This is a genomic window from Chryseobacterium sp. KBW03 (assembly GCF_003852415.1).
Classification (GTDB): domain Bacteria; phylum Bacteroidota; class Bacteroidia; order Flavobacteriales; family Weeksellaceae; genus Chryseobacterium; species Chryseobacterium viscerum.
Window position 1 is genome coordinate 113,394 of record NZ_QAJO01000004.1, and the last position, 57,671, is coordinate 171,064.

At 36.9% G+C, this 57,671-nt stretch carries 49 protein-coding genes, 4 tRNA genes and 2 riboswitches (2 of these 55 cut by a window edge); of the genes, 18 read left to right on the forward strand and 35 right to left on the reverse strand.

The features are described from left to right. From DBR39_RS08535 to DBR39_RS08550, 4 genes are all read right to left on the reverse strand, one after another. Window positions 1–169: the beginning of an efflux RND transporter periplasmic adaptor subunit gene (locus DBR39_RS08535; RefSeq protein WP_124532231.1), read on the reverse strand. Its footprint begins 947 nt before the window's first position; only the first 169 of its 1,116 coding nucleotides appear in the window; its start codon is at window positions 167–169; the stop codon falls past the left edge of the window. A gap of 3 nt (window positions 170–172) precedes the next feature. After that, window positions 173–1,447: a TolC family protein gene (locus DBR39_RS08540; RefSeq protein ID WP_124532233.1), complete on the reverse strand. Its 1,275-nt coding sequence runs from the start codon at window positions 1,445–1,447 to the stop codon at window positions 173–175. Between the two features lie 137 nt (window positions 1,448–1,584). Next, window positions 1,585–2,949: a sensor histidine kinase gene (locus tag DBR39_RS08545; protein ID WP_124532235.1), complete on the reverse strand. Its 1,365-nt coding sequence runs from the start codon at window positions 2,947–2,949 to the stop codon at window positions 1,585–1,587. A 2-nt stretch (window positions 2,950–2,951) separates the two neighbouring features. Next, complete coding sequence (locus DBR39_RS08550; RefSeq protein WP_124532237.1) at window positions 2,952–3,626, reverse strand: response regulator transcription factor; 675 nt, start codon at window positions 3,624–3,626, stop codon at window positions 2,952–2,954. Window positions 3,627–3,846: 220 nt separating this feature from the next. Between DBR39_RS08550 and rmuC the strand changes: the two genes are divergently transcribed. The 4 genes from rmuC (at window position 3,847) to DBR39_RS08570 (ending at window position 7,875) form a co-directional block, all read left to right on the forward strand. Then, complete coding sequence (gene rmuC / locus DBR39_RS08555) at window positions 3,847–5,352, forward strand: DNA recombination protein RmuC (protein ID WP_124532239.1); 1,506 nt, start codon at window positions 3,847–3,849, stop codon at window positions 5,350–5,352. A 12-nt stretch (window positions 5,353–5,364) separates the two neighbouring features. After that, window positions 5,365–6,204, forward strand: a complete 840-nt coding sequence (locus tag DBR39_RS08560) for a LytTR family DNA-binding domain-containing protein (protein WP_124532240.1) — start codon at window positions 5,365–5,367, stop codon at window positions 6,202–6,204. Between the two features lie 91 nt (window positions 6,205–6,295). Continuing rightward, a complete protein-coding gene (locus DBR39_RS08565) occupies window positions 6,296–7,087 on the forward strand; it encodes a CPBP family intramembrane glutamic endopeptidase (RefSeq protein ID WP_124532242.1) in 792 nt (263 codons plus the stop codon). Between the two features lie 20 nt (window positions 7,088–7,107). After that, on the forward strand, window positions 7,108–7,875 hold the full coding sequence (locus DBR39_RS08570) for a TrmH family RNA methyltransferase (protein WP_124532244.1): 768 nt from the start codon (window positions 7,108–7,110) through the stop codon (window positions 7,873–7,875). A gap of 120 nt (window positions 7,876–7,995) precedes the next feature. Here the strand turns inward: DBR39_RS08570 and DBR39_RS08575 are convergent, their stop codons facing one another. Continuing rightward, window positions 7,996–8,337 (reverse strand): hypothetical protein, encoded by a 342-nt coding sequence (locus DBR39_RS08575; RefSeq protein ID WP_103232469.1) that lies wholly within the window; start codon window positions 8,335–8,337, stop codon window positions 7,996–7,998. 183 nt (window positions 8,338–8,520) lie between these two features. Between DBR39_RS08575 and DBR39_RS08580 the strand changes: the two genes are divergently transcribed. Together DBR39_RS08580 and DBR39_RS08585 are read left to right on the forward strand one after the other, a co-directional pair. Further along, the gene (locus DBR39_RS08580; RefSeq protein ID WP_124532246.1) at window positions 8,521–9,702 is read left to right on the forward strand and encodes a hypothetical protein; all 1,182 of its coding nucleotides are present in this window, start codon (window positions 8,521–8,523) and stop codon (window positions 9,700–9,702) included. Continuing rightward, window positions 9,686–10,267 carry a hypothetical protein gene (locus tag DBR39_RS08585; RefSeq protein ID WP_124532248.1) on the forward strand — a complete coding sequence of 194 codons (582 nt, stop codon included), beginning with the start codon at window positions 9,686–9,688 and terminating at the stop codon, window positions 10,265–10,267. The genes DBR39_RS08580 and DBR39_RS08585 overlap by 17 nt, the downstream gene beginning before the upstream one ends. Here the strand turns inward: DBR39_RS08585 and DBR39_RS08590 are convergent. Next, a complete protein-coding gene (locus DBR39_RS08590) occupies window positions 10,216–10,791 on the reverse strand; it encodes a 5-formyltetrahydrofolate cyclo-ligase (protein WP_124533176.1) in 576 nt (191 codons plus the stop codon). The genes DBR39_RS08585 and DBR39_RS08590 overlap by 52 nt on opposite strands. Window positions 10,792–10,862: 71 nt before the next feature. After that, the gene (locus DBR39_RS08595) at window positions 10,863–12,224 is read right to left on the reverse strand and encodes a rhodanese-related sulfurtransferase (RefSeq protein WP_124532250.1); all 1,362 of its coding nucleotides are present in this window, start codon (window positions 12,222–12,224) and stop codon (window positions 10,863–10,865) included. Between the two features lie 337 nt (window positions 12,225–12,561). Between DBR39_RS08595 and DBR39_RS08600 the strand changes: the two genes are divergently transcribed. After that, a complete protein-coding gene (locus DBR39_RS08600; protein WP_124532252.1) occupies window positions 12,562–14,091 on the forward strand; it encodes a trypsin-like peptidase domain-containing protein in 1,530 nt (509 codons plus the stop codon). A 69-nt stretch (window positions 14,092–14,160) separates the two neighbouring features. Here DBR39_RS08600 and DBR39_RS08605 read toward each other — a convergent pair whose 3' ends face one another. The 3 genes from DBR39_RS08605 to DBR39_RS08615 all read right to left on the reverse strand — a co-directional run bounded on the left by DBR39_RS08605 (window position 14,161) and on the right by DBR39_RS08615 (window position 17,725). Beyond that, a complete protein-coding gene (locus DBR39_RS08605) occupies window positions 14,161–14,616 on the reverse strand; it encodes a hypothetical protein (RefSeq protein WP_124532254.1) in 456 nt (151 codons plus the stop codon). After that, window positions 14,616–14,996, reverse strand: coding sequence for a RidA family protein (locus tag DBR39_RS08610; protein WP_034694591.1), 381 nt, complete (start codon window positions 14,994–14,996; stop codon window positions 14,616–14,618). The genes DBR39_RS08605 and DBR39_RS08610 overlap by 1 nt, the downstream gene beginning before the upstream one ends. A gap of 143 nt (window positions 14,997–15,139) precedes the next feature. Then, window positions 15,140–17,725 (reverse strand): putative LPS assembly protein LptD, encoded by a 2,586-nt coding sequence (locus DBR39_RS08615; RefSeq protein WP_124532256.1) that lies wholly within the window; start codon window positions 17,723–17,725, stop codon window positions 15,140–15,142. 53 nt (window positions 17,726–17,778) lie between these two features. Between DBR39_RS08615 and DBR39_RS08620 the strand changes: the two genes are divergently transcribed. The 9 genes from DBR39_RS08620 to DBR39_RS08660 all read left to right on the forward strand — a co-directional run bounded on the left by DBR39_RS08620 (window position 17,779) and on the right by DBR39_RS08660 (window position 22,645). Beyond that, window positions 17,779–19,065, forward strand: a complete 1,287-nt coding sequence (locus DBR39_RS08620; protein ID WP_124532258.1) for an N-acetylmuramoyl-L-alanine amidase — start codon at window positions 17,779–17,781, stop codon at window positions 19,063–19,065. A 59-nt stretch (window positions 19,066–19,124) separates the two neighbouring features. Then, a tRNA-Glu gene (locus tag DBR39_RS08625) sits at window positions 19,125–19,196 on the forward strand. A 327-nt stretch (window positions 19,197–19,523) separates the two neighbouring features. Further along, window positions 19,524–19,844, forward strand: coding sequence for a hypothetical protein (locus DBR39_RS08630; protein WP_109737771.1), 321 nt, complete (start codon window positions 19,524–19,526; stop codon window positions 19,842–19,844). A 66-nt stretch (window positions 19,845–19,910) separates the two neighbouring features. Further along, a complete protein-coding gene (gene rpsT, locus DBR39_RS08635) occupies window positions 19,911–20,165 on the forward strand; it encodes a 30S ribosomal protein S20 (protein ID WP_124532260.1) in 255 nt (84 codons plus the stop codon). A gap of 10 nt (window positions 20,166–20,175) precedes the next feature. Next, window positions 20,176–20,247: transfer RNA gene (locus DBR39_RS08640), tRNA-Glu, on the forward strand. A gap of 86 nt (window positions 20,248–20,333) precedes the next feature. After that, window positions 20,334–20,405: transfer RNA gene (locus DBR39_RS08645), tRNA-Glu, on the forward strand. A 66-nt stretch (window positions 20,406–20,471) separates the two neighbouring features. Continuing rightward, a tRNA-Glu gene (locus DBR39_RS08650) sits at window positions 20,472–20,543 on the forward strand. 317 nt (window positions 20,544–20,860) lie between these two features. Continuing rightward, a complete protein-coding gene (locus DBR39_RS08655) occupies window positions 20,861–21,634 on the forward strand; it encodes a T9SS type A sorting domain-containing protein (protein WP_124532262.1) in 774 nt (257 codons plus the stop codon). Between the two features lie 222 nt (window positions 21,635–21,856). Next, on the forward strand, window positions 21,857–22,645 hold the full coding sequence (locus DBR39_RS08660) for a T9SS type A sorting domain-containing protein (RefSeq protein WP_124532264.1): 789 nt from the start codon (window positions 21,857–21,859) through the stop codon (window positions 22,643–22,645). A 191-nt stretch (window positions 22,646–22,836) separates the two neighbouring features. Here DBR39_RS08660 and DBR39_RS08665 read toward each other — a convergent pair whose 3' ends face one another. The 19 genes from DBR39_RS08665 to DBR39_RS08755 all read right to left on the reverse strand — a co-directional run bounded on the left by DBR39_RS08665 (window position 22,837) and on the right by DBR39_RS08755 (window position 46,924). Then, entirely contained in the window at window positions 22,837–25,095 is a 2,259-nt protein-coding gene (locus DBR39_RS08665) for a DUF5074 domain-containing protein (protein ID WP_124532266.1), read from the reverse strand. A gap of 36 nt (window positions 25,096–25,131) precedes the next feature. Further along, the gene (locus tag DBR39_RS08670; RefSeq protein ID WP_124532268.1) at window positions 25,132–26,325 is read right to left on the reverse strand and encodes a cell surface protein; all 1,194 of its coding nucleotides are present in this window, start codon (window positions 26,323–26,325) and stop codon (window positions 25,132–25,134) included. A 14-nt stretch (window positions 26,326–26,339) separates the two neighbouring features. Further along, the gene (locus tag DBR39_RS08675) at window positions 26,340–27,473 is read right to left on the reverse strand and encodes a YncE family protein (protein WP_124532271.1); all 1,134 of its coding nucleotides are present in this window, start codon (window positions 27,471–27,473) and stop codon (window positions 26,340–26,342) included. After that, window positions 27,470–29,503: a TonB-dependent receptor plug domain-containing protein gene (locus tag DBR39_RS08680; RefSeq protein WP_124532273.1), complete on the reverse strand. Its 2,034-nt coding sequence runs from the start codon at window positions 29,501–29,503 to the stop codon at window positions 27,470–27,472. Before DBR39_RS08680 ends, DBR39_RS08675 begins: the two co-directional genes overlap by 4 nt. Before the next feature lie 108 nt (window positions 29,504–29,611). Then, window positions 29,612–29,799: riboswitch (cobalamin riboswitch) on the reverse strand. 92 nt (window positions 29,800–29,891) lie between these two features. Beyond that, window positions 29,892–30,839, reverse strand: a complete 948-nt coding sequence (locus DBR39_RS08685) for a transporter (RefSeq protein WP_124532275.1) — start codon at window positions 30,837–30,839, stop codon at window positions 29,892–29,894. 12 nt (window positions 30,840–30,851) lie between these two features. Beyond that, the gene (locus DBR39_RS08690; RefSeq protein WP_124532277.1) at window positions 30,852–31,901 is read right to left on the reverse strand and encodes a cytochrome-c peroxidase; all 1,050 of its coding nucleotides are present in this window, start codon (window positions 31,899–31,901) and stop codon (window positions 30,852–30,854) included. Beyond that, on the reverse strand, window positions 31,894–32,724 hold the full coding sequence (locus DBR39_RS08695) for an MbnP family protein (RefSeq protein ID WP_124532279.1): 831 nt from the start codon (window positions 32,722–32,724) through the stop codon (window positions 31,894–31,896). Before DBR39_RS08695 ends, DBR39_RS08690 begins: the two co-directional genes overlap by 8 nt. Window positions 32,725–32,921: 197 nt before the next feature. Next, a complete protein-coding gene (locus DBR39_RS08700) occupies window positions 32,922–33,290 on the reverse strand; it encodes a hypothetical protein (protein WP_228447796.1) in 369 nt (122 codons plus the stop codon). Between the two features lie 4 nt (window positions 33,291–33,294). Then, a complete protein-coding gene (locus tag DBR39_RS08705; protein ID WP_124532281.1) occupies window positions 33,295–33,969 on the reverse strand; it encodes a superoxide dismutase in 675 nt (224 codons plus the stop codon). A gap of 182 nt (window positions 33,970–34,151) precedes the next feature. After that, the gene (locus DBR39_RS08710; protein WP_124532283.1) at window positions 34,152–34,829 is read right to left on the reverse strand and encodes an SCO family protein; all 678 of its coding nucleotides are present in this window, start codon (window positions 34,827–34,829) and stop codon (window positions 34,152–34,154) included. Beyond that, window positions 34,816–35,091, reverse strand: coding sequence for a YHS domain-containing protein (locus DBR39_RS24215; RefSeq protein WP_185147155.1), 276 nt, complete (start codon window positions 35,089–35,091; stop codon window positions 34,816–34,818). Before DBR39_RS24215 ends, DBR39_RS08710 begins: the two co-directional genes overlap by 14 nt. A gap of 209 nt (window positions 35,092–35,300) precedes the next feature. Further along, entirely contained in the window at window positions 35,301–35,510 is a 210-nt protein-coding gene (locus tag DBR39_RS24465) for a hypothetical protein (RefSeq protein ID WP_228447797.1), read from the reverse strand. A gap of 896 nt (window positions 35,511–36,406) precedes the next feature. Beyond that, window positions 36,407–38,389 (reverse strand): heavy metal translocating P-type ATPase, encoded by a 1,983-nt coding sequence (locus DBR39_RS08725; RefSeq protein ID WP_124532285.1) that lies wholly within the window; start codon window positions 38,387–38,389, stop codon window positions 36,407–36,409. 44 nt (window positions 38,390–38,433) lie between these two features. Next, window positions 38,434–38,853: a Fur family transcriptional regulator gene (locus DBR39_RS08730; protein ID WP_034691375.1), complete on the reverse strand. Its 420-nt coding sequence runs from the start codon at window positions 38,851–38,853 to the stop codon at window positions 38,434–38,436. A gap of 11 nt (window positions 38,854–38,864) precedes the next feature. Beyond that, a complete protein-coding gene (locus tag DBR39_RS08735; protein ID WP_124532287.1) occupies window positions 38,865–39,761 on the reverse strand; it encodes a cation diffusion facilitator family transporter in 897 nt (298 codons plus the stop codon). A 16-nt stretch (window positions 39,762–39,777) separates the two neighbouring features. Then, window positions 39,778–40,659, reverse strand: coding sequence for a bestrophin family protein (locus DBR39_RS08740; protein WP_124532289.1), 882 nt, complete (start codon window positions 40,657–40,659; stop codon window positions 39,778–39,780). Between the two features lie 121 nt (window positions 40,660–40,780). Then, window positions 40,781–42,010 (reverse strand): efflux RND transporter periplasmic adaptor subunit, encoded by a 1,230-nt coding sequence (locus DBR39_RS08745; RefSeq protein WP_124532291.1) that lies wholly within the window; start codon window positions 42,008–42,010, stop codon window positions 40,781–40,783. Between the two features lie 82 nt (window positions 42,011–42,092). Next, window positions 42,093–46,454 (reverse strand): CusA/CzcA family heavy metal efflux RND transporter, encoded by a 4,362-nt coding sequence (locus tag DBR39_RS08750; RefSeq protein WP_124532293.1) that lies wholly within the window; start codon window positions 46,452–46,454, stop codon window positions 42,093–42,095. A gap of 146 nt (window positions 46,455–46,600) precedes the next feature. Next, window positions 46,601–46,924, reverse strand: coding sequence for a DUF6660 family protein (locus tag DBR39_RS08755; RefSeq protein ID WP_124532295.1), 324 nt, complete (start codon window positions 46,922–46,924; stop codon window positions 46,601–46,603). 155 nt (window positions 46,925–47,079) lie between these two features. Here DBR39_RS08755 and DBR39_RS08760 point away from each other — a divergent pair, with 155 nt between their 5' ends. Beyond that, on the forward strand, window positions 47,080–47,550 hold the full coding sequence (locus DBR39_RS08760; RefSeq protein WP_124532297.1) for a hypothetical protein: 471 nt from the start codon (window positions 47,080–47,082) through the stop codon (window positions 47,548–47,550). 494 nt (window positions 47,551–48,044) lie between these two features. Here the strand turns inward: DBR39_RS08760 and DBR39_RS08765 are convergent, their stop codons facing one another. Next, window positions 48,045–49,538 (reverse strand): RagB/SusD family nutrient uptake outer membrane protein, encoded by a 1,494-nt coding sequence (locus tag DBR39_RS08765; protein ID WP_124532299.1) that lies wholly within the window; start codon window positions 49,536–49,538, stop codon window positions 48,045–48,047. Window positions 49,539–49,556: 18 nt separating this feature from the next. Then, a complete protein-coding gene (locus DBR39_RS08770; protein WP_124532301.1) occupies window positions 49,557–52,490 on the reverse strand; it encodes a SusC/RagA family TonB-linked outer membrane protein in 2,934 nt (977 codons plus the stop codon). Between the two features lie 83 nt (window positions 52,491–52,573). Further along, window positions 52,574–52,674: riboswitch (SAM riboswitch) on the reverse strand. Window positions 52,675–52,917: 243 nt separating this feature from the next. Between DBR39_RS08770 and DBR39_RS08775 the strand changes: the two genes are divergently transcribed. Continuing rightward, window positions 52,918–53,325 (forward strand): type II 3-dehydroquinate dehydratase, encoded by a 408-nt coding sequence (locus DBR39_RS08775; RefSeq protein ID WP_124532303.1) that lies wholly within the window; start codon window positions 52,918–52,920, stop codon window positions 53,323–53,325. 177 nt (window positions 53,326–53,502) lie between these two features. Here the strand turns inward: DBR39_RS08775 and pckA are convergent, their stop codons facing one another. The 4 genes from pckA to DBR39_RS08795 all read right to left on the reverse strand — a co-directional run. Beyond that, window positions 53,503–55,119: a phosphoenolpyruvate carboxykinase (ATP) gene (gene pckA / locus DBR39_RS08780; protein WP_124532305.1), complete on the reverse strand. Its 1,617-nt coding sequence runs from the start codon at window positions 55,117–55,119 to the stop codon at window positions 53,503–53,505. A gap of 127 nt (window positions 55,120–55,246) precedes the next feature. Continuing rightward, window positions 55,247–56,152 carry a GYDIA family GHMP kinase gene (locus DBR39_RS08785; protein ID WP_124532307.1) on the reverse strand — a complete coding sequence of 302 codons (906 nt, stop codon included), beginning with the start codon at window positions 56,150–56,152 and terminating at the stop codon, window positions 55,247–55,249. A 9-nt stretch (window positions 56,153–56,161) separates the two neighbouring features. Continuing rightward, the gene (fabD, locus tag DBR39_RS08790) at window positions 56,162–57,037 is read right to left on the reverse strand and encodes an ACP S-malonyltransferase (RefSeq protein WP_103234814.1); all 876 of its coding nucleotides are present in this window, start codon (window positions 57,035–57,037) and stop codon (window positions 56,162–56,164) included. Window positions 57,038–57,107: 70 nt separating this feature from the next. Beyond that, window positions 57,108–57,671, reverse strand: partial view of a LysM peptidoglycan-binding domain-containing protein gene (locus DBR39_RS08795; protein WP_228447798.1) — the end only. Its footprint extends 1,404 nt past the window's final position; 564 of the gene's 1,968 nt are visible here — the last part of the coding sequence; its start codon lies beyond the right edge, outside the window; the stop codon is at window positions 57,108–57,110.

Here is a 57,671-nt window from a genome sequence, read left to right on the forward strand (position 1 = left end):
CTATGGGAAGCATTTCTGCTTTCACCAGTTTAATATCTTTTTTAAGCTCTTTACTGATGCAATAGTTTTTTTCAACTTCTTTATTTTCTTTTTCTCCGGTACAACCTGTAAAAATCACGAAGGCGGAGAGGTAGATTGCAGCAATGTATTGGGTAATATTTTTGTTCATATCTTATAAATCTTGTCCTACAGCATACTGCAGGTTTTCGTAGTATTGATTAAGCTCTTTTTTAGTATCCAGTATGATCATTTTATTTCCTATGTAGGTATCCAGAAAATCCATATACTCCAGCATGCTGATATTTCTGAGTCTGAAGTTTTTTTCATGGCTTACCAGCAAACTATCCAATGTAGATTCATAATTTTCATCAATTTCTTCCGAAACCTGTTGTGTCCGGATATAGTTTCTGAAAACAGAGACAATTTCATTTTCCGATTTCAGCATATTTTTACGAGTCTCAAGTTTACTTTTCTCAATTTCAAGTCTGGCTTCCTGAATATTTCCTTTATTACGGTCGAAAATGGGAAGATCCATAGAAACCCCTAAGCCTATAAAGTCTTTCATGATATTTCCGCCACGGTCGTATCCAATGGAAACCGCTACATCCGGAGTTTTCATCGCATTTTGTATTTCGAGGTTTTTGGCAGCGTGTTTTTCTTTATTTCTTGAGATCATAATATCGGGGCGGTTTTCTTTTGCCTTTTCCATCCATTGTGCCACCTCCAATTCTGAAAGTTGTCTTTCCGGCATCACAAATGAATCTGTGATTACCAGATAAGATTGAGAAGGTAACATCAATAAGGCCTTAAGTTCTACCTGTTGATCTTCAATTTCCTGTTTTAATGAAATCAGTTTTTTCTTAAACTCAATTTCCTGAGCTTTTAAGCGGACATATTCAGCCTTACTGATATTTCCCAGGTTCAATTGATTGTTATAGGATTTTGTTAATTTCTCAATGGAAGCAATCTGTCCCTGATAAATCTTCTGTTGTTCCTGATTGTAAAGAATCTCGGTAATCGTATTCCTTAATGTCTTCTTCAGCTCACGTAAAACTTCCTGTAATTCATATTTCTCTCCTTCAATTTCTATTTTCTGGAGCTCAATATTTTTTCTTCTCTTTCCAGCGGTCTGAATGACCTGTTCTATCTCAGCAGAAATTTGGGTGTTTTTTCCCCAGTTTCCGATGAGTGCAGGCTGTTCTTCTATGTCATAGGTTCTCCATAGATTGACTTCACTGATGCTTAATTTTGGATTGGGCCAGTATTTCGCCTGAACAGCTCTTGCTTCGGCTTGTGAAATTTCAAGCTTCTGGGCAATAATGTCAAGGTTTTTAGCCAAAAAAATTGTTTCAGCTTCCTTTCTGTCAATTTTCAGGGTATCTGAAATCTGCGCAGAAAAGAAACTGAAACAATGAATATAAAATAGGGTAAAAAATAGCTTCTTCAAGGGTCTTTTATTTAAGACTACAAAGCTATTTTTCTAATATTAGAGGGAATTTTAAACAAAATTAAAATTCGGTTAGTTCAACATTAGAGTTTGATTAGAACTTTTAAAAACCACGAATGTTTTCACAAATAACACAATTATGAATGGGACGGAAATTCAAGAAGAACGCTTGTTCCGACATTAATAGCAGAATCAATTTTCATTACAATATGATGATGATCAAAGATACTTTTTGAGAGAGATAAGCCTATTCCACTTCCTTTCACGGTATCTACATTTTTTCCTCTGTAAAAAGTTTCAGATATTTTCACAAGATCATCTGCCGGAATTCCTCTTCCTTCATCTCTGACCTCGATATAAAGCCGGCTGTTCTTCTCAGATAATGTAAGCACCACAGGTTTATCATAGGAATACTTGATTGCATTTTCTACAATATTATATAATGCCAGATAGAGCAGTGTTTCATTTCCGGGAAATTCCAGCAAAGCAGGTTTTGTCACCTGAAGCTGTATTTTAATAGATGAATTGTTTTCTTTTGCTTTAGGATCAAGCTTTTCGTAAATTTTCCATACCAGCTCATCCATTCTCATTTGCTTATGAGAAGATTCAAGTTTGGTCATTCCGGACATCAGTAAAAGATTGTTGAGAATATTTTCAATCTCATATACATTCTCTAATGATTCTTTTGCCACTTCCCTATACTCTTCCGGAGTCCTGTCTTTTTGAGCGAAAACTTCAAGATTTCCGGAGATTGCAGCCAGTGGAGTTTTAAATTCATGAGAAACATAATTGATAAAGTTCTGCTGTAAGAGTACATTTTCAGAAATCCTGCCCAGCAGTTTATTATAAGATTTTATAAGATCTTCAATTTCATCATGGGTATTGGTAGAAGCAATAATTGCAGTAGAAATATTATTATATTCCACTTTATTGATGCGTTCTACAACATTGGAAATAGGTTTATAAACTACCTTAGAAAGATATCTGCTCAGAAAATAAATCGCCAGCAGTCCAATGACCAATACAGAAAGCATGATAATAGCCAGTCTTAAAATCTGTGACTGAAATGAATCATTCGGGGATTTTACAAAAACCACAAAATCTCCCTGGTTATCCGGATAGAAAATTCCATAATAGAACTGATTATCCGACATAAACTGCATGCCTTTATTATTCCTTACTGCCTGCAGGTGGGAAAGTTTTATATTTTGATCATGAAGATTTTGCCCAAAAGTAACCTCATTATTCTGATTGTAGACGGCTACCCTGTTATTTTGAATCAGGTGATTGTATTCTTTTTTGATCTGGGCATGCCTGTCTTTCGGGAGCTCATCTTTATCAAGGTAATAAATGGCAGAAATAAGCGCTGTATTCCGTAGCTTTTCAAAATAAAAAATCTTGGTACTGTCATAATAGGCAAAAAATATCACCGCAGATGTGATGATAGAAACAATGCCGAATGAAAGGCTTGAAATAAGGGTAAATCTGCTTCTGAGAGTCATTTTCAGTCTTTAATTAAATATCCGGTTCCTTTTACCGTATGAATAATTTTCTGTTCTGTTTCGTCAATCTTGTTACGGACATAAGAAATATAAACATCTACTACATTCGTTGTATTATCAAAATCAATTCCCCATACTTTGTGTAAAATCTGAGTCCTGCTCAGTACCTTGTTTTTATTCTCCATAAGGAACGTAAAAAGTTTGTATTCTGTGGGGGAAAATTCAATTTCCTTATCGTTTTGTGTTACTTTATGAAGATCTGTATCAATGGTGATATTGCCGCAAGTCAAGTACTGATCTTCTTTCTGATAACTTAATTTATTTCTTCTTGTTAAAGCTTTAATCCTTGAAATCAGTTCTTCAAAATGAAAAGGTTTTGATAAATAATCATCAGCTCCCATGTCCAGCATTTTTATTTTATCATCAGGGCTGTTCAGGGCACTTAAAACCAGAATCGGAGTATAATTTCCTTTAAATCGTATGATCTGGGTAAGCTGCATTCCATCCAATCCGGGAAGCATGATATCCATTAGAATAAGATCAAAATTATAGGTATGAAGAAGCTCACGCGCCTTTTCACCGGAATCTGCAAGGGTAAGATTGTATCCAGCCTCGGAAAGGCCTTTTATCAGAAAATTGCTGATTCTTTGATCATCTTCTACCAACAAAATATTCATAAGTCTCTGAAATTTCCCATAAATATAGGTAATCTAATTAAGAAAGGAGGATGAAGGCGGGAAGAGAGACGTAATAGAATTTTATAAAACAATTGTTTCCCATTTTATTCACCTTTCAAAAACATTGAAATTAATGTAAAAGTTGTCAGTTCTTACCTGCGCAGAAGTAACTTCCAACATCCTTCTTCCTTCTTCCAGCCTTTTTTCATAATTTTGGAAGATGGAGATGATATATTTAATTATTGGGTTTGCTGCCGGTGGTATACTGGGAGCAGTGATATTGTATTTTGCACTGAAATCATCAATGGTTTCAAGAAGTTCTTATGATTCATTAAATACCTTATCTATTAAAACTCAATCTGATCTTGAAAATTCAACGCTGAAGATTCAGGAACTTAATCAGAATATCAGCAAAGAAAAAGAATTAAATATCCTACAGCAGGATCTGTTGGATGATCTGAAAAATGAGTTTTCTAAAATCTCTGCAGAGCATTCTTCGCTCACTATCCAGTTTCAGGAATTGAAACAGCTCAATCAGAAACAGACTTCCCAGATAGAAACTCACATTCTTGAAAAGCAGTCAATTTTTGCTAAAAACTCTGAGCTTTCAGCAAAAAATGAAGGTCTCCAAAAATCACTGGATACTCAAAAAGATGAAATTGTAAAAATCCAGGAGGAGTCTAAGCTACAGTTTGAAAATCTGGCGAATAAGATTTTAGAGGAAAAAACAGAAAAGTTTACCACTTTAAATCAAAATAACTTAAAAAATATCCTCGAGCCTTTTCAGGAGAAAATTGCTGATTTAAAAAATAAAGTCAACGAAGCCTACGAAAAGGAAAATAAAGAACGTTTCTCTCTCGCTGAAAAAGTGAAAGAGCTGGCAGAACTGAACCAACAGATTTCTGAGGATGCCAAAAAACTGACCCGCGCTCTGAAAGGAGAAAGCAAAACTCAGGGGAACTGGGGCGAAATGATTCTGGAAAGTATTCTAGAAAAATCAGGGCTAGTAAAAGGAAGAGAATATTTCCTGGAGCATGAATTACGTGACGAAGATAATAATGCTTTATTCTCTGAATTTTCCGGAAAAAAAATGCGTCCGGATGCTGTGATAAAATATCCGGATGAAAGAAATGTCATCGTTGATTCTAAAGTTTCCCTTACCGCTTTCACAGAATTGGTAGACGAAACCGATGCAGATGTATATGCTATAAAAGTAAGCCAGCACCTTGGATCTATCAAAAATCACATCACACAATTGAGCCAAAAAGCCTATGACGATTATGGCAAATCACTAGATTTCGTGATGATGTTCATTCCCAGTGAGCCGGCTTATATTGCAGCCATGCAGGCAGACCAAAACCTTTGGAATTACGCCTATGAAAGAAGAATCTTATTGCTTAACCCAAGTAACCTGATCACTTCCCTTAAGCTAATTGCTGATCTTTGGAAACGCGAGTACCAAAACAGAAATTCCATGGAAATTGCGGAACGTGGTGCCAAACTGTATGATAAATTTGTAGGTTTTGTAGAAAACCTAGAGAAAGTTGGGCGAAATCTCGACCAGGCGAAGAATGTATTTAATGATGCCTATAAACAGCTTCATACCGGAAATGATAATCTTGTAATCCAGACTCAGAAACTGAAATCATTAGGAATCAAAAACAAAAAAGATCTGCCTCAAAGCCTTATTGACAACAGTAATCTTATTGAACCATCAGAAAACTAAATCCTGGATTTTATGTTTTCTTTTGCCTCATATCCTTATCCAACATCTGAATCCTTCAAAGAAATTCTTATTTCTTCTCTGGGAGCCGGAATTTCTGTGTATCTGTTTCTGATTATTTTTCAGCCTTTCGGTACGGAAAACTTTCATCATCCTTATAAGTTTGCATTGCTTTTCCCGTATTGTATTATTTTTGGCGCTTCTTTTTTTATTGCCAACCTTACGACTTCAAGGTTCACCAACTGGAATATTGGATCAGAATTGGTGAAAATAATTATCATTTTATTCCTGGGATCTGTACTCTCCTACTTTTATAATTCATTATTTTTAAGTCATGTAGAACTTGACCTTGGAAATTACTTCTATATGCTTCTTTATTCTCTGGCTGTGGGCATTCCGATATCGGTCATTTATATTTTATCACGGTATATCTATTTGAAAAACGTTCATGAAAATATGGCTAAAGATATTTCTCAGCATCTAACTGTTTCTATTCCTGGTCAGCAACAAAGTCTATTGAAAATATCAACACAGAATACTGAGCTTATCATCAATGAGAATGATTTCCTGTGTGCTCAGTCCATGGAAAATTACTGTACATTTTACTTTTTAGAGAATAATAGTGTAAAAAAGATGTTAGTCAGAATCAGTTTATCCAACGCTTTACAACAAATCGAAACTGGTTCCATCAAAAAATGCCACCGTTCTTATATTGTGAATCTTGGAAGGATAAAGAACCTTAAAGGAAACGCTCAGGGATATAAATTAATTCTTCCGGAAATCGATTTTGAAATTCCTGTTTCAAGAAGTTTTATTCCGGAAATTATCCCTCAACTGCAGCAACAGAATTCATAATTTTTGTCATTCGTCACTATTCCTTGCTATTCATCACATTAATTTTAAGGCATTGATTTAAAGCTACAATTTTGCTCAAAAATTAAATGACATGAGTAAAAACATCCGCTTCTCTTCAATTTTCATTCTGGGCTTTACGACCTATTACTTTTTTGATCTTTTGTGTTTCAAAAGTATCCAGACCTTCTCAAAAAATCTCTTTCAGAGCAAAGCTATAGCGCATATTGTTGCTTATTCTGTGACTCTAATTCCATTAGTGATCACTTCAAAACTCTTGTTGCCCAAAAGAAATATTCCCGAGGTATTTTCATTAAACAAGTCTATAATCAAAGGATTTTTCCTCGCTCTTATCGGAACCCTTCCCATGCTTATTGGATATCTGATTCATTTTAAACTTATCAGTACTATCAACTTTGAATATTTGTTTATAAATACGTTTTCTTCAGCCTATTTTGAAGAAGTCATCTTCAGAGCTTTTCTTATTGGGACACTATATCGGTTTACCAGGCTCGGTTTTCTATCTTCTGCTTTATTGGGTTCTTTACTGTTTGCACAGGTACATGTATACCAAAGTCATGATATAACAGAACTTGCCGAGATATTTGTTATTACATTTTTGGGATCATTATTCTTTGCCTGGGTATATTTTGAATCGGAATACAACTTATGGACAGCAATATTCCTTCATTTTTTTATGAATCTGTACTGGGAAATCTTCAATGTATCGGAAAATGTTTCAGGAAACCTCTATGGAAATCTCTATAAACTACTCTCCATTATCGTCATAATAGCAGTTGTTATCTATTTCAAAAGAAAAAATAAAATCTCATTTGAAATAACAAGGAAAAGTCTTTTTATCAAAACCAGAGAACTTCAATCATAAATTTTGCATAATTTTGCGGAATGTTGATAGAAAGTTTTCAAAACGATAAAATAAAAAATGTCACTAAGCTCCTTACTGACAACAGGTTTCGTAAGAAATCAAATGTTTTTGTAGTAGAGGGCCAGCAGGAGAATGAAAGGGCGATGCAGTATAATTTTGAACCGCTGGAGTTCTTTATCTGTGAAAATATCTTTAAAGGAAATCTTCCCGGAGGGAAAATTCATTATGTAAGTGAAAAAGTATACGAAAAAATAGCTTACAGAGGAAGCTCAGAAGGGATTATCGGAATTTATACTGCGAAAGACACCCCTCTTTCTTCATTTGTACCTAAAGAAAATTCTACCGTAATTATTGTTGAAGGAGTAGAAAAACCGGGAAACCTTGGTGCTATTTTAAGAAGCTGTGAAGCATTTGGTGTAGATGCACTGATTGTTGCTGACGGAAAAACCGATTTCTACAACCCCAATGTGATCAGATCCAGTGTAGGTTGTCTTTTCGGGATGGAAGTATATCAGGCTGAAAATGAAGAAACCTTAGCGTTTTTGCAAAAGAATAGTTTCAATATCTATACTACGCTTATGGATGAAAGCGCTGAAGATCTTTATAAGAGAGATTTCAAACAGCGTTCTGCTGTATTATTCGGTACAGAGCATTCCGGGCTCAGTGATTTCTGGATTGGAAAAGGAAAAAACACATTAATTCCTATGGCTGGAAGTATTGATTCTCTAAATCTGAGTAATGCTGTGGCCATTACCTGCTATGAATCTTTAAAACAGAAGAAAGGATAAATAATCCCTTCGTTAAGTAACTCAATGAGATTGCTTCGCCTTCGGCTCGCAATGACTAAGCATAAAAAAACCGTTTCACTGGGTGAAACGGTTCTTTTATTGTTAAGCGTTTGCTTAGAATTATTTCTTAGCAGCGTCTTTTGCAGCATCTTTAGCAGCAGTTGCAGCACCTTTAGCAGCATCAGCAGCACCTTTAGCAGCTTCTCCAGCTCCTTTAGCAGCATCTTTAGCAACTTCAGCACCAGCAGCAGTAGTAGCAGCAGCAGCATCTTTAGTAGCTTCTACAGCAGTAGTTGCAGCAGAATCAACAACTTTAGCAGCAGAATCAGAAACTACAGCAGCAGAATCAGCTACGTTAGCAGCAGCAGAATCAGTTGCTCCTTCAGTAGAAGTAGCTTCAGTTTTTTTACAAGCAACTAGAGAGATTGCAGCGATAGCAGCTACGAATAATGACTTTTTCATAATAAATTAAATTTAATTTTGTTAATATTGTTTTATAAAATTTTATTCTGTTCTGTTATTTGAACAAGACAAAGGTAGAGCAGTTGGAAAGTTTGTTTATGAAAAATAATTGTAATACCTTTGTAAAATAGTTTTACAAATAAAAACAACTGATAATCAACAATTTAATTATTTTTTGAAAAATTGACAGATTTAGATCTTTTACACTTTGAACAGCTAAAAAGGGATGTTCAGGGTCAATACTTAAAAGAGTATACCCCTTCACAGGATGATATTTCCAAGTGGAAGGGTATAGATATAATATATTTTCAGGAAGACCTGCGCAAAAAAGCGAAAGGTAACATCAGTGAAAAGTCATTTTACACCTATTTTAAAAATTCTCCAGTCACTAAATTACCAAGGATAGACATGCTCAATTTATTGAGTATCTATGCGGGTTATGACTCTTGGTATGAGTTCAAAAAAACGCATCTTTTTGCGGGTGAACTGTTACAGGAAAATGAGATTCTGGAGGAGGAAGAAATCGATGAACTTGAAAAAATCGTTGCAGCAGCTCCTGAACTTCCAAAAAGCGAAATTCAACCTAAAAAAATTGAAACAAACACCGCTGAAAACACTGATTTACAAAAAACAAATACTGAAAATCAAAAAGTTACACAAAACACAACAGCAACAAACAATACTGAAATTTCACTCATTCCATCCAAGAAAAATTTCTTTAAAAAGAATGCCTGGGCACTGGTTACTTCCGTCTTGATTACCATTACTGGTCTGTTAGGATTTAAAGATGTTCTTTTTTCAAAAACTTATAAATATTGTTTCATTGATAAGGACAGAGGAGTTTCTGTGATCAACACTTTAGAAATAATGGTGGTAAAAGAAAATGAATCTCCATTGATGTATAAAATAAAACCGGGTGATTGTTTTTATTATTCTACCAAGGATAAGAATTTGAAAATGCGGATCAGTGCACCTTTCTACGAACCTCTGGAGGTAAACAGAAGCCTTGAAAATGCGCCTGAAGAAGAAAAAATAGAGCTAAAGCCGGATGATTATAAAATGGCGGTCTATTATTTCTCTATAAAAGATATAAAAGGAGGAAATCCAGATGAACAGTTTGCGCTTATTAAGCAGAAAAGAAATCAATTGGAAAATCTTATCAGCAGCAATGCTGTGATCTATCAGGTATATGACAATGATACCTATGGAATAGAAAGACTGGACAAACAGAAATATATCACTCTGGTAACCACTCCAACGACCTCACTGAAAAACCTGAATGTAATAGAAATGAAAAAGGATACGAAAGGGAAAATTGTATCCATCAAATTTAAAATTGCTACCACAGATGAAAAGAATAAATAATTTTTTAATTTTCACCGTGCTTCTGACTTTATTCATTGCCTGTAATAATAAAACCTCAGAGGTAAGCGACCTCGATAAACTACGAAACAGCAACAACGAAAAAAGCTATCCTGCTGTACAGATGGACAGTATGCAAGCGATCAATTCCATCACAAAACAGAAAGTTCAGGAACTGCTTGATCTTTCTACTCTGTATCTTACCGGAAACAGAAATACAGAAATAGATACTGTTATTTACTCACAGATGGAAAGCTATTTCCACAAACCCGATTCTTTGACCTTTAAAAAACTGTTAAAAGAACTGGACAGTATGAAAGCAAAAACAGCAAAGGTGAGCAATCTGAATGTTTATAAAGAGTTTTATAAAAAAGATACACTGGATTACGCTAAGTTCAATGTGGAATATTTTGACAATAAAAACAGGTCTTTAGGAAGCTTTGAAAAGAATGCACAATATATTCTGTTGTCTACTTCAAAGCTTAAAAAAGAATTTAAATTCTACTTTTTAGATTTTTATTCCAAACCGCTTAAGAAAGACAGCACTTCTGTAGGAGTCACCAAATAGTCTAAGGGAATATCATTTTCCCAGACATCATCCACATATTCATCGGGGTCAAAGTAATTGACTCCGATTTTTTTTGTATTTACCGATATACTTTGGAACAATCCGTCATAAAAGCCTTTCCCATACCCTACCCGATTTCCTTTTCTATCACAATACAACAAGGGGGTAATGACATAGTCGAAATCCGTTTTACCGGAATCCTCATTGGAAACAGGTTCTGAGATCCCCCAGCTGTTGGTTTCAAAAGCAGTATCTTCAAAAATTTCGATATTAATCAACTGGTCACCTACAATTTTAGGAACGTAAACACGTATATTATTCGCTATAAAATATTGAATGAAGATTTGGGTATCAATTTCTTTTCTAGCCGCAATCGGGATAAAAACATGTACTTTCTCCGATTCTTTAGGCTTGAAATATTGAATGAAATTCTCAAAAATCTTTTCAGATAACAAGAAAGCCTCATCTGTAGACAAGGCTTTTCTTTTTTGCATATATTTTTTTCTAAGCTCGGCTTTTAGCATCATTATTAAGTTATTGTAACTGAAATAATTCTTACCGGACAAGCTTTTTGAAGCTTGATCACTATGATGAATTATGCGTTTTGCAAAATTCTGTACAGTTTATCAGATAAACGAACTCTGAATGGAAGTTCGAAAGTAACCTGATCTCCTATTTTTGCGGTTTCACAAGGACCTCCATTGGCGTAGATTTCAGTAATTGTAATTTCCTGTTCTCCTGTTGTAGGACCTGAAATTAATACTTTATCACCTACTGACAAATCTTTATTTTCAATTAAAAACTGTGCAATTTTTGATTTTGAGAAATAATGTTCTGCTCTACCAATCAATTCTTTTTTAACCGCAATCTTTTGACGGATATTTTTCGTTTCAGCTTTTGCTAAAGGTTTGTCTGATAACTCTCCCGAATTTTTGAATTTCAGTGCATCGGATTTTCCTTTTCTGAACACTTTATTTCCAACCTGCAGTCCTTTTCTTAATGCTACCTGCTCTACCAAAGGCAAATGTATTGTTTCCAGACATTCTGTAGAACAACAGTTCTCCATTGCAGCCTTACATTCATCACACTGGATAAATAAAAGATGACAGGCATCATTCGCACAGTTGGTATGGTTATCACAAGGTTTCCCACACTGGTGGCATTGTGAAATAATATCGTCAGTAATTCGCTCTCCTAAACGGTGGTCAAATACAAAGTTTTTACCGATAAACTTGCTCTCTATTCCTTCTTCTTTTATCTGGCGTGTATATTCAATAATTCCGCCTTCCAATTGGTAAACATTTTTAAAGCCCTTATGTTTGAAGTAAGCACTGGCTTTTTCACAACGAATTCCGCCCGTACAATACATCAACAGGTTTTTATCTTCTTTAAAGTCCTGTAATTGTTCGTTGATAATCGGTAAACTTTCTCTGAAATTCTCCACATCCGGAGTAATAGCTCCTTCAAAGTGTCCTACTTCACTTTCGTAGTGATTTCTGAAATCGACCACAATGGTATTCGGATCATCCAGTAAATTATTGAATTCCTGTGCTTTTAAATGTATTCCTTTATTGGTAACATCAAAAGTTTCGTCATTCAATCCGTCAGCAACAATTTTATTTCTAACCTTTATCGTTAATTTTAAAAAAGAATAATTGTCTTGATCTACCGCTACATTCAAGCGGATTCCTTTCATGAAGTCGTAAGCTTCCAGTGTATTACGAAATGCCTCAAACTGATCCGCAGGAACACTCATCTGAGCATTAATTCCTTCATGAGCAACATAAATACGGCCAAGCGCATCCAGTACGTTCCAGGCTATAAATAATTCATCGCGAAATTTTTTGGGATCTTCAATTTTGGCATACGCATAGAAAGACAAAGTAAGACGGTCTTTACCGGCTTCATCAATAAGTTGAGCTCTTTCTTCTGCGCTTAAGGTGTTATACAGTTGCATGCTATAAACGTTTTAAGTGAGAATAAAATTTTTGCAAAGATAATAATTTTTGAATTAAGTCTGTCTATGACACAAATCACGAACTATCAGGAAAGGAGATTATAAAAGAAAGCTGTACTTTATATCAGTAAGTCTGACCTATTTTTCTTTAAGCTTTTTTTAAGTTATGTTAACTCTGACATTAACAATTATGACATAAGACATAAAATGACATAATAGCAGTTAAATTTTAGTTAAAGTTGAAACATAGCATGCTAATTGCTTACTTATTTAACAGTAAATTTGTTTACTCAAAAACATAAAAAAGAAATTAATTAATAAACCAGAAAGATATACAATGAAGAGTACTTTAAAAAAACTATTACCATTTGCAGTAGTAGGAGTAATCTCCGGAGCTACTACCGTTGGAGCCTTACAATATTTTGGACACACCTCCAACAATGGAGATCAATCTTATTTCACAACATCAGCACCGAATACCTCATTTGCAGGAATGAACACGGGAGCAGTAGGCGATGATTTTGTAAAAGCAGCTAAAACAACCGTTCCGGCTGTAGTTACTATTAAAAATTACCAAAGCAGGACCGCAAGCAGAGCTTCAGAACAGGATCTGTTCGACTTTTTCTTCGGAGATCCTTTCGGAGGAAAAGGACAGCAGAGACAGAAGCCACAGCAGGCTCCTGACAATATGCCATCCGGAATGGGTTCTGGGGTCATCATCTCTCCAGACGGTTACATTATTTCCAACAACCACGTGGTTGCGGGTGCTAATAAGCTGGAAGTTGTATTGAGCAATAAGAAATCATACATCGCTACTTTGGTAGGAACAGACCCTAATACAGACATTTCTCTATTAAAGATTGAAGAAAAAGGGCTTCCTTATTTGAATTTTGCGAATTCGGATAATATCGATGTAGGACAATGGGTGCTTGCCGTAGGAAATCCACTTGGATTAAATTCTACTGTAACAGCAGGTATCGTTTCTGCTAAAGGAAGAGGTATTGGTATTCTTGGAGGTCAGGGGAAAGCAACGAACCCTATTGAAAGCTTTATCCAAACAGATGCAGCAATCAACCCGGGTAACTCTGGAGGAGCTCTTGTCAACACCAATGGAGAATTGATCGGAATCAACTCTGCAATTCAATCTACAACAGGATATTATCAGGGATATGGATTCGCAATTCCTTCTAACTTAGCGAGAAAAATTATTGAGGATATCAAAAAATTCGGAATTGTACAGAGAGGATTCTTAGGGGTGCAATCTTTAGATCTTTCGAATGATCAATTGGTAAATTCCTATAATAAACAGTTCAAGACTAATCTTAAAATAGGATCCGGAGTATATGTTACAGGATTTGGTGAGAAAAGTGGTGCTGAAGATGCAGGTCTGAAAAAAGGAGATATCATTACTAAAATAGACAGCTATGACATCACAGATTTTGCTGATCTGTCTATGTCTATCGGAAGCAAACGTCCAGGTGATAAAGTACAGCTAACGTATACCAGAGATGGTAAAGTAAATACAACCAGCGTTACGCTTAGGGATCAGAAAGGAGGAACTTCCACGAAGACGAAAGCAGACCTTACGGTAACTGAAAAAATCGGAGCTGAATTTGACCCTCTTACAGAGCGTTTCAAAACAGAATACGGACTGAACAGTGGTGTAGTTGCTAAAAGCGTATCTGAGGGCAGTGAAATGGCCAAAATCGGAATCGTAGACAACTATATCATCATTGAAGTCAATGGTAAACCCGTAAATTCACAGAAAGATGTAGAAAAGATCCTGGATAGATACCAAGGAAATGTACAGGTGAAGTTTGTGGATGACTACGGAAGAATCTACACAAAAGGATTTAAAATGCCTTAATCAAAAAACAAAGTTAGTTTTACATATCAACAAAAAACGCTGCAGATCTGCAGCGTTTTTTTTATTATTTTATTTAGGTTTATTCATTTTTTCAGCGATTCTTTTCTTCTTGTTCCGCTCGTAAATAATTTCTACAATTTTACCCCCGATCCAGGAAAACGGAAAGAATGTAAGGAAAATAGAGATCTTATAAAATGTAGGATGATACGGAAATATAATGACATCCAACATCGCAATAAAGAGCATAATAAAGCCGATCAGAATAGCATAGGCTACTTTAGCATATTTAACGATAATAGCTGTTGCCACCCCACCAATGGTAGTTCCCAATCCGGAAATAAACAACAGGAAACCGAAAAATGCCTTATCATCTTTCATACTGAAAAGAAACCTCTGCCAATGCTCAAACGGAGCAAAAGCGTCAAAAGTAACCCATTGCGGAAAAGCTCTTATTCCAAGAGTAATAATAAGCCCTGCTATACCAAGGCCCAACAAAACCGCAATTGTATTTCTAAAAAAATTCATTAATCCTGATGTGCAATCATAGAAATTTCGATATCCACATTTTTAGGCAGACAAGAAACCTGTACTGTTTCACGTGCAGGATAGCTTTCAGAATCTAAATAAGATGCATAGATATCATTCATTACAGCAAAATCATCCATACTCTTAAGGAAGATCGTCGCTTTTACAACGTTTTTGAAAGTCATTCCGGCTTCCGTAAGAATAGCTTCAAGGTTTTTCATTACCTGGTGCGTTTCTTTTTCAATTCCTTCTACCAATTTACCAGTTGCAGGATCTACAGGGATCTGTCCGGAGATATATAAAACTCCGTTTGCCATATTAGCTTGTGAATAAGGCCCGATAGCTGCAGGTGCATTAACTGTGTTGATTATTTGTTTCATAGCGGATATTTATTTTTTTCTAAGGTCATATACAATCACCATCTGCTGTATTCGTTGGTATGAGAATTTTGCCAACAGTGATTTCATTAGAATTTATTTTGGTTGCAAATATAAAATTTATATTTGCAAATGCCAATCTGATATTAGAAAGGTGCATTCGGCTGGGTAAAGCTTCTGTCTTTGTACTTCAATGCATCACTTAAGATATTGGCTTTTATACCAATAAAGAAGTCATATACTTTGTACTGACCGAAAGGAACCCAGTTAAAATTGATCGTAAAACTTCGCTGATCTCTTGAAAAACCAATCCTTGTATACGCCAATTCCTTAGTCACCATGTCATAATGTGTACTTCCGTTGATATTCCAGTAAGGAGTCAGCTTGATACTACCATCCAACCCAATGGATGCAATTTTATTGGCAAACCTGCTCAACCCTTTTGAGTAAGCATAGTTCGCACTGATATTTAAAGTCCATGCCTGATCAAAATGAGCGTAATGATCATCATCAAAATAATAATTTTCATTTCGGACCTCTCCTTTTGAAGAATATTTTTTAGCATAATCGGTCTTCTCTCCAAAAATTTCGCTGCTCAAAGGATAAGATAACTGAACATTGAATCCCTGTACACTGAAATGCCCGAACTGTTCTGTTCTTATTCCTGTATCCTGCCCCGAAGAATAATCTATCCTATACGGCTCCAGTGAAAGACTGGTATTTACAGTAAGTTTATTATTGAAGAAAGAAGATTGTCCGTTGATTGAAAATACAGACCAAGGGTGATCTTTAGCAGCAAAGTTGTAGCTTCCAGCAAGGTTTAAAGATTCAAAGATCTTGATTTTTTTCACTCCTGTAGAATCGCTCTTAGACTTTACTTTCATCTCGATATTGTTACCGATATTGAAACCTAAAGCTCCTACCATTCCGCTTGAAGGGCTTCCGATAATTCCTTTTTCGAAAATAGAATAAGGAGTCAAAGCTCCGGTTGCATTGTAATAGTTTTTATAATATCCGAAGTTAGGACTTGAGAAATCCGGTGCATACGTGAAACCAATACTTGGAGTCATCATATGTCTCACCGCTTCCACTGCAGATCCTTTTTTGAATTTCAACATTCCATAAAGCGTCGTCTGAAGACTGGCTGAAGTAGAGAAAGTAGAATATCCGGTAAGGTTTTTATTGATCTCGTCAACAGTTACATTCTTTATTGGATCATAATATCTGTTAAGCGTTTTCGTGGTCAAAGCATTATCGATATTGGCACTTAAACTGAACGTGAAATACTTTGCTAAAGTTGTATTGGTTGCCAGTGCGATGTTATTTTTAAGCCCCGTCTGCATTTTCTCCCACATTTCTTTTTTAAACAACTCATTCTCCTGGGTATTTACAAAATTGGTAAGGTTGAAACCTGTATTCACCGTAATATTTTCAAGAAGTCCCGTTCTTATACCCGTTCTTGATTTGAACAGATAAAACTGGTTGATGGCTACGTTCATCTGTGGAAGACGAAGATCCGCCAGTCCTGTTGCAAAGTTTTGAGAATAAGAAGCTGTTCCTGTAATCGTTGCCGGAAGTTTCAGAAATCTTTTGGTAAGAGTTACCGTAGAGTTCTGCTGGGTATTCAATACATTCTGGTTGAAAATATAGTTGTTGTTAAGCGGATTGTTATAAAACTTTGTACTCACAATATCTACGGAAGCACTGAAGGTAAGAAACGGATTCGCTTTAGAATCCTGAGAGTGCGTCCAGTTGATTCTATAGGTACTGTTTTTGGTATAATCATCCAAACCTTTGATTCCTCTCACCATCGTACCCACATCTGCTGTAAAGTTTCCGGAGTATCGGTATTTTTTCTGATAATTTATCTGAGGACGTATATTCCAGCTTCCTTTTGTATAAATATCAGCCAGTACTTTAAGATCAAAATGCTCCCCAATCGGCTGGTAATACCCTATTCCGTTAAGGAAAAACCCTACATCTTCTCTTTCCCCGAAACTTGGGATCAGGATCCCTGCTGCCCTTTTATCTGAAAACGGCAAAATAGCAAACGGAAGATAAAGAGGAGTCGGAACCTGTTCTATAAACATTTGAATAGGACCTGTAACGATCTGCGATTTATTTTTGGTTTTTATCAGCTTAATATTATAAGCTCTCATAAAATAATCCGCAGCGGTATCTTTTTTCTTAATGAAATAATCATCCGTGGTATAATCCGCTTTTCTCATCGCGAATACGGAATCGTTATATTTTTTGGTCTTCTGAGCGATAATCACCCCTTCACTTTCTTCTGTTCTTGCATTGAAAGCGATGGCTTGTTTGGTTTTTGTATTATAGCTGAATTCGTTGGTTTCGTATTTCTTCCCAGCCTGTGTGGTAATTACAGGCTCGATGATTTTTCCTAAAGAGTCTTGTTTTCCTCTCGCGTAGATCAGACTTTTATTATCATCAATAGAAATATAATCTGCATCAATCTGCATATCCTGGTACTTTACCTGCGCATTTTTGTTCAGGAAAGTCATCTTTTTAGGGATGTCTCTCCTCTGATCGTCAGCTTTTGTACGAAGAATATCATCAAGAGATTCTTTTTTTACAACTATGGTATCCTTTTTGGAAATAGTATCATTAACCGCATTTTTAGGCAATTTTTCAGGAGTTTTCTGTGCTAAAAAATTGTTAAAAATTAGGATAATTAAAATTTGTAATATATTTTTGAGGACGGTTTTGGCCAATTTTATTATATATGATTAAGGCCCAAAATTAATATAATTTTTATAACTGTAAGATGCACAAACAAAATTTTAAAATAATTTTATCATTTCTCCTTCTCCTTACCAGCAACTTTATTTTCTCTCAGAAGAAGTTTACTATCGTTCTGGATGCGGGACACGGAGGAAGTGATCATGGGGCTAACAGGTCCTATTCCGACATCGGAAGAGTCGCAGAAAAAGATATTACACTTGCTATTACATTAAAAGTAGGAGCCATGTTAGAAAAAAACAGAGACTTCAAAGTAATATACACCCGTAAAATCGACGAGTACCCTTCTCTATCCGACAGAACCAATCTGGCTAACAGAAGTAAAGCGGATCTTTTTATATCCATTCACTGTAATTCTTCTCAAAGACCTACAGCCTATGGTACGGAAACCTATGTACAGGGACCTAACCAGAACAATGAGAACCTTGAGGTTGCCAAAAGAGAAAATGACGTGATCTTCCTGGATGAAAAAGATAAGCAGACATTCGGATCTTATAATGCTGATTCTCCAGAGTCATTAATTGCCTTAAAACTTCAGCAGAGTAAATATCTGGAATCAAGTCTTCTTTTGGGAGGATTAGTAGAAGATAATTTTGTGAACAAAGACAAAAGGTCTTCAAGAGGAGTTTTCCAGAAGAACCTTCACGTTCTCCGTATGAATGCCATGCCATCTGTACTTATTGAAACAGGTTTTATCAACCATCCTGAAGAAAGTCATTATATTGCTTCAGACAAAGGACAGACTGAGATTGCAGAAAGTATCTACAATGCGATTATAGATTATAAGAAAGCTATTGATAGAAAATCAGGAGGTTCTCTTACCGTTAAAAAACCTGAGCCTGAGAAACCAGCTGAAGCACCTTTGAAAAATGATTTCAGAATTCTATTGATGAGCTCTCCTACAAAATACAACGAAAATGACCCTGCCCTGAAGGGTCTGAATTACATTCTTACCCTTAAAGAAAATGGCCAATACAAGTATTACTATGCTGTAACCAATATGGCTTCTGTAAAAGACATCAATCTTAAAACAGCTAAAGATGCAGGTTTCAGAAACTCTTTTGCGGTAGGATTCATGCCAAACCAAAGGATCAGCATGGGATATTATACGATAGAAGTCTATGCCGGTGATAAATTGAATGGTAATTCTTATATCCTTCAGAACTTGAAAGATGTAGAAAGGGAGAAAGATAATGGAGTCTTTTATTACACCTATGGAAAAGTATACACCCTTGAAGATGCAGCAAAACTTCAAAAAGATCTTGAGGCTAAAGGTGTAAAAAACACCGTGATACAAAAAGTTTATAAATAATTTTAAAAAGAAATTTTGAGGTTAAAAAGTTAATTGTTATTTTTGCAACCTCAAAATTTGGCCTATTCGTCTAGTGGTCAGGACTCAAGATTTTCATTCTTGCAACAGGGGTTCGATTCCCCTATAGGCTACAAATTACAAACCTTTAACTGCATCAGTTAAAGGTTTTTTTATTGGCTATTTTCTTCTATTTTCCCCGTTTAAAATCATTTTAAACAGGATTGTTTTGGGGCAATCTGATAGAACAATTAAATGTATGCATTTATAGCATACTGACAATCTGAGAATTACTATTATGGATGATGAAAATACCCTTCTATTTACTTTATATATTACAAAAGTATTATATTTGCAAAAATTTCAGCCATAATTGGTCACACAAATATGGTCACACTGATGAAAAAAAATATTGATAAATCATTGTCTGTAGTTTTCTACAGGCTACCAAATTTTATATCATGCCGGATTTAAAAATACAAGAAGCAAAATTGCTTTTTAAGAAAATCCACTCTAACCCAAAAAGTTATGATTTACAAATCAATGAAGGCGGGATTACAGGCAAAGATGATAAAATCAGTTTCAGACTTTACAGGACTGGAGAAAGGATTGCTTTTGAAGTAACAATTGACGGACTTACTTTCACCAATACCACTGGAGAATGGAATAATGCACTGATCATGCTAGGAAATACGATCAAAAAAATAGAGAAAGAACAAGAAAATTTAAAAATAGAACAAGCAATAAATAAGCTTAGAAAATACCTATCAGAAGAAAATTAAAAATTTTCAAAATAAATTTGGTAGTTTAAAAAAAAGTTTATAGTTTTGCACTCACATTTAAACGATATGGCAAATCATAAATCAGCGTTAAAAAGAATCAGACAAAACGAAACTAAAAGACTTCGTAACAGATATTACCACAAGACTGCTAGAACAGCATTGAAAGCCTTAAGAGGTGAAGAAAACAAAGCTGCTGCTACAGAGCAACTACCAAAAGTGATCGCTTTACTGGATAAATTAGCTAAGAAAAATATTATCCACAAAAACAAAGCGGCTAACTTGAAGAGTAAATTAACAAAGCACGTTAATAAATTAGCGTAAAAGTATAGCTGGCCCGTTCGTCTATCGGTTAGGACCTCAGATTTTCATTCTGGTAAGAGGGGTTCGATTCCCCTACGGGCTACTTCAATTTAAAAAACCACTGTATAACATCAGTGGTTTTTTAAACACAAAGTAGAAAAGCTATTCTTTACAACAAAAAATCTAACCGGCCCGTTCGTCTATCGGTTAGGACCTCAGATTTTCATTCTGGTAAGAGGGGTTCGATTCCCCTACGGGCTACAAGATTAAGAGTTGATACTTATAAAAACAAAAGCTAACACGTTATTTCGGTGACGGAAGATAGAGGGCCCGTTCGTCTATCGGTTAGGACCTCAGATTTTCATTCTGGTAAGAGGGGTTCGATTCCCCTACGGGCTACAAAAAAGACTTTTTCGAAAGTCTTTTTTTCGTTTATATATAGTAAGACTGTATTACAGCAAGTTCTATTCAAAAGATCCACATCTTCAGGTCATTATTATATTGATTTCCCAGGCCACGCTACAGCCAGATCAAAGTAATATTATTTCCTTTCACCTAAGACCTCCCATCAATCAAAGATCATGTTATTTTTACTCTTAACTGTTAAGCCATATTAATTTTCATTAAAAATATCACCGATAATGGAAATATTATTTCCTACTTTTCACATTAATGCCTAAATTTGGATAAAACTATTCATTCTAAAAAAATATAACATGAAATTTAATTTACTTTTGGGAAACCAATTCTCTTTTAAAGCTGGATTAACGGCTTTATTTTTATTTTCTGCCAGCACATTATCTTTTGCGCAGAACAGAATTTATGCACACGCTCAAAGTTCTGGTGTATTTGGGGTAACATGTCTTGGCTGTCGTGTAGACAATCCTCAGAATGCAATCGGAAGTAACGAAGATGATTATTCAACAATGGTATTGGGCACAGCACTATTAGGAGGAATCCAGCAAACTCTGGCTTTTCCTGATTTAAGATCGGACACCAGACTGGTTGTAGGAATCGGAACAGACAACATCCCTTTATCTGTACAATTATTAAGTGGAGTAACTCTTGAGACCATGAACGGGGGAACTTCCAATGATGACCGCAGAACTGTTGATGTAAGTCTTCTTAAACTGGGAGCAACACCTAACAGAGGTACGGTAGAATTCAAGCCAGCAAAGCCTTATGATGGAATTAGAGTTGGCTTAACCGGAGGTGTATTAAGCCTTGGCGGTGGTTTCAGAATTTATTATGCCTACCAGGATCCATTGATCAATATTATGGCTCACAGTGAAAACGGACAGGTAACTCTTGGTGGAAATGTTCCTGTGGAAGGTTCTGAAATTACGTTGTTCAACACTTCCGGGAAAGAGGTATTCCGTTCTACACTAAAATCAAATACATTTGAGCCCAGACAATCTGAAGGTGTTTATATTATGAACGTACATACAAAAGAAGGAAAAACGTTTTCAAGAAAAATTTTGATCAAATAATTAAATAAGAGATAAACTCAATACGGCAGACTTTTCAAGTCTGCCGTATTTTTTTGCATTCATTTTCAGAGAAATACAAAAAACAATCATTAAATAAAAATAAATTCATAATCATAAATATCAACAAATTATCAACAAATCACATAAATATGAAATAAAATAAGCAACATAATCATTTTATTTATAAATTTACAAAAAGCTAAAACCCAAAATTTTCCATATATGAAAACTTATTTATTACTTAGCCAACGCACAATGAAAGCTGCTGTTCTGGCATCATTCTTATTCCTAACAGGCACTATGTCTTTTGCACAGATTGTAAAAACATATGCAAGCAGTCAAACCAATCAGGTATTGGGAGTATGCTTGGGCTGCGGTGTATTGAACCCTCAAAATGCAGTAGGAAGTAACGAAACCGACTACTCTACAATACAGGTTTCAGTGGGGCTCCTTGCAAGAACAGAACAAACATTGATCTTCCCAACTACCAATATCGCTAACAACACCAACAAACTTGTTCTTGGGATTGGCTCAAACGGAACTCCATTATCGGCTCAGGTATTGGGAGGTGTATCTATTGAAACATTTAACGGAGATGTTTCCAACAACGACTACCAGAGTCTTGGTTCTACTCTAATCAAACTTGGAGACACAGATCCAAGCAAAGCTGAAATCGAACTTACGATGAATATTCCTTTTGACCGTATTAAAATAAACGTGAATTCAGGATTATTGAATATTGGTGGTGAGCTTAGAGTATACTATGCTTATCAGTACAAAGATCCATTCATCAATTTCATGGCTCACAGCCAAAACGGATTGTTTACTCTTGACAAAAATGTTTCTGCAGAAGGTTCAGAGGTTTCTTTAACCAATACTTCAGGAAAAGAAGTATTCCGTTCTAAGCTGACATCAAACACATTTGAAACGAAACAGCCACAAGGAGTATATATCATGAACATTACCACAAAAGAAGGTAAGTCATATTCTAAAAAGGTGATCATCAAATAAAAAAGATCCATAACAAATCGAACCCGGCAAGCTTTTCAAGCTTGCCGGGTTTTTTATATGTCTGATGTTTCACGATCTTATCAGCGTAAGGTTGTTTTTATCATTTATATTGTCTTTTTAAATTAATAAAAACCCCAACCAAAAAAAAATGGTTGGGGTTATATTGACAAGATTAAAGATCTAAAGTATTCTTAATTTTTAATCAGTTTTTGCTGATATACTGCTTTATCTGTAACAGCTTTTAAAATATAAACACCTTTTGGAAGCGTGCTTACATTAATCTGTCCGTTGTTCAGCTGTGCATTGACTGCTCTACCTGAAGCATCATAGATAGAAACATTCTGGATTTTCTCCTGTGTTTTAATGGTAAGAATATCAGTAACCGGATTAGGGTAAATTCCGAACTCAAGTTTCTTCACCTCAGCCGTAGCCAATGTTGAAGCTGTACTGTTTACTGTAATTGTTTTCTCAACCAATTTACCATTCGAGTTAAAGCTGATTACAATATCAGATGTTCCCGAAGTAAGTGGCGTAAGAACTAATTCGTCATTATTATTAATAGCTACAGAAACTGCTGTAGGATTGCTGTTCGATTTGATAGACTTTACAACAGATACTGCCATGTTATCTGCATCTGAAACTATTGATTTCAGGTCAATCGCTGTAGTATTTCCAGCTGTAACCTGTGAAGGCAAAACGTTGCTTACAACAGGAACTGAATTATTGGTAAATACTGTCAATGAAGGGAACCAGTAGTAATCATTCAGAGTTTTGGTATTGATAAGAGCTCCGGTCATATCATAAGTATGAATCCAGTTTTTCTGATAGTGTGCTCCGTATCCGCTTTCTGTTGTATTCAGAACCAATTCTCCTGTAATAGGATTTACACGAAGAGCTGCACCGTAAGGGATCTGCTTAAATTGTCCTGTCTGCCCTGGAATTGCAGCAAAGTTTTCGTTAAATGTCTTAGTGGTAACATCGAATCTTACAATCTGTGTTCCTGAACTCCAACTGCTTAATGAGTTGATCCAGTATAAAGCGTTTTCTTTATTGCTTGCTGAAAATTTACCTGCATTCCATGCTCCCCAATCACCGATATATTTAGTAGTTGGAATATTGTAGATCTGCGTAGCAAAAGTTGTAGGATTGATGTTAATCAGTTTTTGATCCTGAATTCCCCATACACTTCCGTCTTTAGCCTGAGCCACTGAATAGAAACCTCCGGCAATCGTACTCACTACTGTATCGGTGCTAGGATCAATTACTAAAATTCCTGCACCCTGCTTCACGGCAAATACATATTGTGAAGTACGGATCATATTTCCGATCTGTCCAGTTCCACCTGTTCCGCTGATCAGGGTACCTACCTGTAAATTGTCAATATTAAAAAGAACAATTCCTGTAGAAGTTCCAATGTATCCTTTATGTTCATTCACACCTACAAAAGATCTACCGTCACCGCCTCCAATATTGTTGAATCCAGCAATTTTCTGCATTGTCTGAGCATTAGCTACAACAAGTCTTCCTCCCGGAGTATACTGAGTATCTCCTCCATCAGCAGCCTGTTTTGATATGAAATAGAATTTATCTCCGTAGATCGTTCCATACTGTGTAGTCGCTCCGAAAGCCTGGTTATTGTTGGCGTTACTGTACACACGGTAATTGATCTGTCCGTTATTGTCGATGAAATTTACAGAACCGTTTGTATGGCCAAACCATTCTTCATTCACCATGAAATATCCATTCGTAAAGTTGGTAGAAGCTACATATGGCGAAACAGGAGTAATGGTAGAAGAAATAGGAGTTTGATTAAATCCTACATTAAAATTCCAAACATCCCACGACCCGTTTTCCAATACACGTGAAGAAGCACCTACACTAGAATATCCGAAATCAGCATCTGCCGGATCTTTTACCCAATACGACCAATATCCGTTCACTGTCCATCCAGACTGCCAGTGATCATTGGCAGCATCTACGATTGTATAGCTATCAAAATCATAAGCATTAGTATTGACAAAACCATTTACCGGATATAAGGGATAGGTGGTATTTCCGCTTTTGATCAGTGCATTGGTGTTCTGCCCGTTCAGGTCAAAACCTATTCCTCCGACAGCTGATCCAAATTGAGTTCCCTGATACAGTAATGTGTATAGTCTGTGATCTGCTTTAGCAATAGCTTTCAGCATATCTTCTCCCGTAGCATTTCCATCCCATTTGAATCCCCAAACCATCGCATCAGGATTTTTACTGTCATTCCACTGTACTACAAAAGCAGCCTGATTGGATCCTGATCCTACCCAATACTGGATATCAGAAAAACTGATCGTAGTCGTATTAAGTTGACTGATCCCGGAAATATCATTTCGGGGCACACCTTGAACTTTTATCTGTGCATTCGATACGCATGCAAACAGAAAAAGCATCATAAAAAGATAAAACTTTTTCATTCTTTTTTAATTTAAATAGATTGTATTATTGAATCATTATTTGAAATGTAAATCGTAAGCTCCGGCAACTTCTGTAGAAACTTCACCCAGCCAGCCGGCTTCCTGATTGACTCCTGTATATATTTTCATAAAATCAACACCCGGAAGCTTCACATATTTCCCACTTCTGTCTACCGCCCAGGAAATATCAATATTGGAAGCTTCATCATTATTCGGAGCATTATCCGCATATCCGAAATCATATGATTTTCCTACCCAATAGGATCCATTCCCGCTCTGATCATAAAAATTATTTGCCAGTCTGGTTCCTGAAAAACTGTAAGAAGGATCTGTAAACCATAGAGGATAATAACTTTGTACGTGAAAAGTATTTTTTGTTTTAAAACCCTGATTTCCCAGGTTATCATTCCATTTGATATATTCTACATCGGTCTGCCAGAATTCACTTCCGGCTACAGGAGTTTTATTTTCATCAGGTTTATGGTAGGTAATACTGTAATCTTTTACGGTTGTATTTTTGAAGTATTCACTGCCTGCGATTTCGTACCACTCGTCATTATCGGGTTTCCCGTTTTTGTTTCTATCGTAGGCAACCATAATAATTCCCGGCTCACAGGATCCTGAGCGCTGATCACTGGCATCACTTCCAAAGAATGCATTTCCCAGTATTTTAAAATCCCGTCCATTCAGGTTCGGAATCGTGTGATCAAATCCAAAAACAACATATCCGCCATATCCGCCAAGAGTGATCATGGTAGAATTTCCCCCTACCAATGATTCGTTTGCTTTCTGAAGCATATTTGCGGTTGTATATCCTGGTAAATATTCCGGGATTTCGTTCATGAACTGTCCTACAGCAGGACGGAATTCCAATACTTTGGCGATATATTTACTGTAAGGTGTTTTTTCTTTGGTAACGATGATTTTGGAATGATAAACCTGCTCGTTTCCTTTATTGTTAATTTTTAAAGTCAAAGGATAAGCATCTGCCTTCGGACTGATAAATTCAAGTTCTGAATTTTGAGAAATAATAGAATCATTAATACTCCATGTGACAGCTCCCGAAGCATTGGTAGGAATACTCAACACTCTAAAACGTTCAATGGAATAGGAATCATCAAGGCCATTAAATGTAAACTCATCTTCATCATCATGTTTACAGGCTATCACACCTACCAGGAAGCATGATAAAACTCCGATTTTTAAATAAGTAAAGGTATTTCTGTTCATTTCTTAAAGTTTGGTTATTTGTATAAAAAAGCGAAGTGGGCAGGAATATTTCCGCCTTCCGTTTTCCATTTAAAGCGTCCGTTTTTATCAAAGCAATACACAAATCCCATGGAAACGTAATTCCTGGCATCTGTCATGTAGATATCTTCTGTGATGGGGTTTACTGCAATTCCGTAAGGTGTTTTAATGGCAGTCTCATATTCTTTATCAAAAATCCTGTTGGCAATAATCTCTTCGGTTTTTACATCGATGATCCCAAAGGTTTTTTTATAGCTATGAGTATTGTAATTGAATTCATTTCCGTAGAAATAGAGCTTATCATTAACGATCGTCATTTCACTGACGGAGAGATGAAAATCTTTTTTAACAGTTCCTGTAGCTGCATCTATTAAATAAAGACTGGAAGGGACATTATAATAATCTCCTCTTGAGGTTACATACAGATCACCATAATTGTCTTTTTTAATATGATGAAGATTGATGGCCACATTTATTTTTTGAAGTTCTGTAAAAGTATTCAGGTCTATTACAGAAACAGTATTGTCATAATCGGGAGCTTTATATCCTCCGGAATTGGCAACAAATAATTTATTTCCTACAATCTCCATTTCTTCCGGTTGGTATCCTACTACGACTTCACGCTGAATGGAAAGAGAAGTGGTGTCAATTTCCACTACTTTTCCTTTAGGTGCTTTTGGATTAATAGCTACCGGTCCGGCATAGCTGCTGGCATAAGCTTTCCCGTCTTTGAAGGCAAGATATCTGCAGTTCTGTAATGGAATAGAAGTAATACGCTTGGCTGTTTTGGCATCCAGTACTTCAATTTTGTTGGAAACATTAACAACAATGTAGAGTTTGCTGCCGTAGACTTTGATATCATTTCCTACATCTCCTAATTCTTTTACGACATTGGGATTTATTTCTGCATAGATATTCCGGTAATAGGTTCCTTTGGTGTAATCAAAAAAATCCAGAGTGCATTTATTGCTTCCCATATTCCCTTCATTCAGCATATAAAACCCTTTTATTGCTGTATTTTCTGAAGGAAGTCCTTCTACCACTTCCTGACGGACAATGATGTCATCTGTACGGCATGAAGTAAGAAAAGCTAATACAAGAAATAAAAAATAAAAGTTTAGTTTTCTCATAAGGTGAAGTTTAGAATAAGTTTAAAGTTTCTTCCCGGCATCGGATAATTGATGACAACATCATAGTATTGATTGAAAATATTATTCATTTCAAGGCTTACTTTAAATTGATGATTGGCCCAGTTGAATTTTTTCTGAACAGACAGATCGTGAGTATACCAGGGTTGTACATAATTATATTGAATATTATCCTGGTTCACGTCATATCTTTCTCCTACGTACATAACACTGTAATTAAAACTCCAGTCTTTATAATCTGCCATCAGACTGAAAGATCCGCTATGCCATGGAGTGTAAGGAATCTGATTTCGATAGAAGGTATCTTCCGGATCACTCATATCTCTTGCACTTTGGTAAGTGTAGGAAAGCAATGGTCTTAGTTTTACTTGTCCCAGCTGCATTTCAGTCTGAAGATTTACATCTGCTCCAATGATTTCAACCATTCCCAGGTTCATCATGAGCCAGCGGAACATGCTTCCGTTAGGTGCCGCTACAATTTTATCCTGTACTTTATTGTAATAGCCGTCTACTTTAGCATAAAAGCTTTTAAAGAAATGATTGTTATAGTTCTTCTGATAGGTAAATCCTACATCATACTGATTGGTAAATTCCGGCTTCAGATACGTATTTCCGATATTGGTATAATACAGATCATTGAAGGTTGGAAGTCGGAAAATCCTTTTGTAGAAAGCTCTAAGAGTAAGTTCAGGAATAATTTCCGGCTGATAGCTCATAAATACGGCAGGTGTCCACTCTCTCGCATCTCCCGGCCTTTTGTTTTTTCTTACTTCTTCAAAAGTAAAGGTTCCTAAAAGGCTTCCCAGGATTTTGAACCTGTTCCACTGATAAGTCGTTGCCACTGCTACCAATGTGGTGTAACGGGTAGGATAAGAAAAATTATCCAGATTGGCATCCAGATTATTGTACTGAAAATCCCCACTCAGGCTGACATCCCAATTGGGTGTGATAGAATAGATATTGGATGAGGAAAGATAGAGTTCTCGTTGGATATAGGTGTTATCGGTATAAATAATAGACTGCGAACGAACCGTATCCATGAAATGGGTATAATCGTAAGCAAATTTTGCCTTCAGCTGGGTTTCAAATTTTGGAAACAGCTTTTTTCTCAGGTTAGCCTGTACGAAATAGTTTTCATCGGAAAGCCTTGCGCCTCTGCCTCCAAAACGACCGTTAACAATAGGCGCCGGCATTCCACGGTCTGAAATATAACCATAGCCTCTGATATTCCAGCTTCCGTTATTTAAAGTTCCGTTGAGAGAAGTTTCAAAACGTTTTGCTTTGATATCCGAATCCTGTCTTTTTGCAATGGTATCATAAGCCTGCTGGCCATCGGGATATTTCTTTGCATACCGAAATCTGTAAATTCCGTCACTCTGCATAAATTCTCCACTGAAGCTGGCAGAAACCCGGTCTGAAATCTTCTGTTCCAATCGGAATGACGGGTTGAAAAGATCAATAGAAGCACTTTTTGCTCTGATCACAAGATTGGTTTTTCTTGTTCCTTTAAATACCGGTGTTTTCGGCTGTAAATAGATAGATCCCGAAGACCCGAAATCCTTTGCAGGTTGGAAAATTTCACTTTTCTGCCCGTTATACAATGATATTTCTTCCAGATCGTCCAAAGAATATCTTCCCAGATCTACCAGTCCGTTTTGGGCATTTCCCAGTTGAATTCCATCATAGAAAACACCAACGTGCTGGCTTCCCATACTTCGGATATTAATGGTTTTCAAACCACCCAACCCTCCATAGTCTTTGATCTGAACACCGGAGAAATACCGCAGAGCATCTGCAACAGAGTGGCTGTTCAGTCTTTCCAGCTGCTCGCCCTGTAAGGTTTGTGCCGGAAGGATTTCTTTAAAATTCTTTTTGTAAAGATTGATTCCTTTAATTGTCTCTTCCTCCAGACTATCTTTTTTCTTGGTTTGAGAAAACAAAAGTTGAGATGTTATCACCAGTATTGTGAAAACAGCTTTATGAATTGTAGAAGTAGTTAGTTTTGCTGCCATTAGCTCATTTAAGATAATGATGACGCTAATGGATATAAGAAAACAACGACAAAGCACAGCTATCACTGCACAGAATCATTGATGTCCTAAGCTTTATTCCACGAAAGCGTCAAACGATTATTTTCTGGCAGGTCTTCTGACTTACTCCATTTTTGAAATCCTTCCCATTAAAAAAAACAGTGGATATATTCTTCAAAAATCTTGGTGTGGAGCTTACAGCAGCGGGTCTGTCCCGGATTTTCACCGGATTCCCTTTTAAGAGCTTTTTAGGGCTCACCAAATTTCGGCAAAGATAAAGAATTATTCCTAACCCCCAATTAAAATCATGATTCATAAACAATTAAAGCTCCCGAAGGAGCTTTAACATCATTTTATTAAGGGTTTCACTTTAAATTCCAATATTCAGAAAAATACTGAATCTCGATTTTGCTTCAATATCTCCTCCTGCCAGATGAGTGTACATGGGAAGCATTATCTCACTTCCCAAACTCAGTTTTTTATAAGAGGCTTCAAATCCTAGTTTCCCATATAACGCACTTCCAGCAGTATTGGGTAAAGCTTCATCGAATTGTTTATTCTGGGCATACACTTCTCCCTGAACGCCCGTTTTTACAGAAAATATAGATTTTTCATATCCCGCAACCTGATAAAAACCTGTCGCAGCATAGTTCCATTGGTTTCCAAAACGGTAATTTTTCTTATTCTCCGTCTTGATCGTATAGTCTGTATTGACCATTACCGCCACTTTATTTTTCTGAAACTTATAATTCAAAGCGGCCTGATAATCCCAGCTTCCGGTTCCCAGCTGAAAACTCGGATTAACACCGGAAACTCCTTTTTCATCAAATTTTCCCAAAGGAATTTTCACTCCTAAACCTCCACTCAGATGGTGGAAATTATCTTTAGAGCTCATCAGCTGATAAATTCCCATCAGATTCAGATCCCCTATTCCATTGATTTTGATATCTCCCTGTAAGGTTTTCTTTTCATGGAAATGGAAAGGCAGACTTGCATATACACTCAGTTTTTTAGTCAATGGAATTTTCCCCCAAAGCTGCAGGGTATTGAAATACTGATCCTGCGTAAGATCTTTTACAAATAAATTTTCTTTGGCTTTGTAATGCTGGGCAAAGTATTTGATTCCGATAAACTGTGGGTTCAATAAAGACTCAAAGCCTGAAGATCCATTTCCTGCTGCACAGCCGCAAGCATCACAATCATCATCAAAATCGAATCTGCTAAAGGTATTTGGAGCACTATAAGCACTGTCTCTAATGGTCTTCGCCTGATTCTGGCTAAACAGGATCAAACTTACTATCAATATAATCTTCTTCATGTTTTCTATAAATTATTCTGCAAATTTTGGATTGGATATAAAACTTTTGTCGGACAGTGTTTTCAGGAATGCAATGATCGACTGTTTTTCCTGTCTGTTCATGGCTATTCCTATATGACCGTTCTGTTTCAGCTGTGGATCCAGATTGGCATTATCTTCTACCTGATTCGAATAGAAATTAAGGACCGCATCTAAGGTGTAAAACCTCCCGTCATGCATGTAAGGCGCTGTATATTCTACATTTCTCAAACTCGGAACACGGAATTTCATCCAATCTACCTGATTAAGGGTTACTCTGTAACGTCCTGCATCCTTGAATTCCGTGTTATAATACATTCCTGTATTCCGGAAACTCTCATCAGTAAACAGTTCTCCGCTATGACAAGAAGCGCACTTCTGCCCGAACAAAGCCATTCCCTGGGATTCTGCTGAAGTTAGCTGCTCTTTTCCCTGCTTGAATCTATCGTATTTTGAATCCGCAGAGATCAACGAGGCCATAAACTGCGACAAAGCTTTTAGAATTCGTTCTCCTGTAATCGTTTCGTCTCCATAGGCTTCTCTGAAAAGTTTTTTATACTTCTGATCATCTTTTATCTTTGAAATAGCTTCCGGTATGGAGCTGTCCATTTCATTGACATCTGTAATCGGACTGATGGGCTGCTCATTAAGATTATGAATCACTCCGTCCCACATATATCTTTTCAAAAAAACCATATTCTGAATAGGTGGTGCATTCCTGATTCCGATTCTGTCATCCACACCATGACTTACAGTATGCCCGTGATGGGTAAACGCATTTTCCTGAATATGACAGAAACCGCATGAAATGGTATTATTTCTGGAAAGTCTGCCTTCATAGAATAATTTTCGTCCCAACTCCACTCCATTTTTTGTCACAGGATTAGTTGATTTATCAAAAGTCATTTCCGGGAAATAAGAAGGAAACTGCAGGTTATATGCTTCATCCTTTTCCAACGGCTGGATCACCTCATCAGAACAGGAAATACAACTCAACAGAAATACAAGCAGAACCAGTATCGTTTTAACAAAAAAATTAATCATTGTGAACGTGGTCTACTTTAAACATTTTTGTAAGATTATTGGTAACATCTGCCAGGTGTTGGTTTGAACCCATCAACATATCATTAGCTGTTGTCAGGCTAAGAGCTTTTTCTCCGCTCAGAAACTGGTTAAGATCTGCCAAAATATGAACAGAAGGGCGGATTGTTCCGGTTACTCTTGCTGTTGTCGGAAGATTCAATGTAATTTCACGGTATAGGTCAGGCTGCTCATTAGCTGTAACATTCCCCATATTTCCTGTGTGATTCATAAATTCCTTTGAAGGAGCATCATTCCCATATTTCCCTTCCAGTTTTACAAAGACATATCCGGCAGCCCATGACCACGTCATTCCTTTCTGCTTGGCTTTTGTCCAGAATTCTGCTTGTCCGTCTTGTCCCAGCAAATATGCTTTCTGACTGATACCCAATCCAAATCTTATTTTTTTGTAATTATTTTTTGGAATGCCATCCAGGTTAAGATATATAATTCCGGCTACAGCATCTGCCTGGTCAACGATAAAAGCGCCTTTATCAGGGTTGTTTTCATTGTATTTAAATTCATTTCCATTCTCGTCTATCAGGGCGATATTACTGATTACATATTTTAAAGCGGAAAAATTATGTTTCTGTCCATTAGAAGAAGTCTGAGTCGTTTGGTTCAAGACGATATCTCCTACATTATTAAATCCGTTTTCAAATTTGATCTGAAGTTTTCCGGGGGTGGTATCCTGTGGATTATCATCATCCCTGCTGCTTTCGCAGGCTACAAAAGAGAATAAAGTAAAGGCAATAAAGAATAGTGATAAAAATTTATAAATTTTCATTGTTGATTTTTTAAGTTGAATTATATTTTTGAAATGCGGACATTTTTTTACCAGAAAAGGCACAGAAGTTCTTACACTTAAGTTATTTTAAGTGATAAGCTTTATGCATAATAAGAACACTTAAGCTTTTTAAAATCTTTGATTTTTAATTGATGTAAGCTTTTGTGACTTTTGTAGTTGAATAGTGATAGTTTAACTTAAAAAACCGGTGGTTTGAAAATGTGGGTAAGAAACAGAAAAGAGTAAGCTGCTTCGTAAGTAAAGTTGAAATTGAAAAACGAACGCTTTTCAGTAGTAATAATCTCTGTGGTTTCAGGCAGGATATAAGTATCAAGAATTTTCTGTCCTGAATTTTTTATTTTCTGAAAGGGTGAAGATTCTGAATCATTGGTTTTCGCCAATTCTTTACTCAGGTAACATTTTCCGTTACAGTGAACCTCCGGCCTGCTTTTATTAATACAGAGAACTTTGACGATATAATCATAATTTACAGCATACTCTACCAATGGCACCAAAGGTCTTAGCACCATATAAAAAGTAAAAAGTATGCTGTAAAATAATTTCATCAGATTATTTCTTGCTTATAGCTTCATCATATCTTCTGCTGATCTCTTTCCAGTTGGTAACATTCCAGATAGCGGTAAGATAATCTGCTCTTTTATTCTGATATTTTAAATAATAAGCGTGTTCCCATACATCAATTCCGAAGATAGGATTTCCTTTCTCTTCCACTACATCCATTAAAGGATTATCCTGATTGGGTGTTGAAGAAACAAATAGTTTTCCGCTTTTATCCACAGAAAGCCATGCCCATCCTGATCCGAAACGATCTGCTCCGGCTTTAGCCATTTTTTCTTTAAAAGCATCCATACTTCCGAAAGTTTCAGTGATGGCTTTTGCTAATTTTGCTGAAGGCTGTGTATTTTTCTGAGGAGTAAGAACAGTCCAGAACAGTTCATGGTTGTAATGTCCTCCTGCATTGTTTCTCACTGCAGCAGGCAGCTTTGAAGCATTGGAAAGAATCTGAAACAAAGTTTCTTTTTCCTGTGGAGTTCCCGTAATGGCTTTATTCAGGTTAGCTACATACGCTGCGGCATGTTTTGAATAATGAATTTCCATTGTTTGGGCATCAATATTTCCTTCCAAAGCATTATAAGCATATGGCAGAGGTGTCTGCTTAAACTGAGCCACTGCAAACTGGGCCGCGAAAACTGCACTTAGAGCAGCTATTTTCAAAATCTTCATAACGTTTTTGTTTATGGTTTAACAATGTTTTCTATTAGGCTGGAAGAGGGAAGATGGAGGTTAGAAGTTATTTAGCATAAAGTATAACTTCTTCAACTTCTATTTTACTTTATATCAAAAAACCGCCAGATCCTCATCGTCTGGAATAACATCCAGCTTCAAACATCCAGCCTCCCTCTTCTCTATTTCAATAATTTCTTAATATCTTCAATCAGAATTTCTCTGTCTGGGTGGTATTTCCCAGTCAGTTTGGGAGTTTTACCTTCCGGATCTTCATAATTTAATCCTGAATAATACAGAATAGGCATATTTTCTTTGTTGTATCTACATCGGATATTTCCGTCCTGATCTACCAGGGCAATCATTCCGCTGTGATTCAGGCTTTCTCCTTCATCTTCTTTATCGCCTACGTAGATATTAAATTTATCAGCAAGATCACCAATATAGGTACGGTCTCCGGTCAGGAAATGCCAGTTTGGAGATTTCGCACCTATTCTTTGGGCATGTTCTTTCAATGCTGCAGGGGTATCGTTCTCGGGATCAATACTGATGGAGATTATTCCAAAGTTGGGATCATCGATCTGATTCTGGATAGCCTTCATATTGGTATTCATCACCGGGCATATCGTAGGACATTTGCTGAAGAAAAATTCTACCAGATAAACCTTTCCCAACATGTCTTTATTGGTAATTTTCTTACTGTTCTGATCTGTCATTTCAAAATCGGGAACTTTCATTACGGTATAAAGGTTCTTTTTAAAATATCCCATTCCTACCCCTATTCCCAGGAAAAGCAATGCAAATAACGCGATCGGTATGATCACCTTACTTTTATTATTGTTTTTTCTATTTTTGGGCATATTTCTCGGGGCTTTTTTTGAATTCACGTTTGCAGGATACACTGCAAAAACCATACGTTTTATTTTTATATACAGCCGTATCTTTAATAGATCCGGCAGTTTTCATGTGGCAGATAGGATCTTCTTCATTCACTACCTGTACATTTTCCACGTTCTTTCCAGAGGAGTCCATGTGGCTTGCGTGCTTTACCTTAGGCGTTTCCTTGGCACACGACAGTAATGCTATTGACAGCAGGGCAGTCAAAAAAATGGGAGATTTCATTTTAATGTTAAATTGAAATTAATAATGTTAAATAAAGTTATGACACAATGTACAAGTCTGAAAAACCACAGAATTCTTCAAAAGAATCAAGGGATTTCTAACGGCTTACCATTGTTCATTTTAATTGTGGGCTATATCTTCAATGACTTATTAATAAAAGCTTTAAGCACTTTCACTTCATTAACTAAAAATATAGTTTATGATAAAAATTAAGCTAACGGAGGATGGAATATCCTTGAAAAGTATTCTGAAGAATGAGAATTAAAGTAACTTGAATCAGGAATTTCAGAAAGTGATTCTGAGTTCAAATGGCAGGAGAAGGAAAGAATATCATGAGAAATAAAAACATCTAATCCTGCAATCTTTATTGTTTGGGAGCTATTGGATTGTTTTTCTGTTTTTGCAAGTTCTTTTTCCACGTAGCATTTTCCCTTACACGTTGATTGTGGTACATTCCTGTTCTCACAAAGGTTTTTCACAATATAATCATAGTTCACAGCATAGTTTACCAATGGCAAAACGGGACGTATTGCAACAGTAAAAATGATGAATATGGAAATGAATAACCTCAACGATTCTGTTCTCTGTTACAAATATACTACTTCAAAACTGTTTTATGCATGATTTATGATGAATGTCATTAGGGTTGCTTACTGTTACCCACAAAAATTACAAAACTGTGGCTGTTACCAGTATTATTTTATCCCGAACTTTGATTGAAAATTGAGATCTAAGTGAAAAATTTAGTTCTTTATATCAAATTTAATCTTGTTGATAAAAGCTTTGCTGATGTTTTTGGCAGAGCTTTTTATTTGTTGGAATTCGCAAAGGCGCAAAAATGCTTTTGAATACTTACTGTTTGAAGGCGCAAGGATTTTATCTTCGATAAAATTTAATAAAGCTAATAATGAGACTGATAATTAATAAGTAACCTTGCTGAAAATCTTTGATTTTCTTGCGTCCTAAAAAGCAGTACAATTTTTATTTCCTTTGCGCCTTTGCGTTTTACAACAAAAAATCTGTTTAAAATTAAATTTTGAGGTGCGTTCGATGTTGGAAACGCAAAGACGCAATTTTTTTATAGATACCGTATATTAAAGGCACAGGGATTTTATCTGCGATAAAATTGTATGATGGGTTTATTTTCTCTCGCGGATGAGGATGATTAAGCAGATTTATTGATAGGATAAAGCTTGTTTTGCTGGGACTCCTACGAAATGACTGGCATGATGTATATTTTTTTAAAACAAAAGCTCCACTGAAATTCAGCAGAGCTTTTATTGAATATAATTTAGTTGTGTTTATTATTTGCTTCTTAAAATTTCATTCTCTGAATTCTTACTGCATTTAAAATAGCCAGCAACGCTACTCCTACATCCGCAAAAACAGCTTCCCACATCGTTGCCAGACCGCCTGCACCAAGGACTAACACTACTGCTTTTACAGCAAAGGCGAGAATAATATTCTGCCAAACGATCTTTTTCGTTTGTTTTCCGATATTGATGGCCATTGGGATTTTGCTAGGTTTGTCATCCTGAATCACAACATCAGCCGTTTCAATGGTAGCATCACTTCCTAAACCTCCCATTGCAATGCCTACATCACTTAAAGCAACTACTGGCGCATCATTCACTCCGTCTCCTACGAAGGCTACCGTTTGGTTTTTGGCTTTGATTTCTTTAACCTTATTTACTTTATCTTCCGGCAGCAGGTCTCCGAATGCATTGTCTATTCCCAACTGATCTGCTACATACTTCACAACGGTACTTTTATCACCACTTAACATGGTGGCTTTTACATTCATTTTGTGAAGATTGTTTACCGTTTCTTTGGCATCTTCTTTTATGCTGTCTGCGATCGTGATGTATCCTGCAAACTTTTTATCATATGCCACCGCGATTACAGTATACACAATATTGGCGTGGTTGATATCATAACTGATATTGAATTTATCCATCAGTTTAAAGTTCCCTACCAGAAGTTCTTTGCCGTTAACGGTTGCTTTCAGTCCGTGGCCTGCAATTTCTTCTACATTTTCTAACGGAATAGCATGATTGATATTTCCTACATAATTATGAATGGCCGTTGCTACCGGGTGGGTACTTTTGCTTTCCAGAATATTGACCATCTGAAGGATTTCATTTTTATCGAATTCAGAGCTGAAAGTTACTTCCTGTACTTTGAATACGCCTTCTGTCATGGTTCCTGTTTTGTCCATCACTACATTCTGAATCTCCGCGATGCTGTCAAGGAAATTACTTCCTTTGAATAAAATTCCGTTTCGGCTTGCTGCACCAATTCCTCCGAAATATCCTAATGGGATTGAGATAACCAAGGCACAAGGGCAAGAAATCACAAGGAATATCAATGCTCTGTACAACCAGTCTCTGAACTGATAGTCATCTACAAAGAAATAAGGCAGCAAACAGATTCCTATGGCAAGAAATACAACGATAGGGGTATATACTTTCGCAAATTTTCTGATGAATAGTTCTGTAGGGGCTTTTTGAGCTGTAGCATTCTGAACAAGCTCCAGAATTTTACTCAGTTTACTGTCTTCATAAGCAGTCGTTACTTTTACCAAAGCGATACTGTTCATGTTGATCATCCCTGCAAGAACGACTTCTCCTTTATTTTTGGTATCCGGCTTACTTTCCCCCGTTAAGGCTGCTGTATTGAATGAAGCTGAATCTGAAAGCAGTTCGCCATCCAATGCCAGTTTCTCACCAGGCTTCAACTGAATAATATTTCCTATTTTAGTTTCTTTTGCCTTTACCGTTTGGGGCTGATTATTTTCCATAATCGTTACCTCATCGGGACGCTGATCCAATAAAGCTTTTATGTTTCCTTTCGCTCTGGTAACAGCCATAGACTGGAATACCTCTCCTACCGCATAAAAAAGCATTACTGCGACTCCTTCAGGATATTCTCCGATGGCAAAAGCTCCAATAGTAGCAATACTCATCAAAAAGAATTCTGAAAACACATCTCCTTTAATGATACTTTTATAGGCATCCTTTAACACCGGGAATCCTACAGGAATATAGGCTGCCAGGAACCATACTAAACGTACCCAGCCTGTAAACCATGCGGGTTTTATATAATTATCAAAAGCGATTCCCAATAACAGAATCAAAAAAGATATAATGGCAGGAAGAAACATCTGAAAGACCGTCTGATCTCCGGAGTCGTGAGAGTGGTCATGGCCGTCATGGTCATGCCCATCTCCTTCTGCGTGATTATGTTTGTGTCCTTTTGTATCTGGTTTTTCCGGGGTTGTACTACAGCATTTTTCCATAACTAATATTTTTATACAAATGTAAAGGTGAGACTGATGCAATGCTATTGCAAACTTTCAAGACAGTTTTCGCATATTCCTTTGGCAAACAGTCGTATTTCATCAATCCTGAAATTGGTCTGTATGTTTTCAGGGAAGGAAATATCTTCTTTGCAGGTGGTTTGTTTGCATATTTTACAGTAGAAATGCAAGTGCCAGTCTTTATGTGTTTTTTCGTCACAGTCGTCTTCACATAGTTTATATTTTGTGGTTGTATTTTCCTGAATGCTGTGAACAATTCCTTTTTCTTCAAAAGTTTTTAATGTTCTGTAGATGGTTATTCTGTCAGCATTTTCAAAATGATTTTCTATTTCAGAAAGGGATAAGGCCGCTTCCTGAGAGCTTAAAAAATCATAGACCAAAATCCTCATACTCGTAGGCTTGGTATTTTTATCAATGAGCTTATGTTCTATATCTTTTTTCATTGTTTAAAATTTTACAGATGGACTTCATTTTCTTCATAACCTTCGTCTTCTATCTGAAAAGTGGTATGACTGATCTTAAAGTTATTCACCGTAGTATCTGTCAATGTTTTTAATAATTGATTCTGAGAATATCCGCTATCTTTTACCACATGGGCACTCATCGCATTGACACTTGATGTAAGCGACCACACGTGCAGATCATGAACATCTTTCACTCCGGGAGTTTTCTCCAATGATTGACGAAGCTCATGAATATCCACATCTTTAGGAGTTCCTTCCAATAAAACATTAATTGCTTCTTTCAGCAATTTCCATGTTCTTGGGAAGATTAATAGCCCAATTGCTGCTGAGATCAACGGATCGGCGTAATACCAGCCTGTTGTCAGCATAATCACTCCTGCAATCATTACTCCTACAGAAGTAAGCATGTCTGAAAGTACTTCAAAATAGGCGCCTTTCATATTCAGGCTGCTTCCTGAGTCTTTTCTTAGAATCATCATTCCGACAATGTTGACGATCAATCCGATTCCGGCTACAATAAGCATCGATTTGCTTTGCACTTCCGGCGGATCCTGAAACCGCTTATACGCTTCAAACAAAACATAGATCGAAATTCCCAATAAAACAACAGCATTGATGACTGCCGCCAGTATTTCTGTCCGGTAATAGCCATATGTTCTGGAAGGATCTGCTTTTCTTTCTCCTATTTTGATGGCGATAAATGCCAGCAATAAGCCTACCACATCGGTCAGCATATGTGCTGCATCCGCCAGTAAAGCGAGACTATTGGTAATGATTCCTCCTATTACCTCAGCAATGAGATAGGTACCGCTAAGGCAGAGTACAATCAATAAACTCTTTTTATGTCTGCTTGCTGCCGAGACTGCTTGTGTTGGTGTTTTTTCCATATTGTGTATGGTTTAATTACATTTCATAATAAGATGTATTTTCTTTTTTGGAAGGAACATTCTGCTCACCGATCATCTGTCTGATATTGATTTCTATGGTCTGAGCCAGAGAAGTCATCGGAGTGTCTACAGGACCATTTTCAAACGGATCCTGCATGATGATGGATGTTTTTTCAATAGCAATGAAGGTAATCGGAACCAGGAAAGTAATTGCAATTTCTACCACCAGCTGAGAATCATCAAGCCCAAAAGGAAGGATAGCCGCAAAAACATAGATCAAAATATGAACTAAAACACTGTAGGAGCGGGGGAAAACTGTATTCTTCAGTCTTTCACATTTTCCCATACTGTCGCAGAGTCTTGTGATGATGTCATTCAGCTGCATCTGCTGAAAATCGGTCAATCCTTTGGAAGCTGCAATTTCTTTAAGCTGTCTGGAGTGTTCGTCCAGAATCGCGTTGGGAATATTTGTTCCTTTGATCTGATGTTTATCCAGATATTGCTGAACTTTTCCTGAAAACGGCAATTTCCTCAGAGATTCTCCAAGTGCATACGTCCAGATGATCTGTCTTTCGGCAAAATCTTTTATTGCTTTTTCATCTCCTGCGAGCATAAACTGGATGATCAGTCTCACAAAAGTTCGGGAATCATTCACAATAGCCCCCCAAACGGTTCTTGCCTCCCACCATCTTTCGTAAGATTGGGAAGTCCTGAAAGCCAGCAGTAATGATACTGCCGTTCCCAGTAATGCAGGAATATTCAAGGGAAGCGATATTTTACGAAACCCTGGCAGCATGTCCAAAAGACCAATGGCTACAGCAAATATTCCGATAAACAGAATTTGGGATTTTATTTCACGGATGAAATACCAGACTGATATTTTTTTGTTTAATAACATAATCGGGTTATTTATTAAAATTCGGTGAGATGATCTTTACTCTTTTCCAGCCTAACACAATTCCGTAAACAGTTCTAATTTAAGGATAAAAATTGACTTTTACTGGTTCCGGCTGCTTTCATTAATGTTCGTGTTCTCCTGAATTCACCAGTTTAGCATTCACAAAAAAGGCTCCTTTCACTACAATTTTTGCACTGTCAGGAATATTTCCTACCGATGTTATGGCTGTATATCCCATGTCGGATGTTCCTTTCACCACTTCTATTTTTTCAAAGTTTAAGGTTTTCGGATGAGGCTTTCCTTTTTCGTCATGTTCTTCCTCCTGTTTTTTGTCAGTCTGGATAAAAACATAATATTTTCCGTCTGCTTCTACAATAGCTTCCGTAGGAACTGCGGGAGTTGTACTTTTATCAAGGCTTACAATTCCGGTGATATTCATTCCGTCAATCAGACCGGATTTGTTTCCGATCACTTCACAGTGCATAGAGATGGTTTTACTTTCGTTTTCAAAAGAAGATCCTATGCTGTAAATTCTTGCATCGTATTCCGTTTCCGGATTGTTGGTCAGCTTAAAGTGAACAATCTGCCCTACTCTCATTTTCGGAAGATCTTTTTCAAACACCTGAAGATCGAGATGAATAGAACCATTATCTATCACTGTTGCAACGGGAGAAGAAATATCTACATAGCTTCCAATCTGAGCGGTAATACTGCTGATCGTCCCGCTGATAGGTGCTGTAATCACCAAACCGGATTTCATATTCCCATTGCTTACTTTTCCGGGGCTTATACCCATCATCTGAAGCTGTTTCAACAGAGAGGCTCTTTTTGTTCTTAAGGTTTTCAGCTCAGCATCGGCACTCTGAAGGTTTTTCTTGGCTCCTGCATCATTATCAAAAAGCTCTCTTTGTCTTCTGTACTCCTGTTCTGCGTAGGTTATTCTACTGTTTGTGGTCAGATAGTCTTCCTGAAGCTGTATATATTCCGGGTTGGCAATAGTGGCAATCACCTGTCCTTTTTTCACAATACTTCCTACCTGGATATTGATGGTTTTAATAATTCCTCCATACAGAGAAGTGATGGTCGCTTTATTACTGTTGGGTACACTCAGCAGACCATTGGCTTTGATGGTAGATGTCAACTCCTTCATTTCTACCGTTCCCAAAGCTACTCCTACAGACTTCATCTGATCTTCTGTGAGAGAAGCAATAGTTGCCGGAGCTTCTTCATGAGCAGCTTCTTTCTGCTCTGTTTTTTCAGGGGCTTTTTCTTCTGTAGCTTCTTTTTTCCCACAACTTGTTATCAATAATGAGATCAGGATAAGGGGGATGATATTATATTTGAGTTTCATATGCGAATATGTATTTTTTCTTATGCTATCTGCTATCGTCTTTATTTGTCTGGCAGAAAATTGTATTAATAGCGATTTCATATTATTTATTAATGATTGAATTAATGGTAACGACAGATTGGTTCACCTGCTGGATTGATTCCAGGTATTTTAGTTGAATATTGGTTGCCGTCTGCAGTGCAAAAAGATATTCTACATACGAGATCTCTCCTGTTTTATATCCTAATTGAGCTGCTTTAACAATTTTCTCGGCGTTCGGCAATGCCTGGCTTGTGTAATATTCGTACTGCTGGATATCCTGCTGATATTGGCTGAAAACATTTTCCAGCTGTGCTGAAAGCTGTTTCTGCTGCATTTTTGCATTGGTTTCTGCTACCTGCCTGTCATATTCCAATGCCTGGATTCTTGCTTTTGTAGCCCCAAATGTCAAAGGAATAGCCACTCCTACGGTTGCTGACTGAAAACGTTTCCCTGAATCATAAAAATTCTCCTGACCGTTGATAGTATGAAGACCTATCAAGGACTGATTGGTATATTTTAAACTGAAATCTGGCAATCCAAGGGATTTTTCTACCTTTTTGTTTTTTTCAGCAATTTCCATTTCCTGATAAAAGGCTCTTACCGATGGGTTGTTGGCTACCACAGCACTGTCGAGTACATTTTCAGCCTTTAAAGGGCTATAATCTTTATTGAACGGAACTTCAAAATCTTCTGAAGTGTTCATAAGGGTCTTTAAGTTTTTATAAGCATTATTCAGATAGACTTCATTTTGTCTGAGCAAAAGATCAATTTCTCCTTTCTGAGTTTCCGCTGTACTGATTTCAATCTTTTTGATATCACCCGCTTTGAATCTTACGCTTGCAATTCTGATAAATTCCTCATAATACTTATCCAGACTTGTCAGCTGAGCTTTATTATATTGGAGATATTCAATCTGATAATAATAAGTACGGACTTGTTTTATCAGTTCGTTGGACGTAATTTCTTTATCAATCTTTTTGCTTTTAATATTCTCATTGATTAAGTCTTTCCTGGCCTTAAACAGTGTTGGAAAAGGAATACTCTGTGAGATGGCAAACGACTGGTCAAATTTCGGACTGTTGTACTGTCCAAGCTGTGCTTCAAAGCCTAGTTTAGGAAGCTCTTTTGCTGTTGGTCTCAATGCTTCAGCAGATTTTATACTTAAGTCTTTTGACTGCAGGGTTAGATTATTATTCACCGCCTGTTCTACTGCCTGTTCTACAGAAATAGGTCTGGACTGTGCTTTAAAAGTCTGTCCCAGCATCATAAATCCTAAAACAAGAACTGCAGTAAATGTTCCCGCCTTATTATTTTTTCTTTTCAAAATCTTTGTGTTAAAAATGATATACAGCATCGGCAGAACGAATAAGGTAAGGAATGTAGCCGTCACCAGCCCACCAATTACTACCGTTGCCAGAGGTTTCTGTACTTCTGCTCCTGCACCAGTGGAAATCGCCATTGGTAAAAATCCTAATGAGGCTACTGTAGCGGTCATTAATACCGGTCTCAATCTGGTTTTTGTTCCTTCAAATACTCTTTTCAGAATATCTGTTTCACCCTCTTTTTCCAGCTGGTTGAATGTTCCTATCAGGACTATTCCGTTAAGCACTGCTACTCCGAAGAGTGCAATAAACCCAATTCCGGCGCTGATACTGAAAGGCATATCTCTTATTATAAGTGCGAATACACCACCAATGGCACTCATAGGAATTGCTGTAAAAATTAATCCAGCCTGTTTGAATGAGCGGAAAGTAAAATACAACAGCATAAAAATAAGAAGCAGCGATACCGGAACAGCGATCATCAGACGTTTGCTAGCTTCTTGAAGGTTTTCAAACTGTCCTCCATAGGTAAAGTAATATCCGGAAGGAAGTTTCACTTTATTCAGTTTTGCCTGAATATCTTTTACTACGCTTTCCACATCACGATCTTTTACGTTGAATCCGATTACAATTCTACGTTTACCCTGTTCACGACTGATCTGAGCAGGTCCTAATTTGTAACTAATATTAGCCACCTGTGATAATGGAATCTGTGCTCCCGTACTGGAAGTGATCATCAGGTTATTCACATCTGAAATATCAGTTCTATGAAGACTGTCCAGACGGACTACCAGATCAAAACGTCTTTCATTTTCAAAAACCTGTCCTGCCGATTTCCCTGCAAAGGCTGTACTTACCGCATTATTGACGTCTTCGATATTTAATCCATAATTGGCAATTCTTGTTCTGTCGTATTGTACATTGATCTGCGGAAGACCACTCACTCTTTCAATCTGAGGGGCAGTGGCTCCGTCAACGGTTTGAATGATTTTCCCAACTTTATCTGCGTACACCGCCAGAGAATCCAGATTTTCCCCAAAGATCTTTACGGCAACATCCTGTCTGATCCCTGTCATCAGTTCATTGAAACGCATCTGAATAGGCTGGTTTTTCTCAAAGAATACGCCCGGAATGGTTTCCAGCTTTTCACTGATCTCATCAGCAAGTTCGTCATAGGATTTTTTTGTTTTCCACTCACTTTGCGGCTTTAAAACCACAATCATATCGGTAGCTTCAGGTGGCATCGGATCTGTAGGAACCTCAGCGGAACCGGTTTTGCCAACCACCATTTTCACCTCATCAAATTGTTTGATAATTCTTGATGCCTGCATGGAGGTTTCTATACTCTGGCTAAGCGAGCTTCCCTGTGGTAAAATACAGTGGAATGCATAATCTCCTTCCTGTAACTGCGGAATAAATTCACCACCCATATTTTTAAAAATGAAAGCTGAAATAAGAAAAACCACAGCAGTAGCTGAAACAATAATATATTTTATTTTAATGGCTTTATGTAATAATGGCTGATAGACCTTTTGCAGGCGGTTCATCATTTTATCGGAGAAGGTTTCTTTATGGGATATTTTCTTTGATAAAAACAGGGCGCTCATCATTGGAATATAGGTCAAAGACAAAATCAATGCTCCCAAAATAGCAAACCCTACTGTTTTTGCCATTGGAGTAAACATTTTCCCTTCTACACCAGCCAGTGTAAGAATCGGAATATATACAATAAGGATGATAATTTCCCCGAAGGCTGCGCTGCTTCTTATTTTTGATGCAGAAAGGAATACTTCTTCATCCATTTCAGATTGCGTCAATGCGCGGACAGATTTCCTTACGCCTAAATGATGTAATGTCGCTTCTACAATGATCACCGCACCATCCACAATTAACCCAAAATCTATGGCTCCAAGACTCATCAGGTTTGCACTTACCCCAAAAACATTCATCATTCCCAGAGCAAACAGTAAGGAAAGCGGAATGGCTGAAGCTACAATAAGCCCGGCTCTCAGGTTTCCCAGAAAAACGACAAGAACGAAAATAACGATCAATGCTCCTTCGATGAGGTTTTTCTGTACAGTATTGATGGCTCTGTCTACAAGATCTGTTCTGTCCAGAAATGGTTCTATAATAACATCATTGGGAAGAGACTTCTGAATGGTAGGAATTTTCGCTTTGATGTTGTTTACAACTTCATTACTATTGGCTCCTTTTAACATCATGACTACTCCACCTACGGCATCCACTTTACCATCATATGTCAATGCTCCATAACGAACAGCACTTCCCAGACGAACATTGGCAACATCCTTTATAAAGATGGGAACGCTGCCTGTTTCATTTTTAACAGCAATATTTTTAATGTCTTCCAAAGAAGTTACCAGTCCTATTCCTCTGATAAAATAAGCGTTGGGTTTTTTATCGATATAGGCTCCTCCTGTATTTTGATTGTTTTTTTCAAGAGCTGTAAATATTTCGGTAATGCTCGTTCCCATTGCTTTTAGCCGATTGGGATCGATGGCAACTTCGTACTGTTTTAATTCTCCTCCAAAACTGTTGATCTCCGCAACTCCCGGAGTTCCGTTCAACTGTCTTCGAACGATCCAGTCCTGCATGGTGCGCAGTTCTTTAGCATCGTATTTCTTTTCGCTTCCTTTTTTAGGGTGAAGAATATACTGGTATACTTCTCCAAGTCCTGTACTGACAGGAGCCAGCTCCGGAGTTCCTACTCCTTTTGGAATTTCTTCCACAGCATTTTTCAGCTGTTCATTAATGAGCTGTCTCGCAAAGTAGACATCTACATTTTCTTTGAACACGACTGTAATCACAGAGAGACCAAATCTTGAAATACTTCTTGTTTCCTGAATGTCTGGAACATTGGCAATGCTCTGTTCAATGGGAAAGGTAACCAGCTGTTCCACTTCCTGCCCCGCCAAAGTAGGACATACGGTAATGATCTGCACCTGATTATTGGTGATATCCGGTACAGCATCTATAGGTAATCTGGTAGCACTCCACGTTCCCCAGATGATCAGCACCAGAGTCATCAAACCAATGATCACCTTATTTTTGATACTGAATTTTATGATTTTATCTAACACGATTTATATTTAAATTTTTATTGAAAATGAATGCACACAGCTTAAAATACTGCAGCAAAAATATCCTGAAAACCTCTGCAATGGTATTGCAAAGTTTCAAGCACAGTTAAGCATTAGAAAGTTTAACTTTCTAAAAGTCAATAAAATTAAATTTTAGGAGGCTGCCAGATAGGATCGTAAATCTGGTAAGCAAAGTCGTTTTTATGGAATAAGATCTTCTTCGAAAAATAAGCTGGTATCTGCTCAGGAATTTCCAACAGAGGATCCATTTTAAACGCTGAAACTGTCATCTGACAACAGCTGCATGCACAGAGCGGAGAACAGATATCTCCTTTTTCTGTAGAATGAACTCCGTGAATACTCAATGAAATCTTATTATCACCTGTATTCAATGGATGAGACGTGTCTTCACATGGCATCAATGATAGCGCCATGAAGTAAATTGCCAATATCCATCTTAAGAGGTTCATTGTTACAAAGGTAGAGATTTTTTCTAAAACGGGTGAAAGCATTAATTATTTAATGCATCACTCTCATCATCAAAACAAATAAAATATCATTCCAGCTAATATTTACTAGCTTTGTATTTCTTAAAACCATTAGATCCAATACCTCATCAATCTGAATGAATCTGTTTACATCAAAATTATTTCTCACAACCTGTCTTTGTTTCATCATATTATCCTGTGAACATCATGAAGTACTAGCCAAAGACATCTCCATTGCAACGCCAAACAGAAACCTATCAACTCTCAAAGGCACTGATATTTACAACACCCTGTTATATACAGAACCTGATACTTCAGAAACTCTCCACTTCGAGCTTACGGATAAGGACTGGGCTATTTTAAAAGAAAGTTTTGAGAAGAATCAGGTCTATCTGATCAACAATGATACAAAGATTGGAGAAAGAGCTCATTCTATCTATCAGCCAAATAAGATTAAAATAAAAACCAACAAAAGGTTCTTATCCGTAGAATACCGATACTTCCTTGGTGAAAGTGAAAAATTTGATAGTTTAAAAAGTGAAAAATTTAAAAAATTCATGAAGACTTTTGATTCTTTGGTATATTACCGATCAGAAAAAAGAAATTAATTAATCTGTAAGGAATTCATGAGAAAAATATTTAGGAAAGAATATCTTGTGATGATCAAATATATTTTATTATTATTCACACTATGCACAACTATAAGCTGTGTAACAAATAATTTCAGCAGTTACCAACCTGTTGACAATTTATCTAAAACTAAAGACTATTATGAAATTCAGGAACCAGATGGCAGAGTGAATTATATAAAAGTAGGGCTAAACACTATTTACAATATACAAAATGACTATTTTATCTACATAGTTTTTAAAAGCAAGGTTAAGAGTGTCACAAACATTCAATCTACTACTTTCGGAAAAATAGATAAGTCTAAAAGTGAAAAAGTCTACCTTAAGAAGATTAATAAAATGAAAATGGATACAATCTATGTAAGTTTATCAAACAAAGTTTTTACATTTTATTACAAGGAAAATCTTAAATAAAAAGCCACCGCAAAAGCAGTGGCTAAAAATCAATCTAATTATAAACTATGGACTGTATCTTATAAGTTCGGGTTGTTTTCAGATTCTCTCTGTGGAATACTAAATAAATAATAGTTGCTATTCGGTACAAAAGCAGATTTATCCGGGAAATCGAGAACAGAATGTCCTTTACCGTCTACGGTTTTTACGGTTCCGTCCGGTGTCGTGATCTGAACTTTTATCGGTTTACCATCTGCATCTACAAATGGTTTTCTTACCACTGTCCCCTGCGTTCTGATAATATCTGAAAGGGAGAAACCTTCTCCGAACAATTCTTTTCTTCTTTCAATAAGAACTGCAGCTATTACATTATTTTGTGCTAATGAACCATTATAAATATTGGCATTTCTTGCTGATTTCAACTGATTCAGAACGGCTACTGCCTGAGAGACATTTCCGTTTCTAGCTTCGGCTTCAGCTTCGATCAGATACATTTCTGCAGCTCTCATATAGACAATATCGGCAATAAGGGTTGGCTTAAATTTAAACTTAGCATACCTCAGCAATCCTTCTCTTCCTTTCTGTCCATCCCATGAAAACAGCTGGGATCTGATGTCATTCGTATCAAAAAGATCTTTAAAATAAGGGTCTGCCATAAAGCTGTAATAATAACTTCCTGACGAAGACACATCCAGATAATGGAATGCATAACTTGCATCAGATTGTTCCTGAGTCTGCCCATGCCCCCAGATCCATTCTGCATTATTGATATCATTAAAACCATCTTTATATTTTTCCGGCGCCATCAGAGGAAAACCTTCTCTGGCAATTTTTGCAGAAGCTGATGCTTTGCTCCATTCACCGGTATTCAGATAGGTTCTTGCTAAAAGCCCGTTCACTACAGAACGGTTGATCTTATCCTTATTATTTCTTGTATAACTTTTCAACAGGTTATCAGCATCCGTAAGATCACTTTTTATCAAAGTATAAATTTCTTCAAGGCTTGCTCTTTTCTTTCCTACTGTACTTGTCGTAGAAGGTTCAGTATAAATAGGAGCCGTTAAAGCTGTTTTGTCTTTAAGATAACTGAACTGGTAAAAACTCGCCAGGTTCAGATAACAGAAAGCACGTAATGCCTTTGCCTGTCCTTTCACCTGATTCTTTTTCTCCTGGCTGCCTTCAGTCCCATCTATTCTTGTAATAACATTGTTCATATTATTGATGGTAGAATACAGCATTGTCCAGATAAACAAAGGACGGCTTGCTGTATTGTTCACCATTTCTGTGAAAGCATAAGTAGAACTAAAACCATATTTATTGGTCAATACTGCCACATCACTTCCCATCGCATCACTGGCTCTCAAAACTGTGGAGTAGCCGATATTGGCAAAGGTAGTTCCGTCATTATTAAATTTTGCCCAGGTACCATTTACTACAGTTTCAGCACTTTCTGCTGTTTTAAAAACTTCCACACTGCTAGCCTGATCAGTTGGAGCAGTATCCAAGTCATTTTCACAGCTTGTCAGCGACAAAAATCCGATGAGCACAAACGAGAGATATATTAATTTTTTCATTGTTTCAATTTTAAAAGGTTAAAGAGTGGCCTGAAGACCAAAAGTGATCGTTCTCATAGCAGGATATCTGTAATAGGTTGTCCCGTCCAATGCTTGCTCAGGATCCATCCCTTTGTGTTTATAGAAGGTCAGAAGGTTTTCTGCCTGGATATAAATTCTGAACTTTTTAAGTCCGATTTTCTCAAAATAAGATTCAGGAAGTGTGTATCCTAAGCTTACGTTTTTAAGCCTTGCATAAGTTCCTGAGTATAAAAATCTCGAAGATGTTGACGTCCAGTTATTCGTTGTCGTACTCAATCCGGGAACATCTGTATTAGGATTCTCCGGAGTCCATCTGTTCATCATTTCGGCACTCCAGGCACGTCCGCCGGCACTACCGTTATGCATGATGGAAGTATAATCGTTATCCAAAATTTTTCCGCCGATTTTAAATGTCAGCAATGCTGAAAAATCAAAATTCTTATAATTGATGCTCGTGCTGATTCCTCCAGTCAGTTTTGGCAATGCGGAACCCTGCAGCAATTTTGTGGCTTTTGAATATTCTGACGTAGTTCCTTCCACTGAGTTTCCGCTGGCATCTGTAGTAACCGTTTTCCACAATGGTTTTCCATTGCTTGGGTCTACGCCCGCCCATTCCGGAATAAAGAAATCATACACAGAACCTCCTACTGTTAATAATTTTGTTCCAACAACAAGAGAGCCTCCAGGTAATTTGGTCACTTTGTTGTTTAAAGTACTCAGATTAACATCCACATTCCATTGGAAATCCTCAGTTTTAATCGGTGTTGTGAATAGTGAAAATTCAAATCCGGTATTCTGGATCGTTCCGATATTGGCTGGATAATCACTGATTCCCAATGATGGTGCAACCGGCATATTAAACAGAAGATCCTGACTTTTTCTTTTAAAGTATTCGATATTTCCTTTAATTCTGTTATTCAGAATCGCAAATTCCAACCCTACATTTAAATTAAGGTTCGTTTCCCACTTCACATTATTGGTCGATGTTTTTTCCAGTGTGGTTCCCGGTTCTCCACCAAGGCTGATAAACCTGTACAGCTCCTGATAAGCGTAATAAAGTGGCTGTCCGTTTGGTCGAAGTAATTTATCATTCCCCTGTCCTCCGTAGCTGGCACGTAATGTCAACTGATTGAAAACATTCAGACTTTTAATAAATTCCTCATTTGAAATTTTCCATGAACCTCCTACTGACCAGAATCTCCCCCATCTGTTATCTTTTTCAAATCTTGAAGAACTATCCGCTCTTCCCGAAGCTGATAGGAAATAAGTATTGTTATAATCGTACTCTACTTTTCCAAGGAAACTCAATAAGCTTAATTTATTGCTGTTTCCACTGAAACTTCCTAACAAAGAAGCAGCATCCGGCTCATAATAGTAAGGCAATGAGAACTGGCTTCTTGTTCCTGAAATGGTCTGATAATCGTATTTATAGAATTCGTGTCCTGCCAAAACATTTACATGATGCTTCCCAAATTTCTTATCATAGGTAAGAATATTACTCGTTGTATAAGAAAGCGTTCTGGCACTGCTTTTCGTCACCGAACCTCCAATTTCAGCACCTTGTCCCAGCAATGGATTGGAATAAAAATGCCCATAATAATTGACTAAATCCACAGAAAAACTTGTCTTGAATTTCAACTCCGGTAAAAAGGTAAACTCCATGAATCCTTTCCCTGAGAAGTTATCTTCTTTATTTTCATTTTTATCCAGTGGCAGCGTTGCTGCAGCATTCTGGTTCTGAAGTGCATTCGTAGGTCTGTACTTCCCAAAATCATAAATTCTGTCTCCAGAAGCATCCAACACAAATGATCCATCAGGGTTTCTTTCATAATAAGGATAGAATGAAGGAATAAATCTTGCCGCATTGATGATATTGCTTGCTTTGGAATCTGAAGAAGTAGGCGCCTGCTGTACACTGTTTGTATAGCTTAAGTTCACTCCAACATTCAGCCATTTTTTCACTTCAGAATTGATCTTTAATCGGGTATTGTATCTTTTAAATCCTGATTCAATAGCCATTCCTTTGTCATCCAGATAGCCTAGGGAAAAGAAATAATTGCTTTTCTCACTTCCTCCACTGATATCAAGATCTACCTGATTTCTTGAAGCCACTCTCTGCAAGATGTCTCTCCAGTCGTCATTCCATAATGGGGATGCACCAGGTAATAGCTTTCCGTCTGTTCCAACTGGTTTTGCATAACCTGTTCCGTAAGGGTTGATCCCAAGTGTGGAAACAAGATTATCTGTCGCCATCTGAGCTGCCTGTTGAGAAGACACTTTGCCAGATTGGTAGCCGTTTCTCAATGCTTCCCAATATAATTGAAAATACTGATCTGTATTAACCTGTTCGTAATCTTTTACCGCTCTTCCTGAGAATCCCTGGCTGATATTAAAATTAACTTTCGCTTCTCCTTTTTTACCTGATTTTGTCGTAATAATGATAATCCCATTAGCTCCTCTTGAACCATACAATGCACTTGCTGTAGCATCTTTCAGAACACTTATAGATTCAATATCACTTGGACTGATAGAGTTCAGGTTTCCGTCAAAGGGAATCCCGTCCACTACATATAAAGGATCGCTGGAAGCACTTATGGAACCAATTCCCCTGATTCGGATGGTAGAAACAGCACCTGGCTGTCCTGACGCACTTGTCGTTTGAATCCCTGCAACCTGCCCTTCCAATGCTTTGGTAATATTGGTAACTGGTCTGTTATTAATCTTATCGCCGGAAATGGTTGCTACTGAACCTGTGTAACTGTTTCTTTTTGCCTTTCCATAAGCTACCACCACTACTTCATCAATTTCTTTTTCATGGAGGCTATCTTTTTTCGGCTTGGAATTTTGTGCATTGACATTGGTAATTCCCAGAAAAAATGCAGCAACCGGAGGTATCCAAGCTTTAGAGTTAAATAAATATTTACTAATCATAATCAATTTTGTTTATCATATATTAAAAATTTACCCTTTGCAGAAAAGACAGCAAAGGGCATCGATAAATACGATAAACCAAATGCTTATTTTTCCTTTAAAGGCTGAACGTAACACCTTGCCTCTTGGAGGTAGGTTGTCAAGATTTCACAGGGTCAGTTCCCTCCATCTTTCTTTATAAGCCGATCGAAATATGACTGCAAAGCTATAAAGTTTTAGTCTACAAAACAAGTAGACTTATGATTTTTCATGATAAATTTTTGAAAATTAACATAATATTTTAATAAAAGTCATTAAAATAGGGAGTTACATCCGTTATCACTTTCACAAACATGACAAATATCATTATCAATAATTCAATTGAGCATACAGTATGCTTTAATGAAATTTTTGACCATTAATTGAAAAAAGTTTTTAATTTTATAGAATGAAAGTTTTGATTATAAACGGTCCTAATCTCAACCTTTTAGGTACCAGAGAACCGGAAATCTATGGAAGCGTTTCTATGGAAAGCTATTTGGAAATTTTAAGATCCGAGTTTCAGTCTCATGAATTAAAATATTACCAGTCGAATATTGAAGGAGAGCTCATCAACAGGCTTCAGGAAGATGATTTTGATGCGGTAGTTATTAATCCCGGAGCTTTTACTCATTATTCCTATGCCATTGCGGATTGTTTAAAAAATATCCGAAAGCCAAAAGTAGAGGTTCACATCAGCAATATCTATAAACGAGAAGAGTTCAGACAGAAATCTGTGACAGCTGCCAATACGGATGCTGTTTTATCCGGCTTCGGAATGGATGGATACAGATTGGCTTTATTAAGTTTGAAGTAATTTTCACTAATTATTTTACCCATTGATTACACCGATTTTAACGGATGCTTATGGATACTAATAAAGATATGAGCTAAAACTCAATGAAAAAGGTCTTCATAATTCATTAGATTTATGGGAATTAAAATAAAAAAGCCTCATCAATGATGAGGCTTTTCTGTATGTTGTATATAACTATTAGATAGTTTGTTCCTGCAATTGAGGTCCTGAAGCAATTAATTTCTTACCTTCTTCAGTATCACAATACTGCTCAAAGTTTTTGATATATCTTGAAGCAAGATCTTTTGCTTTTTCTTCCCATTCTGAAACATTTCCATAGGTATCTCTAGGATCTAAAATTCCTGTAGAAACGTTTGGTAATTCAGTAGGAATCTCAAGGTTCATGATAGGAACCTGAGTTTTAGGAGCATTATCGATAGAACCGTCAATGATGGCATCAATGATTGCTCTTGTATCCTTCAGGGAAATTCTGTTTCCAGTACCGTTCCAACCTGTATTTACCAAATATGCTTTAGCACCGTGCTCCTGCATTTTACCGATCAATGTTTTAGAATACATTGTTGGGTGTAATGTAAGGAATGCTTCTCCAAATGCAGGTGAGAAAGATGGCTGAGGTTCTGTAATTCCTCTTTCAGTTCCGGCTAATTTAGATGTATAACCGCAAAGGAAGTGGTATTGCGCCTGATCTTCATTCAAGATGGAAACTGGAGGAAGTACCCCGAATGCATCTGCAGAAAGATAAACAATCTTCTTAGCATGACCTGCTTTAGAAGGCAATACAATTTTGTTAATATGATAGATAGGATAAGAAACTCTTGTATTTTCTGTGATAGATCCGTCTGTATAATCTGCTACTCCATTGTTCACAACAACGTTTTCAAGAAGTGCATCTCTCTTGATCGCTCTAAAAATATCTGGTTCTTTTTCTTCTGATAAGTCAATTACTTTAGCGTAGCATCCTCCTTCGTAGTTGAATACTCCGTTATTATCCCAACCGTGCTCATCGTCACCGATAAGGTATCTCTTAGGATCTGCTGATAAAGTCGTTTTACCTGTTCCTGAAAGACCAAAGAATAAAGCTACATCACCTTTCTCTCCTACGTTTGCAGAACAGTGCATGGAAGCCATACCTTTTAATGGAAGATAATAGTTCATCATTGCGAACATCCCTTTCTTCATTTCACCTCCGTACCAAGTACCTCCGATGATCTGCAATTTTTCAGTAAGGTTGAACATAATGAAGTTCTCAGAGTTTAATCCCTGAGCTTCCCAGTTAGGGTTTGTTGTTTTAGATCCGTTGATTACTGTGAAATCCGGCTCACCGAAGTTTTCAAGCTCATAATGAGAAGGACGAATAAACATGTTTGTCACGAAATGTGCCTGCCATGCTACTTCAACGATAAATCTTACTTTAAGTCTTGTATCTGCATTTGTACCACAAAAAGCATCTACTACATAAATCTTCTTAGCTTCAGAAAGCTGGTTCATCACTAGTTCCTTACAAGAACCGAAAATTTCCGCTGTTGTAGGTAAATTTACTTTACCATCCCAGAAAATTGTATCTCTTGTAACATCATCCTGAACAATATATCTGTCTTTAGGTGAACGACCTGTGAAAATTCCTGTTTTTACTGATACTGCGCCAGACTCCGTAAGCTCAGCCTCCTCAAATCCTTGATTTTCAGGAGAAACTTCAGCCTGATATAATTCTTCATAAGAAGGGTTATACACTACCTCATAGTTTCCTTTAATCCCTAATTTCTCTAAATCCTGGATGATTTTAGTGTTTTTCATTTTACTTATATTTTCTATTTCTTTATTGACTGCAACAAAAATAATATTAATTATTTGTTAAAAGTGGTTTAAATATACTGATATAAGTCAGAATGACAAATAAAAAAACAGGATTGTAAAATATTGATTATAAATCAATTATATTTTCCCATTCGAAAATAGTTGTAAAACCTTTCTCCCAAAAATAGTCTTTAAAGCCCCCAAATTTGGCACTCATAACGAAATCTCCACCCCATGCACCCAAACTTTTGACAAATGAAGGGCAATCTGAGAATATTTTTTCCTTAACTGTGAGAATTTCAAGAAAATCGGCAATTTTCCGCTCATGAATCATCATTAATTCGGAAAAATTTTCCAATTCACTGCATAACAATATTTTCTTTGTGATTTCTGAAAATTCGTTTACCAGTTCAGGAGACTTCTTTTTCGATTTATAAAAATTGATTCCTTCTCTACTATCCTGCTTTTGATTTAAGTGAATAAAGATCAGTTCATTTTTAAAAGAAGGATTAAAATCTACCTTTTCATAGTTGATCTCAGGTTTACTCTGAAAAAGAACCGCAGATTTTTCTTTCGCCACTGCGATATCATATCCGCTTCCGCCCAGACTGATTGTATTAAGATGAAAAGGATCAATTTCTGCCCATTCTGCAAGATTGTTCATTAAGGTAGAACTGCTTCCCAATCCGTAGTCTGCAGGAAATTGAAGGTTTGTTTTTAAATAGTAAGTAGAATTACTTTTGAATTTAGTTTCAGAAAGCTGCTGAACGTTCTTTAAGGTTTTTGTAATAAATTCAGCGCTTGATGGAATGTTGGTTTCTAAGATCTGCCAGTTTTTATAATCAATGACAGCCTTTAACCATAAGATATTCTGATGATAAGCTTCCCAAATAATCAGGGATTTCTCATCGTCTTTTTCTTCAAAGAAAAACTCTTGTCCCAGCTTGGTAGGTACCGCTAAGACAAGAGCTCCGTCGATTGCGAAATATTCTGAAGTAAGCATAAGCTTGCCCGGTGAAAATATCGCGTTCATATTTTTTTATTAGATAGCAGAAACTGCATCTACAGATCCGTCAATTTTTTTGATCAATCCCTGAAGGGTTTTTCCTGGTCCTACTTCTACGAAGTTTGACGCCCCGTCTTTAATCATATTCTGAACAGATTGTGTCCACTTTACAGGACCTGTAAGCTGAGCGATCAGGTTTTGTTTGATCTCCTCAGGATTTGTTACTGCTGTTGTAGTAATATTCTGATATACAGGAATGGTTGCTTTTCTGAACTTTGTTTTTTCGATAGCTGCCGCCAGTCTTTCCTGTGCAGGCTGCATCAATGGTGAATGGAAAGCTCCGTTTACCGGTAACAACAATGCTCTTTTTGCTCCTGCCTCTTTTAGTTTTGCGCAAGCCTCTTCTACTGAAGCGGTCTCTCCTGAGATCACCAATTGTCCTGGGCAGTTATAGTTTGCCGGAACAACAATTCCACTGATCTGTGCACAGATTTCTTCAACCTTAGCATCATCTAGTCCTAAGATTGCAGCCATAGAACTTGGGTTGGCATCACAAGCTTCCTGCATCGCTTTTGCTCTTTCGGAAACTAATTTTAAACCGTCATCAAAGGATAAAACACCGTTGGCAACTAGGGCTGAAAACTCTCCTAAAGAGTGTCCTGCCACCATTTCAGCGCCAAGGCCATTTACTGCCTTTAAAGCTGCTACTGAATGTATAAATATTGAAGGCTGGGTAACCTCTGTTTTCTTAAGATCCGCGTCCTCTCCGTTAAACATAATGGAAAGAATATCGAAACCTAAAATTTCATTGGCAGATTCCATCAGATCTTTAATATCTTTTCTAGAATCATACAACTCTTTTCCCATTCCTACGAACTGAGAACCCTGCCCTGGAAATACAAGTGCTTTCATGTATTGAATTAAATATTATGCAAATATAACTATAATGTTAACAATATTCTTTTAAAGAATCATAAATCATTTAAGGGACTAATCTAATTACTCGGTACCCAGTATTTACATAAGCACCGTTCGCTTTAGATTTCACAAACTCAAATTTCGTAGCAAGCTGAGTCTGAACCTTATTCATCTGCTTAAAGATCTCTCCTTTTTTATTTTCTCTGGTTAACATGTCGTTTACTACATCAAAACCTACAATAGCATATTTTGGTGGAGTTTTACAGTATTTGCTTTTATAAGCGGCCAAAATCTCTTTTTCAAAATTACCGTCAGAATTGATCTTTCTATCCATAAGGTATACCAAGCTTGCCTGGCTCAGCTCATCCACTCTCTTCTCAAAAGTTGGAGAATAGAACATGCTAAATGCCTTCACTCCCTGTGCCTCTTTAGAAATAGCAATAATTCTGTTGGCAAAAGCATCTCCTGCGGCATTGTCATCATTGGCCAAAACAGCAATAACCGGTGCAGACTGACCAGTCATCATATTCTGATCTAACTGAATATCTGCCGGAGAATTAACGATAATGATATTAGGATTTTTTACTGCTTTTTCAAGTCCAGCTTTGATGTAATTGGCATTTTCTTT

Excerpts from the sequence above, each read along its gene's own strand:
- DBR39_RS08560 (WP_124532240.1), top strand. The coding sequence starts at position 5,365 with ATGTTTTCTTTTGCCTCATATCCTTATCCAACATCTGAATCCTTCAAA.
- DBR39_RS08770 (WP_124532301.1), bottom strand. The coding sequence starts at position 52,490 with ATGATTAGTAAATATTTATTTAACTCTAAAGCTTGGATACCTCCGGTT.
- DBR39_RS08545 (WP_124532235.1), bottom strand. The coding sequence starts at position 2,949 with ATGACTCTCAGAAGCAGATTTACCCTTATTTCAAGCCTTTCATTCGGC.
- DBR39_RS08735 (WP_124532287.1), bottom strand. The coding sequence starts at position 39,761 with ATGGAAAAAACACCAACACAAGCAGTCTCGGCAGCAAGCAGACATAAA.
- DBR39_RS08695 (WP_124532279.1), bottom strand. The coding sequence starts at position 32,724 with ATGAAAATTTATAAATTTTTATCACTATTCTTTATTGCCTTTACTTTA.
- DBR39_RS08600 (WP_124532252.1), top strand. The coding sequence starts at position 12,562 with ATGAAGAGTACTTTAAAAAAACTATTACCATTTGCAGTAGTAGGAGTA.
- DBR39_RS08570 (WP_124532244.1), top strand. The coding sequence starts at position 7,108 with ATGTTGATAGAAAGTTTTCAAAACGATAAAATAAAAAATGTCACTAAG.
- DBR39_RS08680 (WP_124532273.1), bottom strand. The coding sequence starts at position 29,503 with ATGGCAGCAAAACTAACTACTTCTACAATTCATAAAGCTGTTTTCACA.
- DBR39_RS08685 (WP_124532275.1), bottom strand. The coding sequence starts at position 30,839 with ATGAAGAAGATTATATTGATAGTAAGTTTGATCCTGTTTAGCCAGAAT.
- DBR39_RS08565 (WP_124532242.1), top strand. The coding sequence starts at position 6,296 with ATGAGTAAAAACATCCGCTTCTCTTCAATTTTCATTCTGGGCTTTACG.
- DBR39_RS08675 (WP_124532271.1), bottom strand. The coding sequence starts at position 27,473 with ATGAGAAAACTAAACTTTTATTTTTTATTTCTTGTATTAGCTTTTCTT.
- DBR39_RS08705 (WP_124532281.1), bottom strand. The coding sequence starts at position 33,969 with ATGAAGATTTTGAAAATAGCTGCTCTAAGTGCAGTTTTCGCGGCCCAG.
- DBR39_RS08745 (WP_124532291.1), bottom strand. The coding sequence starts at position 42,010 with ATGAAACTCAAATATAATATCATCCCCCTTATCCTGATCTCATTATTG.
- DBR39_RS08575 (WP_103232469.1), bottom strand. The coding sequence starts at position 8,337 with ATGAAAAAGTCATTATTCGTAGCTGCTATCGCTGCAATCTCTCTAGTT.
- DBR39_RS08760 (WP_124532297.1), top strand. The coding sequence starts at position 47,080 with ATGAATCTGTTTACATCAAAATTATTTCTCACAACCTGTCTTTGTTTC.
- DBR39_RS08775 (WP_124532303.1), top strand. The coding sequence starts at position 52,918 with ATGAAAGTTTTGATTATAAACGGTCCTAATCTCAACCTTTTAGGTACC.
- fabD (WP_103234814.1), bottom strand. The coding sequence starts at position 57,037 with ATGAAAGCACTTGTATTTCCAGGGCAGGGTTCTCAGTTCGTAGGAATG.
- rpsT (WP_124532260.1), top strand. The coding sequence starts at position 19,911 with ATGGCAAATCATAAATCAGCGTTAAAAAGAATCAGACAAAACGAAACT.
- DBR39_RS08740 (WP_124532289.1), bottom strand. The coding sequence starts at position 40,659 with ATGTTATTAAACAAAAAAATATCAGTCTGGTATTTCATCCGTGAAATA.
- DBR39_RS24215 (WP_185147155.1), bottom strand. The coding sequence starts at position 35,091 with ATGAAATCTCCCATTTTTTTGACTGCCCTGCTGTCAATAGCATTACTG.
- DBR39_RS08610 (WP_034694591.1), bottom strand. The coding sequence starts at position 14,996 with ATGAAACAAATAATCAACACAGTTAATGCACCTGCAGCTATCGGGCCT.
- DBR39_RS08550 (WP_124532237.1), bottom strand. The coding sequence starts at position 3,626 with ATGAATATTTTGTTGGTAGAAGATGATCAAAGAATCAGCAATTTTCTG.
- DBR39_RS08785 (WP_124532307.1), bottom strand. The coding sequence starts at position 56,152 with ATGAACGCGATATTTTCACCGGGCAAGCTTATGCTTACTTCAGAATAT.
- DBR39_RS08730 (WP_034691375.1), bottom strand. The coding sequence starts at position 38,853 with ATGAAAAAAGATATAGAACATAAGCTCATTGATAAAAATACCAAGCCT.
- rmuC (WP_124532239.1), top strand. The coding sequence starts at position 3,847 with ATGGAGATGATATATTTAATTATTGGGTTTGCTGCCGGTGGTATACTG.
- DBR39_RS08755 (WP_124532295.1), bottom strand. The coding sequence starts at position 46,924 with ATGAACCTCTTAAGATGGATATTGGCAATTTACTTCATGGCGCTATCA.
- DBR39_RS08660 (WP_124532264.1), top strand. The coding sequence starts at position 21,857 with ATGAAAACTTATTTATTACTTAGCCAACGCACAATGAAAGCTGCTGTT.
- DBR39_RS08620 (WP_124532258.1), top strand. The coding sequence starts at position 17,779 with ATGCACAAACAAAATTTTAAAATAATTTTATCATTTCTCCTTCTCCTT.
- DBR39_RS08665 (WP_124532266.1), bottom strand. The coding sequence starts at position 25,095 with ATGAAAAAGTTTTATCTTTTTATGATGCTTTTTCTGTTTGCATGCGTA.
- DBR39_RS08590 (WP_124533176.1), bottom strand. The coding sequence starts at position 10,791 with ATGCTAAAAGCCGAGCTTAGAAAAAAATATATGCAAAAAAGAAAAGCC.
- DBR39_RS08585 (WP_124532248.1), top strand. The coding sequence starts at position 9,686 with ATGAAAAGAATAAATAATTTTTTAATTTTCACCGTGCTTCTGACTTTA.
- pckA (WP_124532305.1), bottom strand. The coding sequence starts at position 55,119 with ATGAAAAACACTAAAATCATCCAGGATTTAGAGAAATTAGGGATTAAA.
- DBR39_RS08670 (WP_124532268.1), bottom strand. The coding sequence starts at position 26,325 with ATGAACAGAAATACCTTTACTTATTTAAAAATCGGAGTTTTATCATGC.
- DBR39_RS08725 (WP_124532285.1), bottom strand. The coding sequence starts at position 38,389 with ATGGAAAAATGCTGTAGTACAACCCCGGAAAAACCAGATACAAAAGGA.
- DBR39_RS08765 (WP_124532299.1), bottom strand. The coding sequence starts at position 49,538 with ATGAAAAAATTAATATATCTCTCGTTTGTGCTCATCGGATTTTTGTCG.
- DBR39_RS08710 (WP_124532283.1), bottom strand. The coding sequence starts at position 34,829 with ATGCCCAAAAATAGAAAAAACAATAATAAAAGTAAGGTGATCATACCG.
- DBR39_RS08605 (WP_124532254.1), bottom strand. The coding sequence starts at position 14,616 with ATGAATTTTTTTAGAAATACAATTGCGGTTTTGTTGGGCCTTGGTATA.
- DBR39_RS08655 (WP_124532262.1), top strand. The coding sequence starts at position 20,861 with ATGAAATTTAATTTACTTTTGGGAAACCAATTCTCTTTTAAAGCTGGA.
- DBR39_RS08700 (WP_228447796.1), bottom strand. The coding sequence starts at position 33,290 with ATGAAATTATTTTACAGCATACTTTTTACTTTTTATATGGTGCTAAGA.
- DBR39_RS08690 (WP_124532277.1), bottom strand. The coding sequence starts at position 31,901 with ATGATTAATTTTTTTGTTAAAACGATACTGGTTCTGCTTGTATTTCTG.
- DBR39_RS08595 (WP_124532250.1), bottom strand. The coding sequence starts at position 12,224 with ATGCAACTGTATAACACCTTAAGCGCAGAAGAAAGAGCTCAACTTATT.
- DBR39_RS08630 (WP_109737771.1), top strand. The coding sequence starts at position 19,524 with ATGCCGGATTTAAAAATACAAGAAGCAAAATTGCTTTTTAAGAAAATC.